The sequence below is a fragment of the Paenibacillus fonticola DSM 21315 genome (assembly GCF_000381905.1).
GTDB classification, from domain to species: Bacteria; Bacillota; Bacilli; order Paenibacillales; family Paenibacillaceae; genus Fontibacillus; species Fontibacillus fonticola.
Window position 1 is genome coordinate 57,672 of the sequence record NZ_KB907265.1, and the last position, 57,671, is coordinate 115,342.

Here is a 57,671-nt window from a genome sequence, read left to right on the forward strand (position 1 = left end):
TGGGGAAACGGTCTATATAGACAATGAAAACCAAGACATTGAAACCACGCTGGCAGTTACTTATAGATACAAAGATTTCAACGATAACTACTTAAACTTTCCTCCTGGGAAAAATGTACTTCGAGTAAGCGGTAATGCTGACATCAAGTTCAGATACCAATTTACATTGCTATGATAAGAGAGGAGGTGGAATATTGCCAGATTTAATAACTCAACTGCAATACAATGACCCATTAACAATCATTTTTAGAAAAGGAACGGACGATGATCCCCTTAAAGATCGGGCAGATACGCTACCTGTTGTGAACGGCATTATCACGCTTTTTGAAATTCCATCACTTCGTGATCGCGTACAGATTTCAGGAATGGTTGAAATTGATCAAGAAATTTATGAGCGTAGAAAAGAACTAAAGGAAAATGAATTTCTTGTCCATTATTCGATCGGGATCGTACAATTTCACCCTAAGCATGAGGGAACAACTCTTCTATGCAGATACAAGGGTCGTGGATTAATCATGTACCCGGCCTCGCGCATTTATGCCATGGTCAGAAGAAATCCAGATGTGGTTATTACACTCCAAAACTACATAGAAGAGATAGAAATAAAAATCAAAGAAAACACCTCGCTAATTAAACGTGTTGAGGACTTAATTTCCGAAACAAGGGTTATCATCGAGGAGTCCGAGAAGGCTACAGATAATGCCAATCGAGCAGCCCAAGAAGCTGATGCTGCAAGAGACTTGGCTTTAGATGCCTATGAGACAACAAGACTTGTCTGGAAAGAGCCTGTTGACAGAGAGCAGGATATTTACACCACCTACCCCCACCCTTCCGTTGGCTGGGTCGTTCAGACCACAAGAGACGGCAAGCGGTATAGGTTTGACGGAAACCACTGGATATTGATAGATATCTTTGGATCAAATCTTCAGGTTGTGAATGAGCACAGAGATGGCCTAATGTCTGTTGGGGAACATTTGAAGTTAAAGTCATTTCCAGTTGAACTCAAGGATCGAGTCCTTATCTTCTGTTTAGCGGATATGGCTCAAGGAATTCAAGATCTGCCATTCACCCCCTTCCCCTTCAAAGGAGAAATTGTAGCGGTGGATGGTTTTTGTATTACTGCTGGAGAAACGAGGAGCGAACTATCAATTGAAAAGTCGCGAGACTTGGCGAATTGGACAGAAATCACCTCCAGGCGAATGCGATTCGAGCCGAATTCCCATATGGATGATAAAGGAATAGTGCTAACCAGCAATACAGTTGAACCTGGGGACTTTTTTCGAATAAACGTAACCCATCTTGGACTTGGCATCAGCAACGCTACGGTTACCGTGCGCATTAAAATTTAAATATAAGGAGAAATGTAAAATGTCTCAACCTGTCATTACATGGATGAACGCAACTCACACTCAACAAATAACAGCTCCTCATAACTATGGAGTAATTGATGCAGGGGACTGGTCTCCTGTCCATACATTCAACATCTGGAATAACAGAGGTGGAACGACTGATGTGTCCAAAATGGAAGACTGCACCATTACAACTAGGGATATGTCAGGTGGGCTTGGCAACACAGTAGGAAATGAGATTGAAGTAGTAAAAAACAATTGGTTTCATGCCCAAGTTGATTCTTTAGATGAAGCAGATATCAATGAAGAGTCTAGCCGCATTGGCAAAGATTATTCAAAGCCGATTGGCACTAAAGGTTCTACTACAAAAGATAATACAGGTGCAAGCTATCCTACTCCCCTTGTTCCAGGAGCCAAAGAGATACTGGGCGTCAGAAACAATGGAAACCCTACAGATGCCGCAGGAAACTATGTAACAATTAGTTTTCGGGCTGAAGTCCCGCTCGATGCAAAAAGTGGGCAGCAACAATTTAAAAAAAGAATTTCATATCGTTACGTTTAATTAGGTTCATGTTATTTGAAGAGGCAGAAATTATTTCTGTCTCTTTTTTATTTTACAACACAACTCACAATACAATGGGAGGTACGCTCTAATGATTTTTGGCAATGGCCATTTTGCAAAATCTCCAGTCCAGTCTCAAAAGTATATCTGGCTGGCAGAATATTATGACGGTACTTTTTTAACAGAATATGATCTTGAAAATCGAAAAACAAATAGTTTTTATGATATAGACAAAAATAAACTCATTAGGTTTGGGTTAATCGGTTGCGGCAACCAAATATATTTTGATGTAGCTAATGGTATTTTTAATATCAACCATGACCGAATTATGATCTCATATGTCACCAAAGACACAGAGTATCCCTTGACGGGTAGGACGCTTCTTTACAATGATATTATCCAATTTAAAGAGGCTACCGCAGAGGCAAACCTGCTAACTAAGGGAAAATCCGAGGGAAGAATGCATAGCAGCATAGTAACGCACGCTATTGGCTATAAGAAAGCAATGGATTTGGCAGGTGTGAATATCCACTTTCAAACGATACTGCATCTTCCGCTCGATCAACCTGCATATGTACAAATTAAAATTTCTTCTAGTCAAGATTTGAATGGGAAATTAATAGTTCGTATGAATGGACTAGTTGCGAGTGAAATTGAAGCGCCGCTTAAAGCTAATATGGCTGGCATTATAAACTGGACTCCTTAAAAAAATTAGAAAGGAACGTGCATAAATGCAAGATTATTTTTACGTTGATCCATACAACAGAGTTTGGGGCAACAAAGATATTGGTGGAGATATGACGGTCACCTCCTCAAACAACACTCTGAATATCGAATCCAGCAGCAACATTTATACAGTGACCATTCCACCAGGTACTTATCATACCGAGTATACGCTGAACAAATCTGAGCTTGTTGAAGCGATTGCTGAAGAGTTTGAGCATAACCAGCTTCCTGTTGAAGTGTATCTTGGCGGTAATCATAAAGATGTTAAGTATAATTCCATCGTTTTTCGTTTGTCAGATGGTTCCGAGATTCAAGATATTAACGGCACGTTTTTTGAAGCGTTTTTTGATTCCATTTAAAAGCAGGTGTAAATATGGCTGTGACACATGAAGTTGGACTACCTCTTGATTTAAGTAAGGGTACTTTTGCTGATACGGAATATACAGATGGTTTTCTACAATTAAAAGTTATGAAAGTTTCGGATATAGGTAATGCCATCTATGCAGAATCTGGCTACTGGGAGTCTGAGATTATTGATATAAAAGACAAGATTACAGCATTCAAAAGAATTAGTAAGACATCTCAATTAGTAAATGGTGCAACTTATAAGATCTTCACCTCTTCCTCTGAGGACAGAGCTGTGTGGAGCGCTTGGGAAGAAATAGACTATGCCGATGGCACAATCAAGAGTCCTAAAAATAGCTATGCCAAAGTCAGAATAGAAATTAAATCCACAATGTCAGATGAGATTGTAACGGTTGATGACTTCACGGTTGTAGGAAAGTATAGCAATGAGTTCGTGAATAGTGATAAGGGTGTCTTGGAGTTAAAGAGGGTTTATGAATATGAGATGAACAATGAACTCGGACAAGAAAATATTCATAGAAAATTAATTGAAAGAAATAAATTTAATAAAATTAATAGTATTCATATAAATTCTGATCAGTAAAGGAGGCGAATTATTTGGCAAATGGTAACTTTGCGGGCGGTACTGGAACAATTGATGATCCCTATCTGATTGAGGATGCTCATGATTTTAATAGAATTTATTCTGGATTGAGCAGTCATTATAAATTGGTATATGATATTGACTTTTCGATTGTGGGTTTTAATCGCCCTGATGCTGGGGTTTTTACTGGTTCGCTTGATGGGGATGGGCACACAATTTCAAATTACTCTTTTGGAACTTTGGGAGTTACAGGTAATGCCGGATTGTTTCGCGGTATTAATGGAGCAACAATAAAAAATATGAACATTGAAAATGCCCGTATCGCTAGTGCAGCCTCATCTGCTGTACTAGCTGGTGCAGCTGTCGGAGAAAACAACACAATACAAAATGTTCATATTATTAATTCTAGGATAGAGTCTACATCGAACGGCATTGCAGGTTTTTGTGGGCAGGCAGGGGGAGCGGTAAAATTATTAGACTGTTCATTTCAGGGGGAGATTGTAAGAAACTCTGGTACTAGTGATAGTGGTTATGTAGGTGGTCTTATTGGAGATTTATTTGGAAACGTGACTATTAAAAAATGCAAAACAAACCTCACTATATCCACCTCAAACTGCTCTAATTGCGGAGGACTAGTTGGGAGAATAAGGGGTTTAACTCAGAGAATAATCATTGAAAATTGTCATTCGCAATTTACCATAATCAATTCAGGATCGGGCAGTAGTTATGGTGGGTTAATTGGGTATTCTGATAATGTAGACATATCAGAATCATCAGCTATTGGAGTTATCTCCGCCCCTACATCCACTGGTCAAATGTATGGAGGCTTGATTGGGTATCTGACAAATACAAATGCTAGCTCTTGCTACTCTAATGTAAAAATTGAAGCACCCAATACTTTCAACAGTGGCGGTGTGTTCGGATCAGTCTATGGTGGAAATATAATAAATAACTGCTATGGACATGGTAGTATTATAGGGAACCTTAGAATTGGAGGCTTGTCAGGGTATACAGTAGGCAATAGCAGTTTACCCTCAACCATAAAAAACTCGTACTCCACTGTATCTGTGATTGTCACAACCACTACCAATCAGAAGGCTGCTTTTGCTTCCAACGTAGATTTTAGATACGTAACTTTTTCAAATAACTATTGTGACATTGAGGCAACAGCAGGAAGTGGTAGTTTATATGCAATCTCAGGTACTACTGCTTACACCGGTGGGATTGAAGGCAAAACAACATTGGAAATGAAAACTCCCTCCACCTTTAGTGCATGGGATACAGATGTGTGGAAATTTATTGAGGGACAATATCCTAAGCTATTCTTCGAACCAATAAATACATCATTCCTTTATAATAAAGGAAATTACAAAAAATGGAATAATGATCATTGGCAAACAATTTCGACAACACTGCCAACAGAACCAATTTTCAAAGATGAGGGAATGTATAGCTTATCAGCCCTAGATCGAAAACAAACTACAATCACAATTCCAATGGATGACAACACTCCACAAGGACAGCCTTTAGGCAATGGTAGAGTATTTAAAGAAAAGATCAATCTTAAGAAATACATGGAAATCAATAGTATTAATGTGAAGTAGTTGATCAAATTCAGCTACTTCTTTTTTGTGTTTAAAATACCAATTTTAAAAGATGGGACAGAATATTAGATTCAGATTCTCCTCCGAGATCAGGAAAAACATTTGAGCATACAGTTGATTAAAGTAAGCTAAGGACAGATAAGATTGTTTGGGAGTAGAAAGGTGAACTTTATATAGGAAGGGGAGATAGTAACACATGGAGAGCATTAATGTTACATTGAATCCTAATGATATGGGATCAGGAATTACGCTAAGTAATGGTAATTTAACTGTAACTACTGCATCAAACAATAATAGTATCCGTGCTACACATGGCAAAATACTTGGTAAGTGGTATTGGGAAGTTAAACTAAGTAATGGAGTAGATTCTACTATAGGAATTTCAAATAAATCATTTTCTATGATTTCTTCAGAAATTAATACCAGCAATAATTGGAGAGTATATAATGTAGCAGGTGGTAGGAAGTTTCCTGAAAATACGACATACGGAACGCCTTCTACAGTAGGCAATACCATCGGTGTGGCTCTCGATCTAGATAATGGAACTTTAGAGTTTTATAAAAATGGAATTAGTATGGGAATAAGTCATGCCAATGTGAAGGAATTAGGTGAAGTTTATCCAACGTTGCGTTTCTATTCGAATACTAGTCAAACGATGAATATAAACTTTGGTGCGACTTCATTTACCTATAATATTCCTCATGGTTTTATGCCATATGCTATGTATCCTTCGCATAAAATCTTACTTTCATCAAATGAGAGTAAGATTAAGGGAATCAAAAAAGGAGCTATAGATGATTCAAATGCCATTCCACCGATGACTTCTAATATCGCTCCGAGCGGTGTGGCAAGCGCAAGCTCAATCTATAGTTCAACTTATGATGTTTGGAAAGCATTTGACATAGATGACACAGGCACTTCGTATTGGAGGTCTGCAAATAACACAGTCTACCCGGTTTATTTGGAATACGAATTCCCGACCCCAATTAGGATCGGAAGATACGGGCTAATAGGTGTGACGAGTGTACTCCCTAAAGAATGGACATTTGAAGGTTCCAATGATGGGGTAAGTTGGGTCATCCTAGATGAACGAACAGTCACATTAACTGCCTTAGTATTAACAACATTTGATTTAGTTAAAGCAGGATTATTCAAAAAGTACAGATTGAATATTAGATCAAGTGGAATTACTACAGGCATTTCGGCTTTCAAGATGTATGAGCAATCTACTGATATTGTAGTTAACCTTCCATCTCATAATGAAATTGATTTCTTTAATTATGGAGTAGATTTAGATTCTTCACTGTTTTCTGAGAATTATTCCAGTACTATAAATATCGTTTCAGAAAATGCATCTCTAGATACAGGAAAAATATTTGAGCATACTGTTGATTTAAGTAAGCGAAGGGTAGATAAGATAATATTAAATTGAGTCATACAGGAGGTAGAGTAGTGCCAATACATAATGTAACCCTAAATCCAAGCGATAGCGCTCCTATAATTAAATTTTATGATGGGAATCTCCGAATATATTCGAATACTACTGGAAGCGGCGGTGTAAGGGCAACACATGGAAGATCAACGGGGAAATGGTATTTTGAAGTGGTCATTAATGCTGCTGATGCCTATGTCGGGGTAGCTAACAGAAGCCAACCACTAACAAGTTTAAGTTCTACAGCTACAGAGGCAAGAGTCTACGTTTCAGGCAATGGTAACAAAACACCCTCAAATTTGAGCTATGGGCAAGCAACTCCTGTAGGTGGGACCATTAGTGTTCTTTTAAATATGGATGTTGGAAGTCTCGAATTTTGGATCAATGGCACACACCAAGGTATTGCCTTTACCGATCTAAAGAATTTGGGTGAGGTTTATCCATACATTCATTTTGCCGGAAATAGTAGGGATGTCACTGTTAATTTTGGAGCAACGCCATTTGTCCACCCAGTTCCAAAAGGATACAATGCCTATAACAATGAGGTTCAAAATAAATTCTTGATTTTAACTGAAAATAACGCCCTTATTAAACAAGACCAGCATAGTATGATTACAGCATCCGCAAGTTCGACAGTTAATGCTAATTTCCCACCTGAGAGTGCGGTCAATGGGAAAATAGGTATTTCCCCTGGTGAAAGATGGGCCAGCTCTCTTTCTGATGAAAATCCTTGGTTTAGAGTTGATTTTCCTTATAGTATTACAATAAATAAGATAAGGCTCTTGCAATTTGGGAATAATAGAACTTATTCAAGAATAAAAGATTGTCGAATATCATTCTCTAATGAGACTTCGCTTAAAGTATCATTAGATGATAGAAGCGCGGCGTCTGGTCAACTGATCTCTGATTCGGACTGGAATGTAATAGAATTCGATAAAGTAAAAACATCCTTTGTAAAACTAGAAGTATTGAATAGGTATAGTGCTACGTATAACTACGCATCTTTCATTGAATTTGAAGTGTATCATAATGACAAGCAAATAAAAGGAGAAATCCAATCACTAACACTTGTCAATCTCCCAATTACAGAAGAAACTTTTGTGAAACATGGTGCTGGCAAAAGCTCTGAGTTAAATTTGCATGCAACAAACAAATTAAAAAAGTTCATTGTTCAATCAGGAGAAGAATTAGGTTCAGGGAAAGTGTTTAAACAGCGTATTAATCCTGTCGAGACACCTATTAAAGGTACATCAATTGATTAAATAAAATGATTGTTTTAAGTGAAAATGAAAGGAGTGAGAGTATAGAGTATGGCATATACAAGCAATACAACAGCGATTCCAAAAATGACCTCAAATACAACTCCGAGTGGTGTTGTTAGTGCAAGTGCTGTGTATTCAAATACTTTTCCTGCTTGGCTTGCGTTTGATGGTAATGCTGGAGCTAATCCATACAGAAGTGGGACAGGAGTTTTTAAACTTAGTTATAAATTTGATGGTGCTAAAGTGATTGCCAAATACGTAATTAGTGCAGAAGCGAGCAATCCAAGCCCTAAAGATTGGACATTCGAAGGATCTGCTAATGGGATAGATTGGGTAATATTGGATTCAAGAAGTGACCAAAGATGGACACAAACTGGAATTTTAAAAAAAGAATATAGTTTCAGCAACAACTCTAGTTACTTAAATTATAGGCTTAATGTAACAACTACATCAAGTAATACTGACGCTCGAATTTATCAATTAGAAATGATGGAACTATTCTACGACAATAAAACACTGATCTACCACAACAGTGAATACAAGAAATATGACAACGGCTGGATATCTCTTTCTAATTCTCTAACCGATCAATTGTTTCTCACGGAAGGCATGGACAATATCTCCATCATCCCCGAATCTGCATGGGCAGAACTCTCTGGCGATGTTGAGCTGTGTCACTGGACAGACGACCCAAGCAAAACCGAAGCCCAATTCACCATTGAAACCGAACCGTTTACACTTGAAGATGAATTTGCAGGTCAAACTATCAAGGTCATCGAGTACACTGATAATCCCAACCAAACAGAATCAAGCATCACTTTAGAAACAGAACCATTCACTCTCTACGATGAATTAGGTGATGAAGTAGATGTTCTCTATTACACTGACGACCCAAGCAAGACTTCCGCTGAACTGGAGATCAATGCCAATTACTCCCCTCTCGATGAATTAGATGGAGATTTTGAGGTGGTAACTTGGAGTGATTCAGACACCCCTCCCCTGCTTCAAGTCGAAGGGGTTCCGTTTGAGCAAATCGTGCTACAATCGAGTGATCAAGAAATATTCGGCAAGCTGCAATCCCTTATCCTGAAGGAAAATTCAAATGAGTCTGTAGGCAAGTTAAGAGTCATCATATCCTTTGACGGTGGGCGAACATGGGAATCCAATAAATACGGAAAATGGCTAACTATCGACCATACGAACAAAAATGTGATCATTTCGCATGGCATGTCACCATATGACGTTTCGAAGCTAAAAGAAGAATCGTTCAAGAATAAAAGCGATAAGATCAGAATCGGGTACTTAATTGCTGATAATATTCACCTTGCTGATGGACACACTATTCTACAAAATACTAAAGTAGGTGTTACCTCCCCTACTGGAACAGTTAAGTTCAGTGATGTTGCCTTTTACATACTTAATACAGCCGCCACAATTCAAGTCGAGTTTGCTGGAAATAAGTTGAGTGGTGAGATTTCTGATGAAGATTTAGGTAAAGTGCAGTACAAAGTATCTTTGAACGGAAACCCTTACTACCCTTCAGATGGAAAATACACACCACTAATGAACTCCCCGCAAGCAATAAATATTAATATTTCAGATCGAGATATTTTATTCGGTGTATATAACACCTTAAGAATAGATTTCCGGGACGCCTGGGGTGAGCAAGATTATTGGGAAACCACTTTTATCGGCACATACTCTGGCATCATGTTCATGGATGAAAATAGAAATTATTACTCCAATTCTTTCGGTGACATCTTACAACATCTTGATTTTGGAGTTATCATTGCTGCACAGACAACTTTAGAGCAAAAGATTATCGTAAAAAACCAAATTGGCTATCGTGTCCAGAACTTATTGCTTGAGGTGACGAAAGAGAAGCTGCCTGAAGGAGTAACCATAGAAATATCACGCTCTAATTTCCCGTTTGTTGCTGAAGACCCTCTTCTGTTTAACAGGTTTTTTAATGAGGACGAGGAGCTTGAGTTTTATGTACGAATTTCAACAGACCTTTTAGCCCCTCCAGCACCAAATGGCACGTTTGAAATTAGAGCAAAAGCAGATACCGTGTAAATAATCTCAATACAATGAGATGGGATGTGAAACTTTGGATGAAGTATTTGACATAAGCAGTGAAATCACAGTAAAGAGCAGGCTGTCTAACCGAATGGGAGGCAGCTTTATTCTTTATAGATCAGTTGATGAAGAGCTAGAGTCAACAATTCTGATTAAAAAGTCAACGGGCAACGATCTAAATTCAATATTGTCAGTGAGAACACTGCGAGAGCTTGAATTAAATGCAACACTGGACATTAAATATCGTGGCAATGATGAGATTGAATCAGAAATCGAAGCCATGGCAGCAGAGTTTCTTGACTCTGTAATAGAAATACGGCCACATAATCAAATGTATGGAAAGTTTGAACTGCTTGAAGCTCCTAGAGTGACAGTTAACCTGCCTCCAATTGCAGATGCAACGACAAGAAGCCGCTCTGATTTACAAACCATCAACTATGGCGATGCAAAAAGTATGTTGACTGGCAGAAGCAGCGAAGAGCTATTTAACTCTTTTATACAGTTCGCAAACTTTGAAGCATCTATTCCTGATTTGAAGTATTTAGAGTCAGCAAAATTAAGACTCTATTACATTAATTTCCCCATCAATAGTAATTTGGAATTGCATCAGCCCGATACAGTATGGAGAGAAATGGGGATTACTCATGCAAACCAGCCATACTCTGTTGAGCTGTTAAAAAATCAATATGTGATCAACACGAAGGAAAGATATATTGAGTTTGACGTTCTTGATGTCGCGTTAAAATGGCAAGAAAAATCCTTAGACAATTTTGGATTTATCATTAAAACTTCTGATGATAGAACTCTAAGCTTTTCCACGAGAGAGTCCGATAAGCCTCCCTTGTTAATTATTGAATATATTACCTCTCAAGTGTATTCGATTGGACGCAGTGAGTTAGAGTCTGGAATTTTTATTTATGGTAAGGGCCATAAAGAAATAACGGGAATGATCACCGTCAAAAGCGATGTGGGCATAGAATGGTTCGATTCTTTGCTTTATGTACACAGAAGAGAAGATCCATTGTATGAGTATCGAGAAGCAAATATTGCAGTAAATAGAAGAGAAGTCGATTCATCACTAACTGTAGTTATTAGAGATCATGATGAAGTGGATTCTTTGATAACGGTTAGATATAATTCAACAACTGAGCTCATATCTATGATGGCTGTAAGTAAGCCTGATTTAGCTGGAATCATTGCTGTCGATCCTAACATCTCTTTACCCAGTGAGATGACCGTCTCAATAAAAGAAATTTCAACTCTTGATAGTGTTATAACTGTAAATCAGAGGGATTTAGGAGCAGTCTTAGAGGTATCTGATTATAAAAGAAACCTCAATGAGCTTGGTGCTGAAATTACTGTCATCACAGAAAAAGAATCGCTCCTAGAATCTGTAATTACAGTATCAAAACCTGATATAAGCGCCAATATTCTAGTCAGAGTTCAGGATTGCGATACGCTGGATGGCATACTGGAAGTGCCACAATATGAAAATCTAAGTAGTTCCATCACAGTGTCACATCCAGACCTGAATTCAACTATCTCTGTTAAGCATGCAAGTCAAATTGATGGCTTCATAGAGGTAAAAGAAAGAGAATATCTTGATTCTGTAATTGACATAAAAAATATTAGTGAACTTGTATCAATAATAACTGTAAATCAGTTTGATGACACCGAATCCGAGATCATCGTTAGTCAACCTGACTTAGCTGGCTTCTTGAGTCCTCGCGTTGAGGGGATTGAAGATCTGTCAGTGTTAGCCCTGATCAGGAAAAGAGACGCTAGTGACCTTAACAGTATCATTACCATAAGAGGTAAAGGCAATAGAAACTATGTGTTTATTCTGTAACATCATCCAAAAGGAATGTCCTTCACAGGGCATTCCTTTCATTTTTTTAACAAGGAGGGGAACTATGGCACTATATATTAAATTACTCGAGATCAAACATTTGATCTTCACCTATCTTAAACCACTTACTACAAAAGAAATTGGATTCTACGGCATTTTTGGCCTTATCGGGAGCATGATTGCTCAAACATATGGAGGTTGGAGTCCAGCAATGACATTACTTATTATACTTATGGGTTCTGACTACATTACAGGCATTCTCGCCAGCCTGAAAGAAGGCCGCGGAATCGCAAGCGCTGCATCTTTTTGGGGCCTTATTAAAAAAGGGCTGATGCTCCTTGCCGTATTGATCGCGCACCATGTTGATCTTGTGATGAATACGAATGCCGTCATGATCGGAAGTATTTATTTCTGGTATGCCAATGAAATTATTTCTCTGGCCGAAAATTACGGGAGACTGGAACTCCCCTTTCCAGAGTTCATTAAAGAGAAAATTGCCATGCTGAAGGGCAAAGAAAAAAATAATTAAACAGCTCTTCTAAACGGCTCAATTAAGGAATCAACGATAATATAAATCGAATTGCCGTGCTTGTATAAAAGCATGAGTCGAGGGGAAAATTACAACCACATGCTTACAAGGAGGTAATATTATGGCTAAGCCGGACGATCGCTCCGATAATGTGGAGAAATTACAGGATGCAATCCAGGATACTATTGAGAACTTCCGCGAAGGTCAGGACTATTTAAGTGAACATGCCGATGAAATTAGCGGCGAAGAAAAGGCGAGCATTGAGGAGAAAAATAAGCGCCGTCTTGAAAGTATTAAGGGCTTCCGAGAAGAGGTTAAGGACGAAGCAGCCGACTCAGAATAGTGATTGGCCTACGGCAGTGATAACTTACGGCGCATATCGCCCTAGAGTGAACTGACCTGAGAGGACTGACCTGGAGAGAACGTAGACATGGTGCTAACGTTCTCTCCTCTTTATTTAGAATCTTTTTTATTTAGAATCTTTTTTATTTAGAATCTTTACTTAGAAGCTTTAAGCTTTACCCAGCCTAGAAGCTTTACTTGACATCTTTTTTCTGTTAGTTCCGTTATTTTTCGTTAATTCCCACCGCTTCCCTTCATCGCTTGATCCCGGATCGCCTGATCCAGAATCACTTGACCTTCCTCTTGAATAAGCCTCATCGCCTCTGCCAGCGATTTCTTCTCTTCCTTCACGAGCATCAACTCCCTGTTTAGCAATTCGGAAAACGGGCCATTAAAGCCAGCAGGAATTTTGCTGTCATCTAGGGTCGATCTCAAAACGGGTTTCAGCGAATAGAACATTTCCATACTCTGCCCATTGAAATCCGTGCTGTATCCGGTCCGGGCCAGGAGCGAACTGCTTACTCTTCGCGACTTGATCTTAGCCAATTCATCCCCTGCTGCAAACTTGATAAACTCCCAGGAAGCGTCAACATTTGCGGAGGCGGCATTAATTGCGAAAATTTCATTCATCATAATTCCCGTCGTTTTGTCTCGTTCCAATGAACTTACTGGTCCGGGCACGATTCCGACTTCAAACTTTTTAAAATTTTTCAGCAGCTTGTCTGCCTCTTCCATCTCGTAGAAAAAAAATACACTTCCCGTCGTCATGGCAGCCCGGCCGTTCAAAAACAGCTTTCTAGCGAAATAATTGCTCATATCTGGAGATAATTCGTTTTCACCTGCAGCCGGCAGCGCTCCCGACTTCAAGGCATCCACAGCCAGTTCAAAAACTTCCTTCCATGAATCCGTTTCAACCGTCACGGTCATCGTATCTGTATTTACCCAACTCAGGCCCTCTGTCCGCGAAACAGCATGTAAATAATTACTTATTCCGCTGCTGTGCGAATACTGTTCATCATAACCGAATATTCGCGCCGACTCGTCCCCATCTATAGGAAAACGTGCAGCCAGCGCAAAAATCTCATCCCAGGTAAGCGGGCCTGTCGGTTCTTCCACCCCATACTTCTTAAAAATTTCCCTGTTAAAAAGGATGCCATCGCTATAAAAGTCAGGGGAAAACCCATACAGCTTGTCATTCCCCAAAAATTTCAAAATATCAATTACTCCCGGGTAAATCCCTGCAATATCATAATGATCCCGCTGTATCAAAGGCTCCAAATCCAGGATCAGCCCTTCCTCGGCAAAATACTCATATTGCTCAGTATTAAGCACGATAACATCCGGCTGCTCCCGATCGACATACTCCTTCATCGACTGGATCGGATCTTTGCCTTCATCATAAAGCCCTAAGTCTGACACAACCTTAATATCAATATCAGGATGTCTCATCGAGAACAAGTCCCCGTAAGCACTAAAAAAAGTACGATCGTCTGCATACATAATTTTAAATGCAGAATCCCCCTTCAAAGTATCTCCTTCCTGACGAGACGAGCAGCCCGCGATCAGCACACAGCTCGCGACCAGGAAACATCCAAAGAACAATAATACCGTTTTGCGCAAACAATGGATTTGATATTTCATTTCCCTACAGCCTCCATATAATAATCATCGTTTGGCAATTAATCGTTTGATGATGGGAAAAAGTTACAATCCACAACCCGGTGCATATAAAAAATGACACCGATCATTTGATCGATGCCATTTCTCTGAAAATTCATTTGCTTAAATTAAGCTTCGTCCCAAACGGTAACTTCCTTCATTTTGTCGCCAGGGCGGACTTGATCCACCAGCTCCATACCGGAAGTCACTTTCCCGAACACCGTGTGTACGCCATTTAAATGCGGCTGTGGCTCGTACACGATAAAGAACTGGCTCCCGCCTGTATCTTTGCCCGCATGCGCCATAGACAGCACACCACGCTCGTGCTTGGTCGTATTCGTTGCCGTCTCGCATTTGATCGTGTAGCCGGGTCCGCCCGTGCCGTTTCCAGTTGGACAGCCGCCTTGCGCTACGAAACCAGGGATAACACGGTGGAACGTCAGTCCGTTATAGTAACCGGAGTTGGCCAGCTTCTCGAAGTTCGCAACCGTGCCCGGCGCTTCTTCCGGCAAAAACTGAATTTCCACCTCTCCGCCATTTTCCAGTACGATCTTGCCTTTCTTCATATCGGATCACTTCCTTCTTTTTTCTCAGTAAGACAAACCTCTTACAGTTTACTATGAAATCGGGCGATGAGCAAAAAGTTCCGCCGCCTATTTTTTTGGCGGCGGAACTTTTATGCCTTATTTAAACGACGGCTGCTTGGAAATACGCTCGGGAATGACATCGCAGGAAATGATGTCCTCCAGCGTCTCGCGCTTAACGACAACGTCGCTAACCCCGTCCTTGACGAAGACGACCGCCGGACGGCGAATGCGGTTGTAATTGCTGGCCATGGCGTAATTATACGCCCCCGTACAGGCTACGGCGAGCAAATCTCCCTGATTCGCCTTGGGCAGCTCCAAATCCCAGATGAGCATATCCCCGCTCTCGCAGCACTTGCCGGCAATCGATACCGTCTCTTCGTTATCATCGTTGCCCCGGTTCGCCAGCATCGCCTCGTACTTGGAATCGTACAGCGCCGGGCGCGGATTATCGGTCATTCCGCCGTCAACAGCGACGTATTTGCGTACGCCGGGAATATCCTTCGTTGAGCCAATCGTATACAGCGTCGTGCCCGCATCGCCGATGATGCTGCGGCCTGGCTCCACCCAAATTTCCGGAATTTGCGCATAAGTCTTTGCGAAATACTTCTTCACCGCATCCGTAATCGCCTTAACGTAATGGGACACGTGCAGCGGTTGGTCCTCCTCAGTGTAGCGGATGCCAAATCCACCGCCGAGGTTAACCACCTTAAACACAACACCTAGCGTCTCCTTAACGCCTGCCGCAAATTGTGCCACGCGCTCTACGGCTAGCTCAAAGCCCTCGACCTCAAATATTTGCGAGCCGATATGGGAATGGACGCCCAGCAAGCGGAGATTCGAGCTGCTGGAAGCAAGCTCAACCGCCTCCTTCGCCGAGCCGTTCCCGAGATCGAAGCCGAACTTCGAATCGGTCTGCCCCGTCGAAATAAACTCATGCGTATGAGCTTCCACGCCAGGAGTAACCCGCAGCAGTACGTTCACCGCGACGCCCTTCTCCGCAGCAACTGCTTGCAGCAAATGCAGCTCCGTGAAATTGTCCACGACGAAGCAGCCAATGCCTGCATTAATTGCCATTTCCAGCTCATCCAGCGTCTTGTTGTTGCCATGGAAATGAATGCGCTCGGCTGGGAAGCCGGCCTGCAGGGCCGTGTACAACTCCCCTTCGGAGACGACGTCCAATGACAGCCCCTCCTCTTCCACGACTCTGCACATCGCCATCACGCAAAAAGCCTTGCTCGCATAGGCCACCTGAAACGGCAAGCCCGCTTGCTTAAATGCATCCATATATTCGCGGCATCTTTGCCGGACAAGTGCTTCATCCACAATATAGAGCGGCGTACCATACTGCTGCTTCAAATCGACCGTATCGCAGCCGCCGATTTCAAGATGCCCTTTGGCATTAATTTTACTAGTACCATGTAAATACATTTAGCACTCTCCACTTTCGATTTTTACACCAGTATAGCAAACATTAGGTGAACTGAAAAATGGATTTTTACGATGATCATTTGTATTTTTTGTCGGACAACCTGTTCTCCTACTCCTGCCGCGGCATACGGGAGCGGTCCCTTGTCTTGTTGATGGACGGCCGTTGCTTGGAGGTCATTACCGGAAAACGGAATAAAATAGCGGCCATCGCCTTTGCATTAAACGGGATAAACGGCCACAGGTAGGAGGAATTATAGGAGCGCCGGAGCGTCAGCCATATAATAAACGCCGTCATGCCCACAACCAGCCCCGGTCCCCCGAACACCGCGACAGCGACCAGCAGGCCCAGCCGGATCGCCCTATTCGCAAGCCCGAGCTCATAGCTCGGCGTGGCAAACATCCCGATCGCCGCGACGGCCATATACAGCACCACCTCATTGACAAACAGGCCCGTTTTAACAGCGATATCTCCGATTAGTATTGCGGCAATCAAGCCCATGGCCGAAGCCAGCGGGGTTGGCGTATGGACGGCGGCCATCCGCAACAGATCGACCCCGAATTCAATCAGAAGAAATTGGGCGATCAACGGAATTTTAGCCTGGGTCTGCGGACCAATAAACGACAAGGCAGCCGGCTTCAGCTCAGGATGAATCACCATGAGGAGCCATAGCGGAAGCAGGAACAGCGATGCGAATATGCCGGCAAAGCGCACCCAGCGTAAATAAGAGCCCATAAACGCCGTCTGCCTGTTCTCTTCCGCATGCTGGCATAGGTCAAAAAAGGTCGTCGGGAAAATAATGACGCTGGGCGACGTATCGCTAAACAATGCCACCCGCCCCTCCAGTATATGCGAAGCAACGACATCCGGCCGCTCCGAATACCGGACCAGCGGATACGGATTCCAGCCCTTGCGCACGATCGCTTCCTCCAATTGCTTGTCTGCAAGCGGAATGCCGTCGATATCAATCGAAGTGATCTTATCACGCACGGACTCAACCTGTGTTTTATCTACGATGTCGTCGATATACGCGATACAGACATCGGTTTGCGTTCTGCGCCCTACCTTATGCAGTTCAAAGGTGAGTCCAGGATCGCGAAGGCGCCGGCGCACGAGGGAAATATTCGTGAGCAGCGTTTCCGTAAAACCGTCCCTCGCCCCCCTTACTACACGCTCGAGCGAGGGCTCCTCCGGATTCCGCACGGGATAAGTCCGGGTATCCATCACTAGAGCTTCACGCTCGCCTTCAATAAATAAAGCGCTCATTCCGCTAAGCACCATCGTGATAACATCGCTCAGCTTATCGATTTTTTTGACCTGGATATGCGGGATATAGAGATCAAAAAAAGCATGCAGCGCACCCGAAGATAAATTATCGGGTGTCAAATACGTCAGCCGCTTCAATATTTCCTGTAAAATGTCCTCTTTTGCAAAGCCGCTAATGAAGAACAGCCCGGTCCGCGTCTCTCCGAACGTCATTTCACGGAAATCAACGTCAAAACTCTTGCCGAGGCTGGCAACCTCCTCAAGCGTTTTCTTTGTCGTAGCCAGCTCCTCGCTAATATCGTCGCTTTGCTGCCAATAGACCACCGATTCCTCGATCGAATCGGAACGCTCCTCCTCCGCCTTTCTGCCTCGCAGCTCATCCTGCCTATTTTCCTGCGTCTTATGCCCGCTTCCCTGTCCCTCATCGACGCCGTCCGTCTCTTCAACGGAATACTCTTCTGGATAAGGAATAAAATCCGGCTGCTCCTGCGAATGTTCGTTGTGCTCCCGGTCCGTCATATGCTTTACCTCCTTACCTTAAGCTAGCATCAAACCGCCTATGATCTAAGGTTCTCTTCAATCTAACTAAAGTATCCTTACAATCCAGCCAAGCGGCCTTCAATCTAGGGTGTGTATATAAAAAATTCAAACATGGAGCCAGCAACTTTTCCGAATACCATCGCCAGAAGCAATCCCAATAAATAATGCTGCATTTGCAGTCTCTTGGCGAGAATCGGCAAAACATTCAGCACCTCGGTCAAGGCAGCGGCCAGCAGACCGATGAACACGCCATTCAGCAAGCCTACAAATCCGCTGACCAGCCAAGGGCCGTGAATATGCCATTTATAAAAATCGGCGACAGTTCCGACAAACGCTCCGCTGACCATCGCACCTTCATACCAATGCACCTTGTCATAGGAGCTGGTCACCTGCGCCAATCTCGGGATGACGTCAAGTACGATGAAGAGGGCAATGATTCCTCCTCCAACGGCGATGCCGCCCGCTAACCCGAGAAAAATGAGCACTGCCGCCAACCAGAGTGAAATCAACGCTTCTCCTCCTCCCGTCCCCCCGCTTTGTGCATTTTTTTATATTCCTCGGAAATGACGAATTGGTTCAGGTTTTCCTGGTAAAGATACATTTCTACCTCAAGCGGAGTCGGCTCTTCATTCCACTTTTTCTTAAACAAATGGTTGAAGAACACGACCATTCCGAAACCAATGCCGATGGAATATGCCCCTTGGAACAAGTAAGGATGTTCATCCCGCTCTCCAGTAATCATTTCGACGATCCGCACCTGCACCGCCTGCATGCTTACATCCGCATGGAAATTCATGATCGTCAGGGCCGAACCGAAAAACAGGAGCAGCCAGACGATAATAAAAAGGAGCAGCAGCGGCTTCTTTCCTGTGCTGACCATTTCCACCAGCACCTGCGGCTCGCCGATGTACTCCACATGTATATCCGGGATGCGCTCCTGGATGCGCTCTATAATAAGCAGCATGTCGATCAGCACGAGATTGCCGTCCTGTTCCCTTGGCTGCTTCAGAATCATATCCAGAAGCGCTGACTCCAGCCTGGAATCGGTCAGCACGCGCGCCACGTCGCGCAGCCGTATGGCCTGGCCAGGCGGGAGCTTGACATGCTTGCGCAGCTGCAAGAAGATCGTAGCAGCGCCCTGTTTCATCCTAACACCTCTTTCCAGGACGAATTGTCCATAGTATGCCAAGGGGAGCGCCGCTTTACTCGCGATTCATCAATTCGGCCAGCTCCAGCTTCCTTGAATGCGTATGCATATTTCAGGCGAGAAAACGTTAGCCAATATATTTTCTAAAATTTTCAAAAAGAAAAACAGCTTTCGGATTTAACCGAAAGCCGTTTCAGCAACTGTGCTTGTTCTTGTACAATATTTTACTCATGTCATTGCGCAATTTGGTCACGGATGTTCTGCAGTATTTTTTTCTCCAGCCTCGATACCTGTACTTGAGATATTCCGAGCCGGGCCGCCACCTCGGATTGGGTCTGATCGCGATAATACCGCAAATAGACGATCAACCGTTCCCGCTCGGATAAACCATCAATCGCTTCATGCAGCGCCAGCTTGTCGAACCAGCGCTCCTGGGATTCGTCGGCGATTTGATCCATTAAAGTGATCGGATCACCGTCGTTCTCGAACACCGTCTCATGAATCGAGGTCGGCGGCTTGTTGGCCTCTTGGGCAAAGACGACATCCTCCGGTGTTAAACCGAGCTCATCGGCCACTTCCTTGACCGTAGGCAGACGATTTAGCACCTTGGACAGCTCATCCTTCTTCTTGCGAACTTTATTCGCCATCTCTTTCAGCGAGCGGCTGACCTTAAGCGTCCCGTCATCACGCAGAAACCGCTGAATTTCCCCGATAATCATCGGTACGGCATACGTGGAAAATTTGACGTCATAACTGAGATCGAATTTATCCACTGACTTCAGCAAGCCGATACAGCCGATCTGGAACAGGTCCTCGGGCTCATAACCCCGATTCATAAACCGCTGCACTACCGACCAGACGAGCCGTATGTTGCAGTTCACAAGCCGATCGCGGGCAGCGAAATCCCCGGATTGACTTAAAGCAATCAACCGCTTCACTTCTGCATCGTCCAAAAACTCCCTTGAGGTTTGCTTCACTTCAGCGTCCATAGATCCAACCCCTAATTATATAAAGCTTTCTTGGATACAATCCTTTTCTTCATCCGGATGGAAGTGCCGCCGTCCACTTCGCTCACCACATCGAACTCGTCCATAAAATTCTCCATGATCGTAAAGCCCATCCCCGAACGTTCAAGTTCCGGCTTGGACGTGTATAAAGGCTGCTTTGCCAGCTCTACGTCTTCTATTCCTTTGCCTTCATCTTCAATGACCAGCGTAACCGTATCACCTTCAATTTGCGCTGAAATGGTTACCACCCGATCGGGGTCGCTGTCATAACCGTGAATGATACAGTTCGTTACGGCTTCGGAAACGACGGTCTTCAGATCGGTAATTTCATCCATCGTCGGATCTAGCTGTGAGACAAAAGCAGCAACCGCAACCCTGGCGAACGATTCATTCTCCGATCTTGCGGCGAACTGCAGCGACATAAAATTGCTGGCGGCTTGATTCATAATGCGACCTCCAATTCAGAGAGCGCGGCGCTCTCATTCTCGAAAATGCTCATAATTTTAAAGAGCCCCGACATTTCGAACAGCCGATAAACCGAGCGATTTACATCGCACAACACCATTTTTCCCCCTTTGTGCTTGATCAGCTTGTACCTTCCCAAAATGACGCCCAGACCTGAGCTGTCCATAAATTGCAAAGACTTCAAGCTAAGCACAAGATGACGGCAATCCCCCCGGGCAATTTCCTCATCCATTCTCATCCTTACGTCATCTGCCGTATGATGATCCAATTCCCCGCTTAAACGCACAATCAGCGTCTCGCGATGCCGTACCATTTCTACATGCAAATTCACGTCTGTTCACTCTCCTCCCTGACATGAACACAACTATTCAACAACTTCACAACAAATTCCTTCTCATTGACAAAACTAGAAGAAAAACCCTAAGAATCTACAAAAAACAGGTGCGATGCCGAGCGCTTAAACAACGTCCACCAGCCTGCTTTAGCAATTTCATTCGGCGATTTCAATTGGAATTCCCTAATCACCTTCTCATCCTGATAGACGATCAGCTTGCCGATGCTTTGTCCCTTTTTCACCGGTGCAGCCAGCTTCTCTGGCACGTCCAGCTTATGAGTAATACTGTCTGGCGCCGCACCTTTTTTGACCAATACATTTAATTGCCGGGCCGCAGCCAGCTCCAGTGTAGAGGACTGCCCTTTCTGGACTTTTACCTTCCCGATCACTTCGCCCGCTTTATAAATCGGCAGCAGCGTATATTGAGAAAAAGCATAATCGAACATCGCTGTCACTTCACTGTTTCGCGTCTTCGTGTTAGGTTCGCCAAGGACGACCGCAATGACCCGCAGCCCATCTCTTTGCGCGGTAGCTGCGAGACAAAATTTCGCTTCTGAAGTATACCCGGTTTTCAGACCGTCAGCTCCGTTATAAAATCTCACCAATTTGTTCGTATTGACAAGCCAGAACGGCTTCTGCGTATTTTGCCGCAAATAGTCCTGGTAGGCCCCGGTATATTTGGTGATTATCGGGTACTTCAGCAGTTCCCGGCTCATCACAGCAATATCATAAGCAGAGCTGTAATGATTTTCTACGGGCAATCCATTGCAGTTTTTAAAGTGTGTGTCTTTCATGCCAAGCTCTGCAGCCCGCTCATTCATCATCCTGATGAAAGCTTTCTCGGAACCGGCAACTTTCTCGGCGAGAGCTACGGAAGCGTCATTTCCGGAAGCCATTGCTACTCCTTTTAGCAGCTCATCTACCGTCATTTCTTCTCCAGGCTCCAGAAAAATCTGCGATCCGCCCATGGATGAAGCATGTTCACTCGTCGATACTTTGTCCGTCAGCTTCAAAGTGCCCTTATCGATCGCTTCCATCGTCAGCAGCATCGTCATGATTTTGGTAATGCTGGCCGGCGGAAGCTTCTCATGGCTTTTCTTCTCATAAATCACTGTCCCTGTATCTGCATCCATAAGAATGGCGGAATTGGCATTCGCCGCAAGCAGAACATCCTCGTCTTCCTCCTGAGATACAGCATGCGCTGCAGGTACAGCTATTGGCCAAACCGAGATCGTTAGCAACATAACGATGCTCCATATTAACAGCCGCTTGCTCAAAATTAGTCCCCCTTTAACAAGTTCTACTAGTTATTGGATTCTGCTAACCTAGTATCGGCGAAACAAAGCCAATATATTCCTGTCCACGCAAAAAAAACGGCGTACCAAGGATCTGGGCAGATCACTTGGCAGCGCCGCTTAACAATTATTTCAATGGGCATTCTCTTACAGCTTGGGGATGATGCCCAAAACGAGATTTAGGAACTTCTCGCGAACCCGATCCGTCGTCTCGATGACCTCCTCATGGGATAATGGCTGGTCTAATATTCCCGCCGCCATGTTGCTGATACAGGAAATACCCAGCACTTCAATTCCCGCATGCCGGGCCACAATAACTTCCGATACCGTAGACATGCCCACGGCATCCGCGCCCAAGGTTCGGAACATGCGAATTTCAGCCGGCGTTTCGTAGGAAGGGCCCAGCAATCCGACATAAATCCCTTCCTGCAGCGGGATTCCCTTCTCCTCAGCTGCTTGCTTTGCCACTTCACGAAGCTTTCGGCTGTATGCTTCGGACATATCTGGGAAGCGAGCGCCGAGCTCGTTATCATTCGGTCCTGTAAGCGGATTTCGGCCCGTCATATTGATGTGATCCGCAATCAGCATTAAATCACCAGGATTGTAGGATGTGTTGATACCGCCGGCCGCATTCGTGACAAGCAGCTTTTCTACGCCCAGCGCCTTCATGACCCGCACAGGGAACGCCGTTAATTCCGGGCCATAGCCTTCATACATATGAAAGCGTCCCTTCATGAGCACTACAGAGGTACCATGAACCGAGCCGATGAGCAGTTCTCCGGCATGCCCTTCTACTGTCGATAGGGGAAAATAAGGAATTTCCTGATAAGCGATACTTACGGCGTTCTCAATATGATCAGCCAGTACGCCAAGACCTGAACCGAGAATCAAGCCTACCTTCGGCGATACACTCGTTTTCGATGAAATAAAGTCTGCTGCCTCTTGAATCATTCCTTGTGTCAATGTGGTCGTCATCGTAATTACTCTCCCTTTTGTTGTATTGTGGTTTCCTTATGCATGATTTGGACCTGGGCCCGAGGATGAAAGGACTCATACACGGATTTCAAATTGGATCTCTTGCTGCTTAAATACATTTGTACAGTAACCATATCGGCATGTCCTAACATTTCCTGTACCGATTTCACGTCTGCCCCGCCTTCAAGCAAATGTACGGCAAAAGAATGGCGAAGCGTATGCGGAGTAATCGCAAAGTCAAACCCGGCTTTCTCACCGTACTTTTTCACGATTTTCCAAAAACCCTGGCGGGAAATAGCCTCACCGCGAATATTGACAAACAATGCACCTTTTGCATCTGGCGTTTCAGGAGCGCCGGGACCGTCATCCCCGCTGCTCCCTAAAACGGGACGGCTGTCGGCTATATACTTCTGAATCCATTCGGCGGTAACGGCCCCGATCGGAATAATCCGTTCCTTGCCGCTGGAACATCTCACATACCGCAGAGAGGTATCCACATCCTCCACATGAATCGCGATTAGCTCCGATACCCGAATTCCCGTTGCATAGAGAAGCTCGAGCATCGCTTTATCGCGCAGGCCAGCCGCACTCGAAACATCCGGCAGGTTCAGCAGCAGGTCCATTTCATCAATCGTCAATGTTTGCGGCATAGCTTTGTCGACTTTTGGAGCTTCAACCGAAAGGCTAAGATCTTGCTCTGTCAGGCGTTCCCGCTGTAAATATTGAAAAAAAGCCCGCAGGGACACGGACGCTCTGGCAATAGTAGCCGCTGCTTTTCCCGCCTTGTCCAGCGCCGAAAAATAAAGTTTCACGCTGGCTCCCGTCATCTCGCCCGGCTCCATAAGGCCACGCTCCTGCATATAAAGGGTAAACTGTTCCAGATCTCTCCTGTAGCATTCCAAAGTACCAGCGCTTAACCTTTTATGATCCGCTAAATAGCTTAGAAATGAGGCAACATAATGTTCCAAGGTGCCGCGCCTCCAATCTGCATTTATTCGCCATACCAGTAAAACAGCTTCAAACGGTCGGCCATATATTCCAGCCCCATACTGTTGCTTCGCTCGATATGAAACGCTTTTACTGCAGCCCCATCGGGAATACGGTATTTATCCGCAGGAAACAAAAACACACCGAACAGCCCGATCATTTTGTACAACAAATAAGTTAGCGCACAAAAAACGACGATAAGCCTTAAAGTGCGCAGATATTTACGAAGCGAAATAACCATAAGCCTCTCCCTCTCTTTTTACCCGAACTCACTGCCTTCCAACACACCTCAGCCGGCCAGGCATCTTATTGTTAGTATATAAAGCAAGTAGAGGGAATATGTAGCTTGTTTCAAAGTTATATGTGGCTTGTTTCAAGTAAAAATGTTCCGCAGCTAGCAGCTATGTTTTGAATTGGCCAGTTAAAAAATTGACTCAAAAAAAGCCCCTCACAGCACAGCGGCCGTGTGGAGCTTTACATGCGGACTTAAGATTTCTTATTATCGGCGTCGGAGGCGTCACCATTCTTATCCTTGCAGCGGTGACAAATCCCGTGGAAATCAAGACGATGATCGAGCACAGTGAAATCGAACTCTTCTTCCAGTCTTTCTTCCAGAGGCCCAAGCCAATCCTCGCGAATTTCATCCATCGCTCCACATTGTACGCAAATAAGATGATGATGGTGATGCTTGCTCGTATCGGTTCTTAAATCATAGCGGGCCACGCCATCGCCGAAATTGATTTTTTCCACAACATGCAGTTCGCTCAGCAACTCCAATGTACGGTAGACGGTAGCAAGACCGATTTCAGGAGCAATGTCTTTAACGAGCATGAAAACATCTTCCGCACTAAGATGATCGTCTTCATTCTCGAGCAGTATCCGTACCGTAGCTTCCCGTTGGGGCGTCAATTTATAACCCTGGGATTGTAGCTGCTGCTTGATTTTGTCGATCTTTGCTTCCATGTTCTCCCTCCCCCAGGAATCGCCGCTCATTGTTCTAATATCTACAATCACTTCTTTCATTATAGGGGGAGTTAATGAACAAAGTCAAACATTTTGCTAGAGTCCAACAGAGCCAGGCTCACTTCAAGCATAGGCGTACCCCATCCCATCCTAAGTATTTCTCCACACATCTTCACGAAGCCTTTCTTGACCATTTTTAAGTAGATACAGATGTAATTATGGCTTCCTCCTCCGTATGGCTTTCCGGGCCTTTTCCTTTTTCGTGATTTTTCCGTGATTTTTTATTCCTAATCTATAGCTGCACCTACACTCAGTAATCAATAAAAGAGCCTGCGGAAAGCGCAGACTCATGTTATAATTTGGCTTGTACAACTGAACTTGGGTGGGATAGTATCGCCTCCAGACGGAGGTGATGCTTATGCAATTTTCGTTTTCAGAAGTGCTAATGCTTGGAATGTTTGTCCTCGCATTGCTCACGTACCTGAATAAACGAAAATAACCCACCCAGGTTAGCGCCACGGGAACGGGTTATTTTCAGCTTGTTCTGGGGGTTTCCCACCCAAGTGTTGTGCAGGGAGTCGGTGGCGACCGGCTCCTTTTTGTATTATTATCTTAGCATATTGCGGTTTATACCACAATGCGTTAAGGAGTAATCTCTCCTAAATACAAACACGTCTATCTGTGGATTAGTAAGCAATTGTGCTTCAAGCTGTTTGATTTCTGCTTCTGCCATGTCACCTATAGTTACAAGACTCTCCGCTACATTATAGGCGTAACCCATCCCATCATGACTGGGGTAACCCAGGTTTCAAATGAAGACGCAGCAAGGAGAATTGCACATAAAGCAGCCGTCAGGCCTGCATAAGTTAAAAATGGCCGAGAAGCCCCTCCGCTGCGGCTCATCAGCACCCTGCTCCTTATAATATTTAGCGAGAAGCCAATGGCGGCAACGCTGCTAATTAACAATACCGGAATAACGAGCAGATTATGAGGAGCGACGGATACGAGGGCAAACAACAGCCCTTTCCAGGAAAACTGCCCTACGAGACAACCAACGGTGAAGCCAATTAGAACGCCTTTAAAAAAATCTAATATTAAAATGCCCGGAAGGCCGATAACGGACAATCCCAATATCCATATCAGCCCAAGCCACTTCAAATGCAGCATCGCGGACTCCCAAAATGTCACGGGATGAAAATTGGCTCCTCCCTCATTTACTGATACGAAAAAGTTGCCCAAATAGCGGGACAGGTCCTGCTGCTGTTCAAGCGTCAAAGCATTGACCATTAAAGCTCCGAACACGACCCCCATTAGGAAGAGCACTGCTACGAAAACGTACAGGGGCGTCTGATCTTTCAATGCGTAACGAAAAGGCTGGATCATGCGGGAGTACTCCTTTCACCGTTCCATAGTCTACCTCTTAACAGTAAAATATGAACAAGCTTGCTCTCTTATGCCCGCCATTTAGTTTCATTTCCCTTGTCATTATGTTTCGTTATTGTTCATTCCACTGGCTCCAGTCTGTGGAGCTTTGAACTAGGCTTTTATTAGATTTGTTCAGGATTTGATTAAAATTTGTTAATACTTTGGCTAGACTTGGGGTTTGGAGTGGGTTTGATTAGGCTTTGCTAAGTTTGACCGGGCTTCGGTTAGCCATTATTTTAGACTTTGCGTGCCTATAGTTTAGTCTTTAGCGACCTTTCCGTACGTTCCGCCGCCTCCGGACTTTAGGGCAAGCCGTCCCTCGCGGGCGGCACCAATTTGTGCAGCTAATTCACTCCCTATTACCCGGGCTAAATCGTCTTCCGACACCCGGTGCAATATGTTCATCTCAGTGCCAAAGGCCTGCAGCAATGCAGCAAACTTCGCTGGCCCAAGGCCCGGAATAAACTCCAGCGGCACCTGATAACGGTAAGGCGGACGATAGGCAGGCACAGCCGGATCCTCCCGGTCCGCAATCGATCTGATACGATCCAGTACGCCGCGAACAAGCTTGGCCGAGCCGCAATAAGGACAGCGCTCAACCGCGATATCCGCCTCATCGATAATATAGCTGCATCCCGCGCAAAAAGTCCGATGATACTTGCCAAGGCGCGGATTCAACCCGTAATTAGCGACGATTCCTCTGCCTTCCTCCCGCTTCAGCGCTTTTTCAAACTCGCGGTAATTCGGCGCGGCAATCGACAGCTCATTATATTCTCTGCCGATCTTCCCTAAGGAATGGGCGTCCGAATTCGTCAAAATCGTGTAGCGATCCAGCTCACTAATCAATCCAGCCATCTCACTGTCAGCGCTAAGGCCAAGCTCCACGGCACTAATGAGCTCCAGATCAAGCACGTCTGCCATGCGCGGGGAACAGCTGCCATAAATACTGCGGTGCGGGGTAAATATATGAGCCGGAATCAGCATTCCACCACGGCTGTAAACTTCCTGCTGCAGGTTGCGTGCGGACGAATATACACGCTGCGAGCTTAAATTTACATTTTTCATATGCTTTTCCAGCCAAGCCGTAAATGACTTCATCGCCGCAAAATCAGGAAAAAAAACGAGCAAATGCGCTGGTCCCAGTCCTGGCTCCCGAATTTCAAGCTCGCAGCCAAGCAGAATCGTCGTCCCTCCGTAGGCGATACCGCCTTGCTGCAGTTCTTTCATTTCTCCCGATTGCAAATATTCCGCGATATCCCGCTGTACCCCCGGAGAATGGCAATCTATGATGCCCACCAGTGAAATTCCTTTGCGCTCCTCCGCTTCCTTGGCGATGTTGCCAAACGTTAAATTGCGGCTGCCGCTAATTTTGACGGGATTCCCGGCGTTCGTTCGCCCAATGTGTACATGAAGATCGGCATAGCAGGTCGTTAGCTTGCTGTTATCGCTGCCGCTCATCATCGTAATCCCTGATTGCTATTATGGATAGACAGCTTTTGCTGCCATATATATGCTGCTAAAATCGTCTTTGCATCTGAAATTCGCCCTGAAGAAATATACTGCTGTGCTTCCTCGAAAGTCGCTTCAATAACTTCTAAAAATTCATCTTCATCCGGCGAGGCTTCGCCTTGCATCAGTTCCTCCGCCCAGTATAAATGAATGATTTCATCAGCAAATCCAGGTGAAGTGTAAAAAGAATGAAGCAGAGACAGCTTTCCGCATTTGTATCCTGTCTCCTCCTCCAACTCACGTCTTGCCGCTTCCATAGCATCTTCGTCCGGCTCCAGCTTCCCCGCCGGTATTTCCAGCTCGCAGCGCCCCATCGCCTGGCGATATTGATCCACGAGCAATAAACGTCCGTTATGAATGGCGAGCACCGCTACGGCGCCGGGATGCTTAACGATTTCCCGTTTTCCGCTAGTTCTATCAGGCAATTGCACCGTATCGACCTGAAGAGATATTACTTTTCCCGTAAAAATATGCTCAGTTGATACAGTTGTTTCCTTCAACCGATCATTGGATGGCAGCATGGAATTTCCTCCTTAAATCTCCCTTTATTGTTCTTCAAATTAATAATCATAACTTGTCCTGCTTGAACATATGGTGTTATTATATCAAACCCGAACAAGGAAGGTGCACCTCTATGAAGAGCTATTTCACCCCTCAATCTCTTCACGTTCAAGGAAAAGCCTGGGAGGTCCGGATACTTCTGTCGCAGTGGAAAAAGCAATCCGGGCCAAATGTAAAAGTAAAGGATCTTATCGCCTCAAGAAGATCAAGCCGCTATGAAGGTGATCGATCGTGAAAACCAAGCTTTGCGAATATGCACTTGAATTCAAATCAGATTCCGGTGCAGAGCAAACGCTGCTGGATTTCGGATTACAGCTGTATCGTTCGCATAAGCCGGACAGTGAAATCGCAGCAGCACTTTGGACTGCTATTGAACAGCACAAGCTTCCCGCGGGCAAGGAACTGCTTATCCGCATTTTATTTAAGCTAGGGGCATACGAGACAGCTGCATCGTTTTTCGTTCCCGAACTGCTGCATAGCCAGGAAATGTGCGTACTTCACGCCAAAATCCTCCTTCGTACCGGGAAGGCGGAAGAGGCTGGCCCGTTTATCGATACTTGCTTAAACAACGCAGAGCAGACAGAGAACGGCCACACTGCGACTCTAAAACAGCTGGCCCAGCTTTGTCAGCTGCAGAAACAGGGCGTTTCCTCAATAGAACACATGCACATTTCCCACTTAAGCCGGATTCTAGGTCTGGCTATTTCGCTAGGCATGCATGAAGCTGCACAGCAATTAACTGCACAGGGCGATGAATTTGTGCAATGCCTCCTGGTATCGGCGTTATATCGCGAAGGCTTTACCCGTCAAGCCAAAGCCCAACTGTCCCGCCTTCCCGACCCGCTCACGCTCGGTTCACAGCAGCTTTTCCAACAGGCCGCTTATATATCGGCCGAAATGCTGTACGATGAACGGCGTTATACCAAGGCGTCGCCTATTTTTGAGGCTTTGATCAAGCAGGCCCCCGAGCTGTCCTCTGCCCGTTTCGGGGCGGTATCCTGTCATTTGCAGGAAACGATGGACAACCTGTTAAGACGGATCGAGCTTTATCATCCGCTCCAAGAGGAGAGAGAGAAAATTTTCAAATATCTAAACAAAATTCAGCAAACGCTGAACATCATTGAGGGAACCCACTGGCATACGCGCTGGAGCCCTGCGCAGTTGAGAAACATGGAGGCCTCGCTGCCTGACCTGATCAACTAAACAACAAAAAAAGATGCCCGCTGCAGTCAACTGACGTTAAGCCGGCACTTAACTGATATTAGTCAGATACTAGTCAAATACTAGTCAAATATCTGTCAGATATCAGTCAAATATAATCAAACAATCAGATATATATACGCTCAGTACGGCTTAGCGCTTCTGATTGCCATTTACTGTTTCAGATATAATTTCAAGCGCATACTCGGCTACCTTCACAATGTCCTCGCTCTTAATGCGTTCTTGCGTCGTATGAATCTCTTCATAACCGACAGCGAGGTTGACGGTAGGAATGCCTAGCCCGTTAATAATATTCGCGTCGCTCCCTCCGCCGGAAGTAAACAGCCGGCCGGATAAACCAAGCTTCTCCGCAGCAGTTTGCGCCAATCGAACGACAGCATCCTGCTCGGTCAAATAAAATCCAGGGTAAATAATGTGGCTGCGGAATTCTCCTTGGGCGCCAAACTCCTGACAGGCGCTATTCACCGCCTTCTCCATTAAGGCCAACTGGCGCTCCACCTTTTCAGGCGAAAGACTGCGCGCCTCAGCGTACAGCTTGACATGGTCGGTGACGACATTGGTCGGTCCTCCGCCTTCAAACTTGCCGATGTTCGCCGTCGTCTCTTCGTCTATCCGGCCCAGCTTCATACGGGAGATTGCTTTCCCTGCCACTTGTATCGCGCTGATGCCATCCTCCGGATTGACTCCAGCATGGGCGGACTTCCCAAATATTTCAATTTCGATCCGTGCTTGCGTTGGTGCTCCTACGCAAATTGAGCCGACTTCCCCGTTTGAATCGATAGCAAAGCCGAAGCTGGCGTCCAAATACCGGCGCTCCAGCGCACGAGCCCCCATTAGCCCGGATTCTTCCCCGGCCGTAATTACAAATTGAATCCGCCCGTGTGGCAGCTGCTGTTCTTGCAGCACCTGGATCACTTCAAGCAGTGCGGCCAATCCCGCCTTATCATCCGCACCGAGTATCGTTGTTCCGTCGCTGCGAATCCATCCGTCCTCACCGATAACAGGCTTAATCCCGTTACCCGGCGCCACCGTATCCATATGGCATGTAAACAGGAAGGAAGGGGCATCAATGCCCGGTACTGCCGGCAGTGTCGCAATGAGGTTGCCTGCTCCGTGCCCTGTTCTTTTCTGAGAATCGTCTTCTACTACTTCAAGGCCAAGTTCCGCAAGCTTTGCCTTCAGAAAGTCGGCAACTTGCCGTTCGTGCTTCGTCTCGCTATCGATTTGCACCAGCTCTATAAATTGTCCGATGATTCTGTCTTTGTTGATCACTGGACTTTCCTCGCTTTCTATTTTGCGCTAATATTAATGAGAGTATATTTCTTAAAGGAGATTTTTAACCTATGATGCAGAAAAAGTGGTTCAAAGTCATCGTATATTTAATGTTATTCGCCATGATCGGTTCCGTAGTGCTCGCTCTCATTGAGCCATTGCTGTTCCGTTAAGCTCTCGGGCTTCCCTGCCAAGGGCCATTGATGCTCGAAATGCCAAAAACCTCTGTAAAATAAGGGACGATTTCACCCGCGACCTGCTCCACGGAAAAGGTACGCCCGGTTATATCCTCCAGGGAGGTTACCCCATATTCTTGAATGCCGCAGGGGATAATGCCTTGAAATCCGTCTTGCTGTATGCCGGATTTAATGTTAAACGCAAAGCCATGGCTCGTAATAAAGCCTTTTCTCCGGCGGCATTTATTGAATTTCACGCCGATTGCGGCTATTTTTTCATCCCCAACCCATACGCCGGTATAATCCGGCTTTCGCGAACCCGTCACATTATATTCAGCCAAATAGTTAATGATGACCTGCTCAATTCCCCTTAAATATCCGCGCAGATCGATCCCTTCATTGCCGTCCAGCCACAGCAGAGGATAACCGACCAACTGACCGGGTCCATGGTATGTAATATCTCCCCCGCGATCAATTTCAAACAAGGAAATGCCCCGTTCCTGCAGCTGCTCCGGGCTTAACAGCAAATGCTCCGGATGGCGGGATGAGCCGATCGTATAAGTTGGCGGATGCTGAAGAAGCAGCAGGTGACCCTGCTGCCCTTCGTCGATCGCCTTCACGATCTCTTTTTGCCTGTCCCAAGCCTCTCCGTATTCCATCATCGGGAAATAGGTGACTTCCAAAGATTTCGTCATACGGTTCATCGCCTTTCAGAAGACTTCCTTTATTTACTAGTTAGCTGTATTATTAATACACTTGCGTATCCAAGGAATAGCTCTCCATATTGTCTTTCACGCGCTGCATAAATCTGCCGCAGATGACGCCATCCAATATCCGATGGTCTAGCGACAAGCACAAATTCGCCATCGATCGTACGGCGATCATATCATTGATCACGACCGGTCTCTTCACGATAGACTCAAAAGTCAAAATGGCGGCCTGCGGGTAATTGATAATCGGCTGGGTGAGTATTGAGCCGAAAGATCCGGTATTATTTACTGTAAAAGTACCGCCTTGCATATCATCCAGCTTCAGTTTTCCAGCTCTTACCTTCGTGGCCAGATCTTCAATTTCCCGGGCGAGGCCGGCGATATTTTTCTGATCAGCCTTCTTGATCACCGGTGTCATAACTGAGTCCTCTGTGCCTACAGCAAGGGAAATATTAATATCCCGCTTCACGATAATTTTATCGACCGCCCAAACCGAATTCATGATCGGGTAATCCTTGATCGCACCAACAACCGCTTTTAGGAGAAAAGCCAGATAAGTCAGGTTAACGCCTTCTCTTTGCCTGAACTCATCCTTCAGTTTGTTGCGCAGCTGTACGAGGTTGGTCACATCTACTTCGATCATCATCCAGCCATGAGGAATTTCCGATACGCTTTGCCTCATGCGCGTAGCGATCGTATTACGGATCGGTGTTACATCTATAAAATATTCAGAGCGGTCTCCGCCTTCGACTTCTATCGTCGGAATCTTCGGTGTCTCCGACAAATGCAAACCAGAGTTGCGCACCGGCTCGGAGATGGCGTTCAACTCGTTAGACACCGCTTGAAACGGCGCATTAGCAGGTGCGGGCACCGCAGGCCGGGTTTGCGGCGCAGCAGATCCTTTATTATTTTCCAAATAATTGAGCACATCTTTACGAGTAATGCGGCCGCCCAGTCCGCTGCCGATTATTGCCCTTAAATCGAGCCCGTGTTGCTGCGCCAGCGTCTGTACGGCAGGAGAATAACGACTGCGCTGCGCTTGGTCACCGGATGCTGTGGTGGCGATGGAGGCAGCGGAAACTGAAGCAGACCGGCCCCCGGATTCCGCGGTTTGACCAGAAGCTGCGGACTGGCCCGAGTCTGCGCCCGATGCGGATGACGCGTTGCCGCTTGCCGTTTCAATCCGGCAAATCACCGCGCCCACCTCGATTTCCTGGCCTTCCTCCGCTAACAGTTCACCCATTACTCCGTCCAGAGTAGAAGGGATTTCGGCATTTACCTTATCCGTAATCACTTCGCATATCGGCTCGTATTGCTCTACAGCATCTCCCGGTTTCTTCAGCCATTTGCCGATTGTTGCAGAAACGAGCGATTCCGCCAGCTGCGGCATGACTACATCTTGCAATGTTTTATTGGATGGCATATTGTCCCTCACTCCCATTTAATACAGAGCCAATTGAAGCATTGCTTCCTTGACCTTATCTTTATTGAGCATAAAGAACTTCTCCATCGGCGGGCTAATCGGCATCGCGGGAACATCCGGACCGCACAGCCGCTCAATCGGGGCATCCAGCTCAAACAGGCACTCTTCCGCGATAATTGCCGACACCTCGGCCCCAACGCCGCCAGTTTTGTTATCTTCATGCACGATTAATACTTTTCCTGTCTTACGTGCCGCTTCAATGATCGCTTCACGATCGAGCGGCTGAAGCGTCCGCAAATCCAAAATGTGAGAGCTGATTCCTTGCTCCGACTCCAGCTCCTCCGCAGCCTGCATAACAAAATGCAGCGGCAGGCTGTAGCCGATAACCGTAATATCCGTACCTTCACGCAGCACTTTGGCTTTGCCAATCGGTACGATATAATCGTCTTCCGGTACATTTTCCTTGATCAGCTTATAGCATTTCTTGTTCTCAAAAAACAAGACGGGATCCGGATCGCGTACAGCCGCTTTAAGCAGCCCTTTGGCATCGTATGCCGAATAAGGAGCGACAATTTTCAAGCCCGGCGTCCCAAAAAAAATCGACTCCGCACACTGGGAATGATACAATCCACCAAATATGCCGCCTCCGATCGGAGCGCGGATAACGACCGGACAATTCCAATCGTTGTTTGAACGGTAGCGGATTTTAGCCGCTTCACTAATAATTTGATTTGTTGCCGGAAGCATGAAATCCGAATACTGCATTTCCGCGATCGGCTTCATGCCGTACATCGCGGCCCCGATAGCTACGCCGGCGATCGCCGATTCGGACAAGGGTGTATCCAGCACGCGCTGTTCCCCGAACTGCTCCTGCAAGCCTTTGGTCGTTGTGAACACCCCGCCCTTCACGCCTACGTCTTCTCCAAGTACGAAGACGTTGTCGTCAAGCTCCATCTCTTCTTTCATCGCCAGGCGAATAGCGTCGATATACTCCATTACCGGCATGATTATTCCTCCCCTTCGCTATCCGCATACACATGCAGCAGCGTATCTTCTGGCTTAGGAAACGGCGCGTTCTCAGCCTGTTCAATCGCTTCCTTGAGCTGCTGCGAAATATGTTTCGTTAAAGCCTCGTCCTGCTCCTCACTCCATAAGCCATTCTCGATCAAATAGCTCTTCATCTTAGGAATGCCATCCTTCTTCCAATTCTCGTCGACTTCTTCCTTCGTACGGTATACGAGATCATTATCCGACGTAGAATGGGGGGACAGGCGGTACATCATCGCTTCGATCAGCGTTGGCCCTTCCCCTCGGAGAGCGCGCTCGCGCGCTTCTTTAACGACGCGATAAACTTCTAAAGCATCATTGCCGTCCACGCGAACGCCAGGGAAACCATAGCCTTGTGCCCGGTCGACGACTCTTCCGCCCAGCTGTTTCTTCACCGGAACCGAAATAGCGTATTGGTTGTTTTCACACATGAAAATGACCGGCAGCTTCTGCACACCGGCAAAATTTAACCCTTCATGGAAATCTCCCTGGTTGCTGGAGCCTTCCCCAAAGGTCACAAAGGATACGAAATCCTGCTTCTTCATTTTTGCGGCAAGCGCAATGCCGACGGCATGCGGTACTTGCGTTGTCACTGGACTGGAGCCCGTAACGATCCGCAGGCGCTTTGAGCCGAAATGGCCTGGCATTTGCCGCCCGCCGCTGTTCGGGTCTTCCGCTTTGGCAAACGCGGACAGCATTAATTCTTTCAGCGTCATGCCGACGGACAGCACAAAACCATAATCACGGTAATACGGCAGGAAATAGTCCTGCTCTCGGTCAAGTGCAAATGCAGCTGCTACTTGTGCCGTCTCCTGCCCGATGCCGGATACGTGGAAGTTGATTTTGCCCGCCCGCTGCAGCAGCAGGTTGCGCTCATCAAACTTACGTGCGAGCAGCATATATTTGTACATGTCCACCACTTCAGCATCCTTCAATCCGAGCTGCTCATGCTTAGGCTGTGTTTTCGTTGATACTTTTGCGTTCATGGGAGTTACCTCCTTTGATTAGAGCCTCAGCCGTTAGCAGCCAGGTTTGTTCTAATCTTAAAACCTGGTACTAAGACTTGGCTTAACCTTATTATAATCCCTTTTACTGCAAAAAGAAAATATACTTTGTAATGATTATGTGACTTTATCGGGCAATATAAAGATTCCCTATATTCCAAGCGCCATACCATCAACGGCCAGGGCGGCTTCGCCCAATATTTCCGACAGGGAAGGATGGGCAAAAACAGTCTGGCCTACTTCCCATGGCGTTGCATCCAATATTTGTGCCAACCCCGCTTGTCCAATCAGCTCTGTCACATGAGCGCCAATCATATGAACACCGACAATATCGTTGCTTGTGCTGTCCGCAATAATCTTCACGAAACCGCCCTTCTCGCCGTGAACGAGCGCTTTACCGATCGTCGAGAACGGCACCTTGCCTATTTTGATGTCCAGTCCTTTTTGCCTTGCTTCCTTCTCTGTCAGTCCGATCGAGGCAATTTCTGGCCGACTGTATACACAACGGGGCACTTGAGCAGCATCATAGTTATGAGACGGCTCTCCTGCCAAATGATGCACGGCGGTCAACCCTTCATGACTTGCTGCATGAGCAAGCTGCAGCCCTCCGATACAATCTCCGATGGCATAAATATGCGGCTCCGTCGTCTGCATAGCTTGATTGACACGAATAAAGCCATGCTCAAGGGCGATATCCGTATTTTCCAAACCGATACTTTCCACATTCGCTTGCCGGCCGATAGATATCAGTAGCTTTTCCCCTTGCAGCTGCACCGTTTCTTCCCCGCGTACTGCCGTAATAACGACTCCGTTATCGTCCTGGGTATATGTATCCGGCTGTACCTGGTATCCGGTCAAAACTTGAATACCGCGGCGCTGCAGCTGCTTCCGAAGTTCGCTCGCCACCTCTTCATCTTCATTTGGCAGCAGCTGGGAGGCTGCTTCCACCACGGTCACTTCTACGCCAAAGTCATGAAGCAGCGACGCCCATTCCACGCCGATTACTCCGCCCCCGACAACAATGATCGATGCAGGCAGTTCCTCCAGTACCATCGCCTCGTCGCTGCTAAGCACATGTTTGCCGTCAGGGAGCAGCCCCGGAAGCGTCCGCGGACGGGATCCGGTCGCAATGATCAAATTGGCTGGCACAATGGTCTCCATCTCTCCATCAGCTAATTCAACCGCCACAGCCCCGCTTTTCGGGGAGAAAATAGAAGGGCCGATCACTCTGCCTTTGCCATGGATAACTTGTATTTTATGTTTGCGCATCAAATATTGGATGCCTTTATGCAATTGATCAACGATGCCCTGCTTCCTCTCCTGAACCTTAGGAAAAACGAGGGATAATCCGCTCGCCTCAATCCCGAAGCTCGCACTATCTTTCATTTGTGCGTATAACTCTGCGCTGCGCAGCAGTGCTTTGCTCGGAATGCAGCCCCGGTGCAGGCACGTCCCTCCAAGCTTGTCCTGCTCTATAATGATCACCTGTTTACCGAGCTGGGCTGCGCGAATCGCTGCCACGTACCCTCCGGTTCCTCCGCCTAACACTGCCACATCACATGTTATCGTCATATCCGATCTCCACCTATCCCAATAGATTACCGAAAATACTTCTCGTTCCTTATTGTACCTCCTTTTCGCCACAATACAAACAAGACGGGCTAAATAGACAGCCGTCTTAGAAGAAGGTATGATAAACAATATAGACAAATGACACGACTCACTTTACGAGGAAAGGACATTCGACATTTATGAAATTGATGATATCCCGTTTTATTGCCATCATTATTCTTGTTATTCCCGGTATCGCGGCCATGATCGGCTTCCTTAAAATGAAGGACGCTTTATTTCTATATATGTCCAGGCACGGTGACGATTCGCTAAGCCATGTTTACTTCGACTGGCTTGATTTTGGTTTTGGCGTTGTTCTTTTCTTTGCCGGAATCGGCTTTCTGGGCGGCTGGATCTTTTTTCGCGATCATAAACGGAACTATCTCAGCCCACGGTTCAAGAAAAAAACAGAACCTCCGGCGACATAATATATTCACAATTTACATTTTAACGCTTCACTCTTCAAATATAAATTTTCCCAGCTAGTCATTTTTTCTCGACATAAAAATGACTATAAACAATAAACCCTCTTCATCCGGCAAACCGGGATAAAGAGGGTTTATTGTTTAGCAATGTCATTCATACAGAGCATCTTTCAACTTACTGGACATTCGCGGTCCGTTGGATGATGCTCGCAGCAATGCTCGCCGCAGACGCGCATTTTCAGCCGTCAATTGCCCCGCCTGCTCCAGCAATTCTCGGATTAGCTCTTTATACTGCTCTGTCATCGCCGGATCATCAAGCAGGGACTGATATTTATGTTCATCGAAGGTTATTTTGTTCATCTTCCTACTCCTCTTAATTTGCCATTGACAGCTTCATTGTATCACACTTTGAAACGTCGATTTCGGACGTTAAAAAACAAAATGCCGATACCTATAGTGGTGGTGATCATCAGGGCGATGACAAGGCCATTCATATTTCCGGTTCAGGCACCATGATGGCCGTTTCCATGGCAGTCGTATTTTCCAGCAAATGCTGCTTGTCTTCTTTATATTCAAATACTACAATGATAATGAAGACACCGTTCTTCATAACCTTTTTTACTTCTCTTCTCCAGGTACTCTCGTATCTGGAGTTTTTTGGTGCTAAAAAAGATCCATTACCTGACCAAATGAAGTCCCCCCTAGAATAGACACCTGGAATGTATCCAATGAATTTCTAGGGGGGCTTTTATAAAATCGATGAGGATTCTACCAAATTTCCAAAGATTCCAGCCATTCGTAATTTCCTGAATTTCCGTTTCTCTGATCGAAAAGCTTAGCTAATATCAGAGCCTGGTTAACAAGGTACTTTTGCAGATCCGTAAAGCTGCCGAAGCTTTGCTGGTCCGTTAAAGCCTTAGGCAGCTTGACCATAAATGGTACATCCGCTTCAACCAGCTTTTTCATAAAAAATGCGCTTTTCGTATAGTAGACCATCCGAGACTCAGAATCCTCCACTTCGGACAGCAATGGAATACTCTCTTCAAAAATGCCCAATCCCTTTGCCAAATCCAGATGAGCAAAAAACTCCAAATGATTAGCTATACCCCAAATATAACTAATATCCCCTCTAATCATACGGTATCCCTTCTTCTGGTACTGGAGGGCTTCCTCTATTCGGCCCAAGCGATACAGTGGCATCATAACCATGGAGTATGTCAAATGCGGTACGCGACTACACCTCATCTTTCCGTTAAGAATAGGCTCTGCGTATTTTATAACTAATTCATCTTCATCCATAATATTATAATAGTTTACAAGCTCATTCTGCTCGCATGCGAGGCAATCACTTAAACCATCACGGTCCATCTGCCTGAATTTCTTAAAAATTAGTTCTGCGTCCTCTATTTCATTCAAAGTAAGGAGTGCCGAATACTCGCAAGATAAATAAGTCCGTTCACTGTAACCGTGCTCCAGAAAGCGTCTGCGCATATCTGCCAGCATATCCTCTATTTGCTGCCTTGAGACTTCGGGAAAGCCGGCAACCGTAGAAATAATCCATTTATACCTCCACAACAGGCGGAAAGCGTCAAACTCATTCGGAAATTGATCGTATTTTCCTAGCATCCATGAGTAGGCTGCAATCACTTTGAGCGGATACCCGCTCCAATTCGCAGCATCAACAATCTCTAAGCGAGCTTTATACCCTTGATGAATATCTCCAGCTTCATCGGCGATTTTTGCCGCTTCCTCCAGCAATGACAGTTTGGCTGGACCATCCGGAAGCTGCTCCGCATCCATCATCAGCTCTTCAAAAATCGTCATTAACTATATTCACCGCCTAATTTATGATCGAACAAAGTCATGCCCCAGTTTATAAACTGCAAAATGCCTTGATTAAAAATTTTCATTTCCTGCTGATTAACCGGATAATGTCCGATCAGCAATGCATTAACATACAGCGTTTCTACCGATACAGCTAACGCTTCCGCATGCCGAACTGTACAAAGTCTCCTTACAAGCGGATTATCCAAATTAAAATACAAATTGGAATAAGCTGCCTCATTATATATGGAGCTCAAGCTGCCCAATATAGAAGCAAACGGTGCTGTACTGCTTTCCTGCGCCCTCTCCAAAGAGCGCAAGCTCAAAGAATCTGAAGATGGGATAAACACTACCGGCAGATCATTCGGCTTGAACCGTTTAAGCTGCGCCTGGCAGCGGAATCGCTGCAAAACCGCATCTGCTATATGTACGAAATCATAATATTGACTGCGTTCCTCCAGCGTTAAATCCGTGAAAACAAGCGATACGTCCTCTGGATTCAATTGTTCTACTTGAACCTCAGGTCTGATTTCCGGGAAGTGCTCCAACAGCTCTTGCCCATATATGTATCCGCCGTTAATGACGAGAAAGGATTGCGCTGATGCCACATGTGTAATTTGCCGGAATTGATCCACCGTTGGAGTGTAGTACAGCACCTGCTCTTTATCGGCCAATTCGCCCAACGTTTTAGTACCGAAAGTTGTCTCGAACGGCAGCCAGCGGTAAATAATGCTATAGAAGGTCTGATCCTCTGCCGCCAGCGCACGCATGGATAGGCTGTGCAGCACCATTAAATTTTCCAGGCGCCCAGGGTCTGTCTGTGCCATTCTCATTAGTTCATTACGAATGCATCCACCAAGCTCTTCCCTCACCCGCTCAAGCGATTCATCCTCGTAGAATTGCTCGCGCGATGCTGTCGGCTGCAATTCCTGAGTCCATATGATGCTTTTCAGAAAAAATGCCCACTCTGGCAAAATATTTTCGGCTCGCTCCGATACTAGCATTTGCTTCAAATACACTCTATGAGCCCGCTTTGTATTGAGCGCCACCGTATGCGGAACAATAAACGCGATGCCGCCTGTTTTCCCGGAGGCGGTGGTGAGTGGAATAAACTCAGAGAAAGTGCTCCCCAGCAGCTTCTCTCCCAGCAGAAGCACTTCCTCTTTGTGTGTCCGGGACAGTTCCGGATTGGACAGCCAAATCGGCATCCCCTCATTCAGAACCTGAATCCCGCTGGCCTCTGATTTCAAAGTAATTTGATAAGGCAATAATGCCCCGTAATAGAAAATCAACTCTTCAACAAACTCATGATCGAAATACTCCTCATAATCCGGTTTGCACTTCAAATAAATGCGGGTCCCGGTTGAAAGCTGACTGCCTAGCTGGCGAATGGAGTACGTTCCATCCGGCCTCCCTCTCCATTCCATAGAAGGACCGCCTTGGACGGATTGCGTCAACAATACAATTTCGTCACTGACCATGAAACAGGACAGCAGCCCGATCCCGAATCGACCGATAAAAGAGGAGGTTTCCCTCGGCAGCTGATCCGTACGTGTCTTTGAAGAATGTCCGATCATCGCCAGAAACTCGTGAATCTCCGCCTCCGTCAGTCCGATACCATTGTCTTCGATCATCAGTACAGGGGTTTCGCCGCCACCCGTAAGCTCAATCTCCACTTTGCCAGTATGGGACGGATCGTGTTGATATCGCGCTGTAATCGCATCCGTTGCATTTTGCAAAATTTCTCGGATAAAAACATTAGGACTGCTGTATAAATGATTGGATAAAATATCAATCATACCGCTTAAATTGACTTGAAAACGATATTCATTTGAAGGACTCATGCTTACCTACCTTTCTATTCGTTACTTAAGAACGCCCTCGTTTTTACTTCGGCAAATTTTGTATTTAATTGAATAGTTACCCTTCATTTCATTAAAGACCCTGCTGCGCTGCTTCCATAAAAAAATACCGCTTATGCATTGGTTTATAGTAAACCAATAAATAAGCGGTATTCGTTCTTTGCTATTCAAAAGTTTATTGCAAAAATTAATTAAAACGGTCACAAAAAAAGTACTTAAGGGATTGGATTACTATTACGTTAATCATCCCCTCATTCTTACTTTCCTTTTCAGCTCACCTTGTGCTCAATGCGCAGCTTATCCGCCACCATAGCGATGAATTCGCTATTTGTAGGCTTGGATTTGCTGATGTTGATCGTATAGCCAAACAGGTGGCTGATGCTGTCGATGTTGCCTCGTGTCCAGGCCACCTCAATGGCATGACGGATGGCGCGTTCAACCCGGGAGGGTGTTGTCTTGAACTTCTCGGCGATCGCTGGATACAATGTTTTTGTAATGGCTCCCAATATTTCAATATTGTTGTAAACCATCGTGATTGCTTCGCGCAAATACTGGTATCCCTTAATGTGAGCGGGTACGCCGATTTCGTGGATGATGGAAGTAATGTTCGCATCCAGATTTTTGCCCTTGCCAAGCGGAACGACATTCGACTTCGTAAAAGAAGAAGACGGTGAACTGCTGGAGGAAAGGCTTTGGACTCCAACCAGTTGCCGGATTCGATTGGCCAGCACATCCATATCGAACGGTTTCAGAATATAATACGATGCTCCAAGCTGAACCGCGCGTTGTGTAATGTTCTCTTGTCCGAAAGCGGTCAGCATAATGATCTTAGGTTGTGGGGAGACATTTATATCGCGTAGACGTTCCAACACACCCAATCCATCCAAGTGCGGCATAATGATATCCAGGATGAGTACATCTGGAACTCTGGAAGCATGCTCAATCATCTCCAAAACTTCTTCGCCATTGTAGGCAATACCTGAAACGACCATATCGTCCTGCTCGGAAATGTACTCTGCAAGCAAATTTGTGAATTCCCGATTATCATCCGCCAACAACACTTCAATTTTTTGCACTGACGACTTCCTCCTTGTGTTTATGAGTTTCCTTAATTCTTCTTCCAGGATAAGGATTCGACATTCAATAGTAAATTCCTTCTGTCGAAAATTATTTTTATTTATTTTTTTTAATATTTGATATATAATAAATTGTTACTTACAAATAACGAGATATTTCGTTTCCGTTCGACACACCTTTCCGTTCACCATGTCGTAACGAGTCAGCAGAGCCATGCTGTTTCTTTTTAGTCCCTCAAGTCATTTACTGTACGACAATTTGCCAATAATTACAACCATTCAATATAAAAAAATCTTAAGGCAATTAGCTCGCCTTAAGATTTGTTGTTGATTGGCCTTTTAAAATACCCGCATCCTGCAGCATCCATTCAATAAAGCAGCCATAACCCGATCTGGGATCGTTCACAAACACATGAGTCACTGCCCCGATTAGTTTACCGTTCTGAATAATCGGACTGCCGCTCATCCCTTGCACGATGCCCCCTGTTTTCTCCACTAAGCGAGGATCGGTTATCCGGATAACCAAACCTTTTGTTTGCGGAGCGCTTTGCTTCGACACATGAGCGATTTCCACTTTAAACCTATCCACCTGCTGCCCTTCCACCACCGTTAAAATTTCAGCCGGCCCTTCCTTAACTTCTTCTGAAAAAGCGACCGGAATCGGTGTTTTATAAACGCTGTGATCCGGATTCTCTGACATCTTGCCGAAAATGCCGAAATGCGTATTACGCTCAATCGTGCCAAGAATTTTTCCCTCTTTGACAAAATGAGCTCGTTTCTCGCCAGGTTCGCCGCTTTCGCTCTTGGAAATGGACGTTACGCTGGATTGCAGAATCTGTCCGCTTCCCACAACGATCGGCGTTTGCGTATTCATATCGGTAATGACATGGCCGAGCGCCCCGTATACCCCCTCTTTAGGCGCATAGAACGTTAACGTGCCCACACCCGCTGCCGAGTCGCGAATATATAACCCAAGCCGCCATGCCTTGTCCTGTTTATCCATAACGGGAGTTAACAATGTGGTATATTCTCGGCCATTTCTTTTATAGGTTACTTTAAGGGGCTCATTTTTCTTTCCTGCCTGCTCCACCAGGGAGGCTACATCATGCACATCTTTGAGGCGGGAACCATTTAAATGCGTAATGAGATCGCCCGCTTGGATTCCTGATACTTCTCCGGGAGATATTTTGGCTTTGCCGGCAGTAGCGACCAAATGATGCCCCACTACAAGGATACCATCTGATTTCACCTTAACGCCGATCGTCTGTCCTCCGGGAATTACTTTTAAGTCTGGTATGACATTTACTTTAACTGTCTTGAGAGGAATTTGTCCAAAAAGCTTCATGCGGAGCTTTGCTTCGCCGCTGTTAAGCGAGGACAGCTTAAGCGGAGAGCCGAGGGATACTTTCATCGACGGGTTAGGTTGACCGTTTAACATTACGACGTCGGGCCGATCAACACTAACTTCCGCCAAAACTGGTATGGCCAAATCAATTTGTGCGCCCTGGCCCTGAAACATGCGCAGTTCGTCCGGCAGACTCGGCGAATGACCTTCAGCTGCAGACGTGCCAAGAAAACAAAAGAAGAAGGCAAGTAAAAGACCGAGAAATCTACTCCTGAGGTTCGGGTTCAATGGCTGTCACGCTCCCTTAGCTTCTTTCGCTTGACGAAAAGGTGGTCGCCAATTGCGTACCTATAAGATACCCCGGGTGTGGTCTTTTATTACTGTCAATCATTGTTCCGCCCGCTAAATCGCACCCTTTTGCGCTTCGGCCAGCTTGAGCATCTCCTGAGCATGATGGCGGGTGCGGTCGGTAATTTCCACGCCCCCAAGCATACGGGCCAGCTCATTAATTCGCCCGCTCTCCCCTAAATGCTCAACTTTGGTCATCGTCCGGCCATCCGCCACGACTTTCTCAATCAGATACTGCTGATCAGCCATACAAGCCACCTGGGGAAGATGGGTAATGGAGAAGACTTGACACGTATTTGACAACCGATACAGCTTCTCGGCAATCGACTGTGCGGCACGGCCGCTAACCCCCGTATCCACCTCATCAAATATTAATACAGGAACTTCATCATGACGCGCAAAAATACTCTTCAACGCCAGCATAATACGGGATAATTCTCCGCCAGAAGCAATCTTGCTCAAAGAGCGGAGAGGCTCCCCTGGATTGGGTGAAATAAGGAACTCCGCATGATCCATTCCATGTTTGCCCAAGCGAACGCGCGTACCGTTCCATTCTGCACCTTGAGGATCTGCTGTGAACTCCAGCTTTACTTGAATAGAAGTTCGTCCCATTTGCAAGTCCTGAAGCTCACCCTCGATTTGCCGTGCCAGTTCACGGGCCTTTCTATGGCGTACAGAACTAAGATGAGCCGCTTTTTCCAGAGCGGTCTGGAGAAGCTGCTCTCGCTGCACGGACAGCTTCTCCAGCCGTTCATCCTTGTTTTCCAGCATGTCTGTATCGCGGGAAATTTGTTCATAGTACTGAAGTATGCCGTGGACATCATCTCCATATTTACGGCGCAGTGATGAGATGGTATCCAAACGCTCTTCCACTTCCTCCAGCCGCACTGGATTGAATTCAATGTTGTCCCGGTAATCGCGCAGCCCAAACGAAGCGTCCTCCAGCTGATAGTAGGCGGATTTCAACTGTTCTAACAAGGGGGCGATTCCCTTCGGGTCATAACTGGCGACATCCTCCAGTCTGGATACCGCCTTAGCGATAGCATCAAGCCCTTGAGGACCATATAGAACATCATAAGCGCCAGAAATGGACTCCATCATTTTCTCGCTATGTGATAGCTTGACCTTTTCTTCTAAAAGTAATTCATCCTCACCGGGCTTAAGGGCAGCTGCAGCGATTTCCTCCAATTGAAAACGGTACAAATCAAGCATTTGCAGTGCTTGCTGGCTCGTGCTCCGCAGCTCGCTCCACTCTTTATCTACTCGGACGAATTCAGCATATGCCTTCTGGTACTTGGCTTTGGCAGGAGCAATTTCCTCGGAGCCAAAAGCATCAAGCAGCTGTAAATGCCGGTCCGGATAGAGCAGTGTCTGATGTTCATGCTGTCCGTGTAGGTTAATTAGTCCTTCCCCTACTTCACGAAGCATCGATAAATTGACCAACTGTCCGTTAATGCGGGCTGAACTCTTCCCCTGAGCATTGATTTCGCGCCGGATAATGAGATCTTCCCCGGCTTCGGCCGCTATTCCCAGTTTCTCCAAAACAGACCAAACCGGATGATGCTTTGCCAGAGCAAAAGCCGCCTCCATTTCCGCTTTGTCGCAGCCGTAACGAATCAGCTCGGCTGAGCCTCGCCCGCCGGAAAGAAGTCCCAATGCATCGATAATAATTGACTTACCGGCTCCAGTCTCACCAGTCAGCACATGAAAGCCCCGGTCAAACGTCACATCCACCGCTTCCACGACGGCTAAATTCCGAATAGATAAATGAACTAGCAAGTGACGGCAGCCCCCTTCGCCCGAAATAAAAAAATACAAGTTTAATGAATCAGGAAATAAATGACATAATTTGATCTATCACATAGTGGCTGTACTGCTCATTGCGGCAAATTAACAAAATCGTATCGTCTCCGCATATTGTACCGAGCAAATCCGGCCATTCCATATTATCAAGCAGAACCGCAACTGAGTTGGCAGTTCCCGGCAGGCATTTCATCACAACAAGATTTCCCGTATGATCGATATGCACAAAGCTGTCCACCAAGGCCCGCTGCAGCTTCTGGACAGGATTAAACCGCTGTGCCGTCGGCATCGAGTATTTATATTTTCCATCATCCGTCGGAACCTTAATAAGCATCAACTCTTTAATATCCCGTGATACAGTAGCCTGAGTAACCTGAAACCCAGCCTGGCGCAGTGCTTCTACTAATTCATCCTGCGTTTCAATTTCATGCCCCGTAATAATTTCCCTGATTTTAATATGACGTTGACCCTTCATCTTGTCCTCCATGCTTCTGTAATATGTGATTCCTCTTCAGCTTCATCCAAATCGGTGCTTAAGGTGATTTCTTTGATTTGTCCCGACTCGGTATCGATGTAGAGCACACCAGCACAATCCGGGTAAAGCAGCAAGTAGGGAAGAATATCCCTCCGCAGCCCGGAGCCTGTCCATTCCATAGGCTGCCGTTCCCGCGATTTCCTTACCAAATAGTACTCTCCATGCTTCCTGGCGACATAATCAATAAATAACCGGCTATGCCACACTTGCGATTCCACGCGGAACGCCAGAGGAACCTTCAGCTTATCACTCACGACCTCATATCCCGCAGCTTCCAGCAAGTCAATGGCCGGATGATCCATTATGACTTCATTGAAGTGAAAGCTAATGCTTGAGCCAAGCTTAAATGGCTTGCGCAGCCAGGAGGCAAATCCCCGGTACAGTAAAAATAGCACGATTCCAGCTATAATAACCATCAGAAGACCATCGGTATATTCGTTCATCGAAATATCACCTCAGATGAATTATTCGACGAAACCCGTTAACCTCCTGTTTTATAGGTGGATATTATTAAGTAGCGGTACATAATTATTCGTTATACTGCCATTATAAGCGAACACCCGTTCTGCATGCAACTTTTTAATGCATAAGTGCATAAAAATTTTTGTTGCTTACATGAACGGATGAGATCAACAAAAAAAACCCATCAATAGGATGGGCTTTTTGTCGTAAATGTATCCTTCGCTTCCTGTACGACACGAATTGCGGTATCGCGTATTCGCTGCAGAGATTTCGCTGCCTGGTGGTCCTCCGCTTCCGGGAGGCACAGCTGCAGGTGAGCTAAAAACTCAATATTTCCTTCACCGCCCGTAATCGGCGAAAATGTAAGTCCCTGCAAACGATATCCTAATTCCGCCGCAAAGGCGAGTACGGATTCAAGCACTTCCTGATGTACTTTAGAATCCCGCACTACCCCTGATTTCCCCACTTTATCGCGACCCGCCTCAAATTGAGGCTTGATCAAAGCGACGATATCTGCAGGCTTGTCCAGCAATTCTACGAGAGGCGGCAAAATAATTTTCAGCGAAATAAACGATACATCGATGCTGGCCAAATTTGGCCTCGGGCCGTCCAAATCCCCCGGTGTCATATACCTGAAATTCGTCCGTTCCTTCACATTGACACGGCTATCATTGCGCAGCGACCAGTCAAGCTGATTATATCCGACATCAATCGCATATACATAGCTGGCGCCATGCTGGAGCGCACAGTCTGTGAACCCACCGGTAGACGACCCGATATCAAGCATGACCCGTTCTTCCATATCAATATGGAAGTGCTTCAAGGCCTTCTCCAGTTTCAATCCTCCCCGGCTGACATAAGGATGAAGCGCACCCTTGACTGTCAGCTTCGTATCCCTCGGTATTTTGGTTCCCGCCTTCTCGATCCGCTCCTGGTTGCCAAACACGAGCCCTGCCATAATGGCGGTTTTCGCCTTTTCCCTGCTGTCAAAATATCCTTGCTCTACGAGCAGGACATCAATGCGCTCTTTCGAAACAGCCATTACATTCACCTGATTCCGTCTTGTTAAGATGGTTTGACCTTTTTGCCGAACGTGAACTGGTGCTCAGCACGATATTGCTGAATACGCTGGACGACAGCTTCAGCGGTAAGGCCAACCTCCTGCAGCTGCTCTTTAATGCTTCCATGCTCAATAAACCGGTCGGGAATGCCCATTAACGACACGTCCGCATCCACAATCCCCTGCTCGGCGTAGAACTCCAGCACCGCGCTTCCCAAGCTGCCCGCCTGCGAAGCTTCCTCAAGCACAATCAGCTTCGTACTAGCGCTGGCCAAACTAAGCAGCATACTCTCGTCTAGCGGCTTCAGGAAACGGGCGTTCACGACACCTGCGTTGACGCCGTCGCGTTTGAGCATCTCTGCCGCTTCTTCCGCCACCTGCACCATTGGCCCGACGGCAATGATCGTCACCTGATCCCCCTCGCGAACCTTTTCCCAAGTTCCGATTGGAATAGGCACCAGTTCCTCGTCCAGCGGCACTCCAGGAACGTTAATTCTCGGATAACGGTAAGCGATGGGTCCATCATTATATTCAAGCGCCGTCTTCATCATATGGCGCATTTCATTCTCATCTTTCGGCATCATCAGCACGATGTTCGGGATATGGCGCATAAAGGCGATATCATATACCCCTTGATGCGTTTCGCCGTCCGCACCGACAAAACCGGCGCGATCAATTGCAAACATGACGTTGGCGTTATGGCGGCAAATATCATGCACGATCTGATCGTAAGCCCGCTGCATGAATGTGGAATAAACGGCATAGACCGGCTTCATCCCTTCCATAGCCAGCGCTGCACACATCGTAGCCGCATGCTGCTCAGCGATGCCGACATCAATCATCCGCCCCGGGAAACGCTCCCCGAACTTAACGAGGCCGGAGCCTCCAGGCATGGCTGGCGTTACCGCAACAATCCGCTCATCCTGTTCTGCCAGCTCGATCAGCGTCTGGCCGAATACATCGGTATAAGTCGGATTGCCCACCGCTTTGAGCAATTGCCCCGATTCGATTTTATACGGTGTAGAAATGCCGTGCCACTTGTGTGAATCTTCTTCCGCAGGCGTATAGCCTTTGCCCTTCGTAGTCAGCACATGAACCAGCACCGGGCCGCTCACATTGTTCGCCTGCGTGAACGCCTCGATTAAGCCCGATAAATCATGGCCGTCTACCGGTCCCAAGTAAGTAAAGCCCAGCTCTTCGAACAGAACACCGGACACCATCATATATTTCAAGCTGTCCTTCAGCCGCTCGGCCGTCTTGGCCAGTTTGCCGCCAATGGCGGGAATTTTCTTCAACAGCTGTTCGACTTCGTCTTTAGCGCGCAAATAATTTTTGTCAGACCTGATCTTCGTTAAATAATTGTGCATCGCCCCGACATTCGGCGCGATCGACATTTCATTGTCGTTCAAAATAACCATTAAGTCCTTCTGTTCATGACCGATGTGATTCAACGCTTCAAAAGCCATGCCTCCGGTCAAAGCGCCATCGCCAATGATGGCAATGACCTTGTTGTCTTCGCCCTTCAAATCTCTGGCCAAGGCCATGCCCATCGCGGCTGAAAGAGACGTGCTGCTGTGACCGGCCTCCCACACGTCATGCTCGCTTTCACAGCGCTTAACAAAGCCGCACAAGCCTTTATATTTACGCAGCGTATCAAACCGGTCCATGCGGCCGGTCAATATTTTATGAACATACGCCTGATGACCTACATCAAAAATAAATTTATCCCGCGGACTGTTATAGCAGTAATGCAGCGCGATCGTCAGCTCCACCACGCCCAAATTGGGCGCAAGATGCCCGCCTGTCACCGACAGCTTCTCAATTAGAAACTGGCGAATCTCGGCAGCTAGTGGCGTCAATTGTTCGACTGAAAATCGCTTTAAGTCGTTGGGCTCATGAATTTGAGAGAGCAGCAAAGCGAATTCCCCGCTTCCTTCATTGGATTATCTTGTTGTTGCTAATTATAATGACACTAATTATATCATATGAATAACTTTTGTCGAAGTCATCCCCGCTCATGCACCGGTCGCCAGCAGGCAGCAAAGAGTAAGCAGGGAGCCAACAGGAAGCTCAGGGAGTCAGCAGGGAGCCAACAGGTAGCCGACAGGGAGTCAACAGGCAGCGCAAAAATTGCACGTACGCAACGGGTAAGCTAATGATCCCTGTTCATTAAATAACTAGCGATTCCCATCAAGCGCTCCGGATACGGAATAAAATCATTTGAAACCGCTTCCTTGGCCAGCTTGGTCAGCCTGTCCACTTCGGCCCGCGACGGATCAAGTCCTATAAAGTACGGATAAGTTACCTTCTGCTGCTTCAAATCGCTTTGCGTTTTCTTCCCCAGCTTGCTTTCATCACCAACAAGATCAAGAATGTCATCCTGGATTTGAAAAGCAAGCCCGATCGCGCGGCCGAACGTTTCCAGCGCAGACAGCTGCTCCGGAGAAGCCGCGGCAATCCGTCCGCCAGCTTTCAAACAGAAGACGATCAAATCGCCCGTTTTATGCTCATGAATGTACTGCAGTTGCTCGAGGCTAGTCAGCCCCTGCTCTCCCTCCATATCGGCCACTTGTCCTCCCACCATGCCGGCAGGGCCGGCAAAACGCGACAACTCTTCGACTATAGCCAGAGCCGCCTCTGCCGGAACACCATGAACTTTACTCGCTTGCACGATATGGTAAAAAGCATGCGTCAACAGTGCATCGCCGGCCAGAATCGCCATCGCTTCTCCGAATACTTTGTGATTCGTCGGTTTGCCCCGCCGGAAATCGTCGTCATCCATCGCCGGCAAATCATCATGGATCAGGGAATACGTATGTACCATTTCCACAGCGCAGGCGACAGGCAGGGCTGCCTCCCGGCTCCCTCCCAGCGCTTCCGCTGCAGCGATGACGAGCAGCGGACGCAGTCGCTTACCGCCGGCCATCAATGAATATTGCATCGCTTGTTTAAGCTGCGAAGGAACATTCCATTCTGCGGGAACCGCCTGCTGCAAATGCGAATTCATCATAACTGAAATCTCTTCGATATATTGCGTTATCTGCTGACTACCCAACTGAATCCCCGCCCTCATCGATCAGTGGATCGAAGGGCTTCTTTACGATTTCACCGTCGGCTTCCACGATCATTTCAATTTTGCGCTCTACTTGCGCTAATTTACGACTGCACAGCTGTGACAATTGCATCCCCTTTTGAAACAGGTCGATCGCCTTCTCTAAGGGCACGTCTCCATGCTCAAGCTGCGATACGATCTCCTCAAGCTCATTCATCGCTTCCTCAAAACTATAATCCTGTTCCGTCTCCATCCTCGTCTCCTTCCCCCCTCATGCCCCATACTTGGCAATCCAGTACACCGTCGGTCAGCTTCACCTTGACCAAGTCTCCCGGCTCCACATCTTTTAACGATTTGACGAGCCTCTGCTCCTTCTCGTCATAGACGAGACTATATCCCCTGGCCATCACCTTAAGCGGGCTTAGAGCATCCAGCTGACGTATGCCATAGGATAACTGCTGGCTCTTCTCCTTCAAAATCCCCGTCATCGCCGAGCGCAGCAAGCGATCGGCGTCCTGCTGCCGCCGCCGCGCCAACGCCAGCGCATCCTGCGGATGGTAGCGCAGCAGCTGCTGATGCAGGCGGGCATGCGCGCCGCCCGTCAGCTCCGCCTGCGCGCGCATCCGCCGCACCAGCCGCGCCTTCAGCATGTCCAGCCGCTCCGCGTGCTGGAGCAGGCTGCGCCGCGGCTGGCGCAGCGCTGGCGACGCCGCCAGGCGCTGCAGGCGCTGCTGCGCCTGGCGAAGCTGGTGCTGCAAGCCCTGCTGCAGCACCCTTTCGCGCTGGCGCAGCTGCTCGCGCAGCTCGGCGGCGTGCGGCACGGCGAGCTCGGCGGCGGCGGTGGGCGTGGCGGCGCGCAGGTCAGCGACGAAATCGGCGATCGTAAAGTCCGTCTCATGGCCTACGGCCGAAATGACGGGGATCGCCGAGTCGTAGATGCTGCGCGCGACCGCTTCCTCGTTGAACGCCCACAGCTCCTCGAGCGAGCCGCCGCCCCGGCCGACGATGAGCACGTCGGCCTCGCCCAGCGCATTCATCGTCCGGATCGCGTTGACGATGGACGGCGCTGCGCCTTTGCCCTGCACCAACACCGGGTGCAGGACGACGGCCGCCTGCGGATAGCGGCGTGCGAGCGTCGTCAAAACGTCCCGGACCGCAGCCCCGGTCGGGGAGGTGATGACGCCGATCACGCGCGGAAACGCAGGCAGTGGCCGCTTTCGCTGCGGTGCAAACAAGCCCTCCGCGTCCAGCTTTTGCTTCAACTGCTCAAAAGCCAAATACAGGCTGCCGATGCCGTCGGGCTGCATCTGCGTCGCGTAAAACTGATACTGGCCGTCTCGTTCGTACACGGATACGTTGCCGCGGGCAATGACCCGGGTACCCTCCTTTGGAATGAACGGCAGCCGCTGGTTATGCGACGCGAACATGATGCTCTTGATCCTGCTGTCTTTATCCTTAAGCGTAAAATACATATGCCCACTGGAATGATGCGTGAAGTTGGATATTTCCCCCCGTATCCATACATCGGAAAGCAATGTATCCGACTCCATCTTCATGCGGATATAACGGTTCAATTCCTTAATACTGAAAATTTTTTGCTCCACGGGGCCCCATTCCCCCTTTTTTCGTTTCGCTTACGCAAGTCCTTGAAGTCTTTTCGCTGCGATCAGCGTATTTTGCATTAACATCGTAATCGTCATCGGGCCTACCCCACCTGGAACCGGCGTAATCGGACCTGAAATGCTCTGTACACTTTCAAAATCTACGTCCCCTGCCAGTTTGCCGTTGTCCAGCCGATTCATTCCTACATCAATGACGACCGCACCCGGCTTCACATACGAAGCATCCACAAAATTAGCGCGTCCAATCGCCACGACGAGAATATCGGCCTGCTTGGTCAGTTCCTTCATATTCGCTGTGCGTGAATGGCACATCGTCACCGTGGCATTTTCCCGCTGAAGCAGCAGCGATACCGGCTTGCCGACGATGTTGCTTCGTCCAATGACGACGGCATGCTTGCCGGACAGCTCAATCCCCGTCCGTTTAATCAGCTCGATGACACCTGCCGGTGTACATGGCAGCAGGCTGTCGTCACCGATTACCAAATTACCGACATTGACCGGGTGGAAGCCGTCCACATCCTTCTCTACAGCAATCGCATCGATCACAGCCTTCTCCACGATATGCCCCGGCAGCGGCAGCTGCACAAGTATGCCATGGATGTTCTCCTGACGGTTCAGCTTATCTACGAGAGCGAGCAGTTCCTCTTGTGTCGTAGAAGCAGGCAAGCGATGTACCTCGGAATAGTAGCCGAGATCATGACAGGCCTTCTCCTTGTTGCGGACATACACTTGGGATGCAGGATCTTCGCCTACAAGCACGACGGCAAGTCCTGGAGTAAAACCCTGCTTTTCCAGACGCTCCACCTCTTGACGTAGGCCTTCCCTGATTTCTGCTGAAACTTGCTTTCCATTAATGATCGATGCTGACATAGACTTCTCCCCTTACCTTTTTTAATATGGCATCAAAAAATAGTCAAAAAACTTTATTTTACTTTTATCTTTTTTAAGAAAAATTTATTTACTTTTTATTCCTCAGCTGCTCCAGATCATGAATCATTTTGCCGAGTACTCCGTTAACAAATTTACCGGACTCCTCCACACCGAAATGCTTGGCCAATTCAATCGCCTCGTTTACCGCCACCTTGCCTGGCACATCTTCACGGAACACCATTTCATACACGGCCAGCCGCAGCACCTGTCTGTCCACTTTAGAGAGGCGGCTAACCTGCCAATTTTTCAAATAATCCGCCAGCATTTCATCAATAGCCACTTTATGCTCCCAAGTGCCTTTTACAAGCTCCAACACAAATGAAGTCGTTTTGTCCGCTTCTGCCAGCTCAACTTCGCTTTCATTGTCGCCAGCCGCTTCTGCCAGCAGCATCGAGACTGCTTCTTCTGCTTCAACCTCGTTCATTTCCATATGATACAAGCTCTGGATTGCAATTTCTCGTGCCAATCTCCGTTTCATGTACTTCCTCCTTAACATCCGTATGAGCAATGTCCCTCGTTGTAGTTTTCCTGCAAAAATAATTCCTATATTAAGATTGTTCACCCTGATGTCATTTCAAACAAAAAAAACCCGTGACATGCGGCCTCCACAAAATGGGCAGATAAAAACACAGCTCTTTTTCCGGAGGGCAGCATATCACAGGAATCATTTAAAAGGGCGCCAGCGCGCGTTCAACCAGTCCATCAGCTCTCTCCAAGGAATGATCGAGCCCTGGTCCAGATCCTTATATTTGCCGATCGTATAACCGACATATAAAAGGAGCGCACAAAACAACATGTTCCAAAATCCGAAAAACAGATAAATTGGGATTAATAATAACGCTGCTGCCGTTCCGAGCAGGCGGCCTGCATGACTCTCCCACAATTGCTTCCAATTCATCGGGATGTTCACCCCTATTCAACCCGGCTTTTAATGGCAGGAGACTGGACAAGATTCGCAATATAGACGGAGACATAAGATACGGGAATCCCCGTAATCTCCTCCACATGATCATGTACCTGCTTCTGCACTTCTTCCGTCAGTGCGGGAATGGAAGACTCGCCATCAACCAGCGCGCGGACGACGATTTCCAGCCCTGAATCCGTAATCCGGATTCGCGTCTTCACATCGCGAATTCCCCGGACGCGGGAAGCCGCTTTGTATGACAAATTTTCGATCGTCTCTACGGAAATCTGAATGTCCCCGTATTCGGTCCGCTGATCGATGGATGGCAGTGAATTGCGCTCGCGCTTGACCGAAATGTAAAAGAAGCGAATGCTGAGCAGAAACAGCAAAGCCGCAGTAATAATAACAGCTGTAATGAGCGTTTTCTCACTGTATTTGCTCCATTCAAAAGGCACGGCGTTCGTCACCAGGAGGATGGTGATTACAGTTATTATTCCGATACTTAAGCTGTACACAAACAGCAGAAGTCTGTCCAAAATTTTGGGCACGACGGATAGAGCCTCCTTAAATTATAGTAAACCCCTGACGCTGCTCGTCGGGGGTTTGATGTTGAACACTATTTCACCCTGTGGTTCAGTTCCGTATCATCGCTCTTCTCCGCCGTCTTGAAGATGACGTCGTGAATATGTACGTTAACCTCCACCACGGTCAATCCTGTCATCGTTTCGATGGAGCGCTTGACATTACGCTGAATCTCTGTAGCCACTTCCGGCAAGCGGTTACCATATTCTACAATTACGGATACGTCAACAGCCGCCTCGCGCTGACCGACTTCGACCTTTACGCCTTTGGACAAATTCTTCTTGCCGAGTAATTCGACGATGCCGCCGGCAAAGCCGCCGCTCATGCCAGCTACGCCTCTTACTTCAACCGTAGCTAGGCCTGCAATCACTTCGATTACCTCTGGCGCAATCTGAATTTCTCCAATATCCGTACGTTCGAATTCCGTTGGCAATGTACTCATTTACTTCATCCACCTCTCAATAAGTTTGACGCTGCCTCAAGTCAAAGAGACAGGCCACTTATTATAAATACTATATCATTTCAGGATCATTATGACAAACCATTCACGAAATCTATATCTCATTTTCTTCCAAAAACTTAATATCGAAATCGCCCCGGATAAATACAGGATGATCCAGCAGCTTCTGATGAAATGGAATCGTCGTATGGATACCTTCGATCGCGAATTCGGCCAGGGCACGCTTCATTTTGACGATTGCCTCGTCGCGGGTCGGCGCCCAGACAATCAGCTTGGCGATCATGGAATCATAGTGCGGAGAAATGGTATATCCCGGATACGCACCGCTGTCCACGCGGACTCCAGGTCCGCCGGGCGCGAGATAGAAACCGATTTTGCCAGGAGACGGCATGAAATTGCGGAATGGATCTTCCGCATTGATCCGGCATTCGATCGACCAGCCGGACAAAACAACATCCTCCTGCGTAAAAGAGAGCGGATTGCCTTCGGCAACCGAAATCATTTCCTGAATCAGGTCGATTCCAGTAATCATTTCGGTTACGGGATGCTCTACCTGAATGCGCGTATTCATCTCCATGAAATAAAACTGGCCGTCCGGGCCGAGCAGAAATTCCAGCGTTCCCGCCCCGGAGTAATTTACGGCGAGGGCGGCACGCACGGCTGCCTCGCCCATTTCCTGACGTTTCTCAGGCGAAAGCACCGGGCACGGCGCCTCTTCTACCAGTTTCTGGCGTCTGCGCTGTACGGAGCAGTCGCGCTCGCCTAAATGAACCGCATTGCCATGCTTGTCTGCAATAATTTGAATTTCAACGTGCTTCATGCCCGTCAAATATTTTTCCAAATATACACCGGCGTTGCCAAATGCCTTTTGGGCCTCCTGCTGCGCCATCGTAATTTGCTGAATCAGCGAGTCTTCGTCCTCAGCCAAGCGGATTCCCTTGCCGCCGCCGCCTGCCGTCGCTTTAATAATGACCGGGTAACCGATGTCACGCGCGACCATGACCGCCTCATCCAGATCTTGTACTAGGCCGTCGGAGCCAGGAATAACCGGGACGTTCGCGCTCTTCATCGTTTGCTTCGCCACGGATTTGTCGCCCATTCTCGTAATGGCATCCGGGGAAGGGCCGATAAAGGTAATATTGCAGGAATCACAAATTTCAGCGAAATCTGCATTTTCGGCCAGGAAGCCGTAACCCGGATGAATCGCGTCGCATTCAGTCAACGTCGCTATGCTCATCAGGTTCGTAAAGTTCAAATAGCTGTCTTTGGCCAGAGTCGGTCCAATACAATAAGCTTCGTCCGCAAGACGGACATGCAGGGAATCCTTGTCCGCCTCGGAATATACGGCCACGGTCGAAATGCCGAGCTCCCGGCACGCTCGGATAATCCGCACGGCGATTTCACCGCGGTTCGCAATTAATATTTTTTGAAATTTCACTGATTTCCCATCCTCCTTGGAAGCTAGATAAGACCTACATAAAGGCCTCTTTCAACCGTAGCTTATTCCGGCTTCACCAAAAAGAGAGGCTGTCCGTATTCCACGAGCTGCCCGTTCTCTACGAGAATATCCACGATCTCGCCCTTTACTTCCGCCTCCAGCTCGTTCATCAGCTTCATCGCTTCAATTATGCAGACGGTCGTCTTCTCGCCTACCTTGTCCCCTACATTGACATAAGGGTTTGCGTCCGGGGAAGAAGCTCTGTAAAATGTTCCAACCATCGGGGACACAATCTTATGTAGGTTAGCATCGGCAGCAGCGCTTTCAGCACTCTGTCCGGCAGCTTGTGCTTGCGCGTTGTCTGCAGCGGCTGGCGGGGCTTGCAGCGGTGCCAAAGCTTGCGGCGCGCTGGCCACTACCGTCGGTTGAACATGCACAAGCTCGCTTTTGCCTGGTTTGCGAATACATAGCCTTGTACCTTCGTTTTCGATTTCAAGCTCATGAACCGAGGTTTTGTCCACCAGTTCGATCAGCTCTTTGATTTCATTTAATTTGAACATATTTTTTCTACACTCCTTCAGCTTTTTCGCAAAGCTCGGGCCTTTTCGCATCATAACTTTATGTATTATATCACAATCAATCAAAATGGA

The 57,671-nt window shown here is 46.9% G+C and carries 59 protein-coding genes (1 of these 59 only partly in view); 16 read left to right on the plus strand and 43 right to left on the minus strand.

What is annotated here, in order from left to right:
- From G358_RS0119845 to tlp, 13 genes are all read left to right on the plus strand, one after another.
- Positions 1-175, plus strand: the end of a protein-coding gene (locus G358_RS0119845; protein WP_019639001.1) for a phage distal tail protein. Its footprint begins 461 nt before the window's first position; 175 of the gene's 636 nt are visible here — the last part of the coding sequence; its start codon lies beyond the left edge, outside the window; it ends in the stop codon at positions 173-175.
- Positions 176-194: 19 nt separating this feature from the next.
- Complete coding sequence (locus G358_RS0119850; RefSeq protein WP_019639002.1) at positions 195-1,349, plus strand: hypothetical protein; 1,155 nt, start codon at positions 195-197, stop codon at positions 1,347-1,349.
- 19 nt (positions 1,350-1,368) lie between these two features.
- A complete protein-coding gene (locus tag G358_RS0119855) occupies positions 1,369-1,911 on the plus strand; it encodes a hypothetical protein (protein WP_019639003.1) in 543 nt (180 codons plus the stop codon).
- 91 nt (positions 1,912-2,002) lie between these two features.
- Complete coding sequence (locus G358_RS0119860) at positions 2,003-2,617, plus strand: hypothetical protein (RefSeq protein WP_019639004.1); 615 nt, start codon at positions 2,003-2,005, stop codon at positions 2,615-2,617.
- Positions 2,618-2,642: 25 nt separating this feature from the next.
- Positions 2,643-2,996 carry a hypothetical protein gene (locus G358_RS0119865; RefSeq protein WP_019639005.1) on the plus strand — a complete coding sequence of 118 codons (354 nt, stop codon included), beginning with the start codon at positions 2,643-2,645 and terminating at the stop codon, positions 2,994-2,996.
- 14 nt (positions 2,997-3,010) lie between these two features.
- Positions 3,011-3,586 (plus strand): hypothetical protein, encoded by a 576-nt coding sequence (locus G358_RS0119870; protein WP_019639006.1) that lies wholly within the window; start codon positions 3,011-3,013, stop codon positions 3,584-3,586.
- A gap of 14 nt (positions 3,587-3,600) precedes the next feature.
- Positions 3,601-5,190 carry a hypothetical protein gene (locus tag G358_RS0119875; RefSeq protein WP_019639007.1) on the plus strand — a complete coding sequence of 530 codons (1,590 nt, stop codon included), beginning with the start codon at positions 3,601-3,603 and terminating at the stop codon, positions 5,188-5,190.
- A 196-nt stretch (positions 5,191-5,386) separates the two neighbouring features.
- Positions 5,387-6,622, plus strand: a complete 1,236-nt coding sequence (locus G358_RS0119880) for an SPRY domain-containing protein (RefSeq protein ID WP_019639008.1) — start codon at positions 5,387-5,389, stop codon at positions 6,620-6,622.
- 20 nt (positions 6,623-6,642) lie between these two features.
- Positions 6,643-7,884: an SPRY domain-containing protein gene (locus G358_RS0119885; RefSeq protein WP_019639009.1), complete on the plus strand. Its 1,242-nt coding sequence runs from the start codon at positions 6,643-6,645 to the stop codon at positions 7,882-7,884.
- A 48-nt stretch (positions 7,885-7,932) separates the two neighbouring features.
- Entirely contained in the window at positions 7,933-9,960 is a 2,028-nt protein-coding gene (locus G358_RS0119890; protein WP_019639010.1) for a hypothetical protein, read from the plus strand.
- 34 nt (positions 9,961-9,994) lie between these two features.
- Complete coding sequence (locus G358_RS0119895; protein WP_019639011.1) at positions 9,995-11,812, plus strand: DNRLRE domain-containing protein; 1,818 nt, start codon at positions 9,995-9,997, stop codon at positions 11,810-11,812.
- Between the two features lie 64 nt (positions 11,813-11,876).
- Positions 11,877-12,341 carry a phage holin family protein gene (locus G358_RS0119900; protein WP_019639012.1) on the plus strand — a complete coding sequence of 155 codons (465 nt, stop codon included), beginning with the start codon at positions 11,877-11,879 and terminating at the stop codon, positions 12,339-12,341.
- A 121-nt stretch (positions 12,342-12,462) separates the two neighbouring features.
- Entirely contained in the window at positions 12,463-12,684 is a 222-nt protein-coding gene (gene tlp, locus G358_RS0119905) for a small acid-soluble spore protein Tlp (protein ID WP_019639013.1), read from the plus strand.
- 233 nt (positions 12,685-12,917) lie between these two features.
- Here the strand turns inward: tlp and G358_RS30525 are convergent, their stop codons facing one another.
- From G358_RS30525 to G358_RS0119995, 17 genes are all read right to left on the minus strand, one after another.
- Positions 12,918-14,324 carry an ABC transporter substrate-binding protein gene (locus tag G358_RS30525; protein ID WP_019639014.1) on the minus strand — a complete coding sequence of 469 codons (1,407 nt, stop codon included), beginning with the start codon at positions 14,322-14,324 and terminating at the stop codon, positions 12,918-12,920.
- A 146-nt stretch (positions 14,325-14,470) separates the two neighbouring features.
- Positions 14,471-14,908 carry a peptidylprolyl isomerase gene (locus tag G358_RS0119915; protein WP_019639015.1) on the minus strand — a complete coding sequence of 146 codons (438 nt, stop codon included), beginning with the start codon at positions 14,906-14,908 and terminating at the stop codon, positions 14,471-14,473.
- Between the two features lie 117 nt (positions 14,909-15,025).
- Positions 15,026-16,357 (minus strand): diaminopimelate decarboxylase, encoded by a 1,332-nt coding sequence (gene lysA / locus G358_RS0119920; RefSeq protein WP_019639016.1) that lies wholly within the window; start codon positions 16,355-16,357, stop codon positions 15,026-15,028.
- A 109-nt stretch (positions 16,358-16,466) separates the two neighbouring features.
- Positions 16,467-18,140, minus strand: coding sequence for a spore germination protein (locus G358_RS0119925; protein ID WP_019639017.1), 1,674 nt, complete (start codon positions 18,138-18,140; stop codon positions 16,467-16,469).
- Between the two features lie 104 nt (positions 18,141-18,244).
- Positions 18,245-18,670: a stage V sporulation protein AB gene (locus tag G358_RS0119930; protein WP_019639018.1), complete on the minus strand. Its 426-nt coding sequence runs from the start codon at positions 18,668-18,670 to the stop codon at positions 18,245-18,247.
- The gene (locus tag G358_RS0119935; RefSeq protein WP_019639019.1) at positions 18,667-19,308 is read right to left on the minus strand and encodes a stage V sporulation protein AA; all 642 of its coding nucleotides are present in this window, start codon (positions 19,306-19,308) and stop codon (positions 18,667-18,669) included. The genes G358_RS0119930 and G358_RS0119935 overlap by 4 nt, the downstream gene beginning before the upstream one ends.
- 233 nt (positions 19,309-19,541) lie before the next feature.
- The gene (gene sigF / locus G358_RS0119940) at positions 19,542-20,297 is read right to left on the minus strand and encodes an RNA polymerase sporulation sigma factor SigF (protein ID WP_019639020.1); all 756 of its coding nucleotides are present in this window, start codon (positions 20,295-20,297) and stop codon (positions 19,542-19,544) included.
- An 11-nt stretch (positions 20,298-20,308) separates the two neighbouring features.
- Positions 20,309-20,761, minus strand: coding sequence for an anti-sigma F factor (spoIIAB, locus tag G358_RS0119945; protein ID WP_019639021.1), 453 nt, complete (start codon positions 20,759-20,761; stop codon positions 20,309-20,311).
- Positions 20,758-21,111 (minus strand): anti-sigma F factor antagonist, encoded by a 354-nt coding sequence (spoIIAA, locus tag G358_RS0119950; protein ID WP_019639022.1) that lies wholly within the window; start codon positions 21,109-21,111, stop codon positions 20,758-20,760. The genes spoIIAB and spoIIAA overlap by 4 nt, the downstream gene beginning before the upstream one ends.
- An 89-nt stretch (positions 21,112-21,200) precedes the next feature.
- Positions 21,201-22,391, minus strand: a complete 1,191-nt coding sequence (locus tag G358_RS0119955; protein WP_019639023.1) for a D-alanyl-D-alanine carboxypeptidase family protein — start codon at positions 22,389-22,391, stop codon at positions 21,201-21,203.
- A 165-nt stretch (positions 22,392-22,556) separates the two neighbouring features.
- Positions 22,557-23,384, minus strand: coding sequence for a purine-nucleoside phosphorylase (locus tag G358_RS0119960; RefSeq protein WP_019639024.1), 828 nt, complete (start codon positions 23,382-23,384; stop codon positions 22,557-22,559).
- 5 nt (positions 23,385-23,389) lie between these two features.
- Complete coding sequence (locus G358_RS30530; RefSeq protein ID WP_019639025.1) at positions 23,390-24,352, minus strand: site-specific tyrosine recombinase; 963 nt, start codon at positions 24,350-24,352, stop codon at positions 23,390-23,392.
- A gap of 23 nt (positions 24,353-24,375) precedes the next feature.
- A complete protein-coding gene (locus G358_RS0119970; RefSeq protein ID WP_019639026.1) occupies positions 24,376-24,612 on the minus strand; it encodes a DUF4227 family protein in 237 nt (78 codons plus the stop codon).
- Between the two features lie 245 nt (positions 24,613-24,857).
- On the minus strand, positions 24,858-25,334 hold the full coding sequence (gene fur / locus G358_RS0119975; protein WP_019639027.1) for a ferric iron uptake transcriptional regulator: 477 nt from the start codon (positions 25,332-25,334) through the stop codon (positions 24,858-24,860).
- Positions 25,335-26,093: 759 nt separating this feature from the next.
- A complete protein-coding gene (gene spoIIM, locus G358_RS0119985) occupies positions 26,094-26,714 on the minus strand; it encodes a stage II sporulation protein M (protein ID WP_026342379.1) in 621 nt (206 codons plus the stop codon).
- A gap of 303 nt (positions 26,715-27,017) precedes the next feature.
- Entirely contained in the window at positions 27,018-28,217 is a 1,200-nt protein-coding gene (locus tag G358_RS0119990) for an endonuclease Q family protein (protein WP_019639030.1), read from the minus strand.
- On the minus strand, positions 28,217-28,789 hold the full coding sequence (locus tag G358_RS0119995) for an NUDIX domain-containing protein (protein WP_019639031.1): 573 nt from the start codon (positions 28,787-28,789) through the stop codon (positions 28,217-28,219). The genes G358_RS0119990 and G358_RS0119995 overlap by 1 nt, the downstream gene beginning before the upstream one ends.
- 271 nt (positions 28,790-29,060) lie before the next feature.
- On the opposite strand from G358_RS0119995, the gene G358_RS31840 reads away from it, so the two are divergent.
- Positions 29,061-30,032, plus strand: a complete 972-nt coding sequence (locus G358_RS31840) for a hypothetical protein (RefSeq protein ID WP_019639033.1) — start codon at positions 29,061-29,063, stop codon at positions 30,030-30,032.
- Positions 30,033-30,182: 150 nt separating this feature from the next.
- On the opposite strand, the gene G358_RS0120010 is transcribed toward G358_RS31840, so the two are convergent.
- Complete coding sequence (locus G358_RS0120010; protein ID WP_019639034.1) at positions 30,183-31,322, minus strand: M20/M25/M40 family metallo-hydrolase; 1,140 nt, start codon at positions 31,320-31,322, stop codon at positions 30,183-30,185.
- Positions 31,323-31,393: 71 nt separating this feature from the next.
- Here G358_RS0120010 and prli42 point away from each other — a divergent pair, with 71 nt between their 5' ends.
- Positions 31,394-31,495, plus strand: a complete 102-nt coding sequence (gene prli42 / locus G358_RS32520; protein ID WP_019639035.1) for a stressosome-associated protein Prli42 — start codon at positions 31,394-31,396, stop codon at positions 31,493-31,495.
- Here prli42 and lipB read toward each other — a convergent pair.
- From lipB to lpdA, 5 genes are all read right to left on the minus strand, one after another.
- Complete coding sequence (gene lipB / locus G358_RS0120020; RefSeq protein ID WP_019639036.1) at positions 31,492-32,202, minus strand: lipoyl(octanoyl) transferase LipB; 711 nt, start codon at positions 32,200-32,202, stop codon at positions 31,492-31,494. The two genes, prli42 and lipB, sit on opposite strands and share 4 nt — an antisense overlap.
- A gap of 43 nt (positions 32,203-32,245) precedes the next feature.
- Positions 32,246-33,631 carry a dihydrolipoamide acetyltransferase family protein gene (locus G358_RS0120025; RefSeq protein WP_019639037.1) on the minus strand — a complete coding sequence of 462 codons (1,386 nt, stop codon included), beginning with the start codon at positions 33,629-33,631 and terminating at the stop codon, positions 32,246-32,248.
- An 18-nt stretch (positions 33,632-33,649) separates the two neighbouring features.
- Positions 33,650-34,636, minus strand: coding sequence for an alpha-ketoacid dehydrogenase subunit beta (locus G358_RS0120030; protein WP_019639038.1), 987 nt, complete (start codon positions 34,634-34,636; stop codon positions 33,650-33,652).
- A gap of 2 nt (positions 34,637-34,638) precedes the next feature.
- Positions 34,639-35,664, minus strand: a complete 1,026-nt coding sequence (locus tag G358_RS0120035) for a thiamine pyrophosphate-dependent dehydrogenase E1 component subunit alpha (RefSeq protein WP_019639039.1) — start codon at positions 35,662-35,664, stop codon at positions 34,639-34,641.
- Positions 35,665-35,832: 168 nt separating this feature from the next.
- Positions 35,833-37,254, minus strand: a complete 1,422-nt coding sequence (lpdA, locus tag G358_RS0120040) for a dihydrolipoyl dehydrogenase (RefSeq protein WP_019639040.1) — start codon at positions 37,252-37,254, stop codon at positions 35,833-35,835.
- Positions 37,255-37,433: 179 nt separating this feature from the next.
- On the opposite strand from lpdA, the gene G358_RS0120045 reads away from it, so the two are divergent.
- Positions 37,434-37,721, plus strand: coding sequence for a DUF2627 domain-containing protein (locus G358_RS0120045; protein WP_019639041.1), 288 nt, complete (start codon positions 37,434-37,436; stop codon positions 37,719-37,721).
- A gap of 147 nt (positions 37,722-37,868) precedes the next feature.
- On the opposite strand, the gene G358_RS0120050 is transcribed toward G358_RS0120045, so the two are convergent.
- The 20 genes from G358_RS0120050 to accB all read right to left on the minus strand — a co-directional run bounded on the left by G358_RS0120050 (position 37,869) and on the right by accB (position 57,581).
- Positions 37,869-38,078 (minus strand): hypothetical protein, encoded by a 210-nt coding sequence (locus G358_RS0120050; RefSeq protein ID WP_019639042.1) that lies wholly within the window; start codon positions 38,076-38,078, stop codon positions 37,869-37,871.
- A 408-nt stretch (positions 38,079-38,486) separates the two neighbouring features.
- The gene (locus G358_RS0120060; RefSeq protein ID WP_019639044.1) at positions 38,487-39,542 is read right to left on the minus strand and encodes a hypothetical protein; all 1,056 of its coding nucleotides are present in this window, start codon (positions 39,540-39,542) and stop codon (positions 38,487-38,489) included.
- Positions 39,542-41,386 (minus strand): HSP90 family protein, encoded by a 1,845-nt coding sequence (locus G358_RS0120065; protein ID WP_019639045.1) that lies wholly within the window; start codon positions 41,384-41,386, stop codon positions 39,542-39,544. The genes G358_RS0120060 and G358_RS0120065 overlap by 1 nt, the downstream gene beginning before the upstream one ends.
- Positions 41,387-41,673: 287 nt before the next feature.
- The gene (gene spo0A, locus G358_RS0120070; protein ID WP_019639046.1) at positions 41,674-42,480 is read right to left on the minus strand and encodes a sporulation transcription factor Spo0A; all 807 of its coding nucleotides are present in this window, start codon (positions 42,478-42,480) and stop codon (positions 41,674-41,676) included.
- Positions 42,481-42,784: 304 nt separating this feature from the next.
- Positions 42,785-44,113 carry a SpoIVB peptidase gene (gene spoIVB / locus G358_RS0120075; protein WP_026342382.1) on the minus strand — a complete coding sequence of 443 codons (1,329 nt, stop codon included), beginning with the start codon at positions 44,111-44,113 and terminating at the stop codon, positions 42,785-42,787.
- 114 nt (positions 44,114-44,227) lie between these two features.
- Positions 44,228-45,952, minus strand: a complete 1,725-nt coding sequence (gene recN, locus G358_RS0120080) for a DNA repair protein RecN (RefSeq protein WP_019639048.1) — start codon at positions 45,950-45,952, stop codon at positions 44,228-44,230.
- Positions 45,953-46,001: 49 nt separating this feature from the next.
- The gene (gene ahrC, locus G358_RS0120085) at positions 46,002-46,451 is read right to left on the minus strand and encodes a transcriptional regulator AhrC/ArgR (RefSeq protein ID WP_019639049.1); all 450 of its coding nucleotides are present in this window, start codon (positions 46,449-46,451) and stop codon (positions 46,002-46,004) included.
- Positions 46,448-46,954, minus strand: coding sequence for a hypothetical protein (locus G358_RS0120090; protein WP_019639050.1), 507 nt, complete (start codon positions 46,952-46,954; stop codon positions 46,448-46,450). The genes ahrC and G358_RS0120090 overlap by 4 nt, the downstream gene beginning before the upstream one ends.
- A gap of 203 nt (positions 46,955-47,157) precedes the next feature.
- A complete protein-coding gene (locus G358_RS0120095; RefSeq protein WP_019639051.1) occupies positions 47,158-48,015 on the minus strand; it encodes a TlyA family RNA methyltransferase in 858 nt (285 codons plus the stop codon).
- A gap of 23 nt (positions 48,016-48,038) precedes the next feature.
- Positions 48,039-49,949: a 1-deoxy-D-xylulose-5-phosphate synthase gene (gene dxs, locus G358_RS0120100; protein WP_019639052.1), complete on the minus strand. Its 1,911-nt coding sequence runs from the start codon at positions 49,947-49,949 to the stop codon at positions 48,039-48,041.
- A 236-nt stretch (positions 49,950-50,185) separates the two neighbouring features.
- Positions 50,186-51,043 (minus strand): polyprenyl synthetase family protein, encoded by an 858-nt coding sequence (locus tag G358_RS0120105; RefSeq protein ID WP_240480076.1) that lies wholly within the window; start codon positions 51,041-51,043, stop codon positions 50,186-50,188.
- A 37-nt stretch (positions 51,044-51,080) separates the two neighbouring features.
- On the minus strand, positions 51,081-51,338 hold the full coding sequence (gene xseB, locus G358_RS0120110) for an exodeoxyribonuclease VII small subunit (RefSeq protein ID WP_019639054.1): 258 nt from the start codon (positions 51,336-51,338) through the stop codon (positions 51,081-51,083).
- Complete coding sequence (xseA, locus tag G358_RS0120115) at positions 51,316-52,689, minus strand: exodeoxyribonuclease VII large subunit (protein ID WP_019639055.1); 1,374 nt, start codon at positions 52,687-52,689, stop codon at positions 51,316-51,318. Before xseA ends, xseB begins: the two co-directional genes overlap by 23 nt.
- A 30-nt stretch (positions 52,690-52,719) precedes the next feature.
- Complete coding sequence (folD, locus tag G358_RS0120120) at positions 52,720-53,577, minus strand: bifunctional methylenetetrahydrofolate dehydrogenase/methenyltetrahydrofolate cyclohydrolase FolD (RefSeq protein ID WP_019639056.1); 858 nt, start codon at positions 53,575-53,577, stop codon at positions 52,720-52,722.
- 88 nt (positions 53,578-53,665) lie between these two features.
- Entirely contained in the window at positions 53,666-54,115 is a 450-nt protein-coding gene (gene nusB / locus G358_RS0120125; protein ID WP_019639057.1) for a transcription antitermination factor NusB, read from the minus strand.
- 186 nt (positions 54,116-54,301) lie between these two features.
- The gene (locus G358_RS0120130; RefSeq protein WP_019639058.1) at positions 54,302-54,535 is read right to left on the minus strand and encodes a DUF2273 domain-containing protein; all 234 of its coding nucleotides are present in this window, start codon (positions 54,533-54,535) and stop codon (positions 54,302-54,304) included.
- 14 nt (positions 54,536-54,549) lie between these two features.
- Positions 54,550-55,089: an alkaline shock response membrane anchor protein AmaP gene (gene amaP / locus G358_RS0120135; protein ID WP_019639059.1), complete on the minus strand. Its 540-nt coding sequence runs from the start codon at positions 55,087-55,089 to the stop codon at positions 54,550-54,552.
- Between the two features lie 68 nt (positions 55,090-55,157).
- Complete coding sequence (locus G358_RS0120140; RefSeq protein ID WP_019639060.1) at positions 55,158-55,565, minus strand: Asp23/Gls24 family envelope stress response protein; 408 nt, start codon at positions 55,563-55,565, stop codon at positions 55,158-55,160.
- A 112-nt stretch (positions 55,566-55,677) separates the two neighbouring features.
- The gene (gene accC / locus G358_RS0120145; RefSeq protein WP_019639061.1) at positions 55,678-57,021 is read right to left on the minus strand and encodes an acetyl-CoA carboxylase biotin carboxylase subunit; all 1,344 of its coding nucleotides are present in this window, start codon (positions 57,019-57,021) and stop codon (positions 55,678-55,680) included.
- A 62-nt stretch (positions 57,022-57,083) separates the two neighbouring features.
- Positions 57,084-57,581, minus strand: coding sequence for an acetyl-CoA carboxylase biotin carboxyl carrier protein (gene accB, locus G358_RS0120150; protein WP_019639062.1), 498 nt, complete (start codon positions 57,579-57,581; stop codon positions 57,084-57,086).
- Between the last annotated feature and the right edge of the window lie 90 nt (positions 57,582-57,671).

Excerpts from the sequence above, each read along its gene's own strand:
- xseB (WP_019639054.1), bottom strand. The coding sequence starts at position 51,338 with ATGGAGACGGAACAGGATTATAGTTTTGAGGAAGCGATGAATGAGCTT.
- fur (WP_019639027.1), bottom strand. The coding sequence starts at position 25,334 with ATGGAAGCAAAGATCGACAAAATCAAGCAGCAGCTACAATCCCAGGGT.
- G358_RS0120025 (WP_019639037.1), bottom strand. The coding sequence starts at position 33,631 with ATGCCATCCAATAAAACATTGCAAGATGTAGTCATGCCGCAGCTGGCG.
- tlp (WP_019639013.1), top strand. The coding sequence starts at position 12,463 with ATGGCTAAGCCGGACGATCGCTCCGATAATGTGGAGAAATTACAGGAT.
- G358_RS0120045 (WP_019639041.1), top strand. The coding sequence starts at position 37,434 with ATGAAATTGATGATATCCCGTTTTATTGCCATCATTATTCTTGTTATT.
- G358_RS0119970 (WP_019639026.1), bottom strand. The coding sequence starts at position 24,612 with ATGGTTATTTCGCTTCGTAAATATCTGCGCACTTTAAGGCTTATCGTC.
- G358_RS0120030 (WP_019639038.1), bottom strand. The coding sequence starts at position 34,636 with ATGCCGGTAATGGAGTATATCGACGCTATTCGCCTGGCGATGAAAGAA.
- nusB (WP_019639057.1), bottom strand. The coding sequence starts at position 54,115 with ATGAAACGGAGATTGGCACGAGAAATTGCAATCCAGAGCTTGTATCAT.
- G358_RS0119890 (WP_019639010.1), top strand. The coding sequence starts at position 7,933 with ATGGCATATACAAGCAATACAACAGCGATTCCAAAAATGACCTCAAAT.
- G358_RS0119990 (WP_019639030.1), bottom strand. The coding sequence starts at position 28,217 with ATGAGCGGCAGCGATAACAGCAAGCTAACGACCTGCTATGCCGATCTT.
- G358_RS0119880 (WP_019639008.1), top strand. The coding sequence starts at position 5,387 with ATGGAGAGCATTAATGTTACATTGAATCCTAATGATATGGGATCAGGA.
- ahrC (WP_019639049.1), bottom strand. The coding sequence starts at position 46,451 with ATGAAGGGTCAACGTCATATTAAAATCAGGGAAATTATTACGGGGCAT.
- lipB (WP_019639036.1), bottom strand. The coding sequence starts at position 32,202 with ATGAACCGTATGACGAAATCTTTGGAAGTCACCTATTTCCCGATGATG.
- G358_RS0119960 (WP_019639024.1), bottom strand. The coding sequence starts at position 23,384 with ATGACGACCACATTGACACAAGGAATGATTCAAGAGGCAGCAGACTTT.
- G358_RS0119900 (WP_019639012.1), top strand. The coding sequence starts at position 11,877 with ATGGCACTATATATTAAATTACTCGAGATCAAACATTTGATCTTCACC.
- G358_RS0120060 (WP_019639044.1), bottom strand. The coding sequence starts at position 39,542 with ATGACGATTTTTGAAGAGCTGATGATGGATGCGGAGCAGCTTCCGGAT.
- G358_RS0119995 (WP_019639031.1), bottom strand. The coding sequence starts at position 28,789 with ATGCTGCCATCCAATGATCGGTTGAAGGAAACAACTGTATCAACTGAG.
- sigF (WP_019639020.1), bottom strand. The coding sequence starts at position 20,297 with ATGGACGCTGAAGTGAAGCAAACCTCAAGGGAGTTTTTGGACGATGCA.
- G358_RS0119925 (WP_019639017.1), bottom strand. The coding sequence starts at position 18,140 with ATGACGGACCGGGAGCACAACGAACATTCGCAGGAGCAGCCGGATTTT.
- G358_RS0120050 (WP_019639042.1), bottom strand. The coding sequence starts at position 38,078 with ATGAACAAAATAACCTTCGATGAACATAAATATCAGTCCCTGCTTGAT.
- G358_RS0120035 (WP_019639039.1), bottom strand. The coding sequence starts at position 35,664 with ATGAACGCAAAAGTATCAACGAAAACACAGCCTAAGCATGAGCAGCTC.
- G358_RS0120095 (WP_019639051.1), bottom strand. The coding sequence starts at position 48,015 with ATGGCTGTTTCGAAAGAGCGCATTGATGTCCTGCTCGTAGAGCAAGGA.
- G358_RS0120105 (WP_240480076.1), bottom strand. The coding sequence starts at position 51,043 with ATGATGAATTCGCATTTGCAGCAGGCGGTTCCCGCAGAATGGAATGTT.
- G358_RS0119870 (WP_019639006.1), top strand. The coding sequence starts at position 3,011 with ATGGCTGTGACACATGAAGTTGGACTACCTCTTGATTTAAGTAAGGGT.
- G358_RS0119855 (WP_019639003.1), top strand. The coding sequence starts at position 1,369 with ATGTCTCAACCTGTCATTACATGGATGAACGCAACTCACACTCAACAA.
- lysA (WP_019639016.1), bottom strand. The coding sequence starts at position 16,357 with ATGTATTTACATGGTACTAGTAAAATTAATGCCAAAGGGCATCTTGAA.
- lpdA (WP_019639040.1), bottom strand. The coding sequence starts at position 37,254 with ATGACGATAACATGTGATGTGGCAGTGTTAGGCGGAGGAACCGGAGGG.
- G358_RS0120140 (WP_019639060.1), bottom strand. The coding sequence starts at position 55,565 with ATGAGTACATTGCCAACGGAATTCGAACGTACGGATATTGGAGAAATT.
- G358_RS0119915 (WP_019639015.1), bottom strand. The coding sequence starts at position 14,908 with ATGAAGAAAGGCAAGATCGTACTGGAAAATGGCGGAGAGGTGGAAATT.
- G358_RS30525 (WP_019639014.1), bottom strand. The coding sequence starts at position 14,324 with ATGAAATATCAAATCCATTGTTTGCGCAAAACGGTATTATTGTTCTTT.
- prli42 (WP_019639035.1), top strand. The coding sequence starts at position 31,394 with ATGATGCAGAAAAAGTGGTTCAAAGTCATCGTATATTTAATGTTATTC.
- G358_RS0119865 (WP_019639005.1), top strand. The coding sequence starts at position 2,643 with ATGCAAGATTATTTTTACGTTGATCCATACAACAGAGTTTGGGGCAAC.
- folD (WP_019639056.1), bottom strand. The coding sequence starts at position 53,577 with ATGTCAGCATCGATCATTAATGGAAAGCAAGTTTCAGCAGAAATCAGG.
- G358_RS0120130 (WP_019639058.1), bottom strand. The coding sequence starts at position 54,535 with ATGAATTGGAAGCAATTGTGGGAGAGTCATGCAGGCCGCCTGCTCGGA.
- accB (WP_019639062.1), bottom strand. The coding sequence starts at position 57,581 with ATGTTCAAATTAAATGAAATCAAAGAGCTGATCGAACTGGTGGACAAA.
- G358_RS0120065 (WP_019639045.1), bottom strand. The coding sequence starts at position 41,386 with ATGAGTCCTTCAAATGAATATCGTTTTCAAGTCAATTTAAGCGGTATG.
- spoIIAB (WP_019639021.1), bottom strand. The coding sequence starts at position 20,761 with ATGAATCAAGCCGCCAGCAATTTTATGTCGCTGCAGTTCGCCGCAAGA.
- G358_RS0119860 (WP_019639004.1), top strand. The coding sequence starts at position 2,003 with ATGATTTTTGGCAATGGCCATTTTGCAAAATCTCCAGTCCAGTCTCAA.
- G358_RS0120090 (WP_019639050.1), bottom strand. The coding sequence starts at position 46,954 with ATGAACGAATATACCGATGGTCTTCTGATGGTTATTATAGCTGGAATC.
- G358_RS0119935 (WP_019639019.1), bottom strand. The coding sequence starts at position 19,308 with ATGAAACAGGGCGCTGCTACGATCTTCTTGCAGCTGCGCAAGCATGTC.